The 57,353-nt window shown below is 70.5% G+C and carries 56 protein-coding genes and 2 tRNA genes (1 of these 58 running past the window's edge); 14 read left to right on the top strand and 44 right to left on the bottom strand.

Features of this window, described 5'->3' with window-relative positions; all coding sequences use genetic code 11:
* The 5 genes from VHA73_01550 to VHA73_01530 form a co-directional block, all read right to left on the bottom strand.
* Nucleotides 1-2,979 carry the 5' portion of a hydantoinase/oxoprolinase family protein gene (locus VHA73_01550; GenBank protein ID HVX16690.1) on the bottom strand. It extends 651 nt beyond the left edge of the window, so the window shows 2,979 of its 3,630 coding nt (coding positions 1-2,979); it begins with the start codon at nt 2,977-2,979; its stop codon lies beyond the left edge, outside the window.
* A 4-nt stretch (nt 2,980-2,983) separates the two neighbouring features.
* The gene (locus tag VHA73_01545; GenBank protein HVX16689.1) at nt 2,984-3,436 is read right to left on the bottom strand and encodes a hypothetical protein; all 453 of its coding nucleotides are present in this window, start codon (nt 3,434-3,436) and stop codon (nt 2,984-2,986) included.
* A 78-nt stretch (nt 3,437-3,514) separates the two neighbouring features.
* On the bottom strand, nt 3,515-3,778 hold the full coding sequence (gene rsrA / locus VHA73_01540; GenBank protein HVX16688.1) for a mycothiol system anti-sigma-R factor: 264 nt from the start codon (nt 3,776-3,778) through the stop codon (nt 3,515-3,517).
* A complete protein-coding gene (locus tag VHA73_01535; protein HVX16687.1) occupies nt 3,771-4,373 on the bottom strand; it encodes a sigma-70 family RNA polymerase sigma factor in 603 nt (200 codons plus the stop codon). Before VHA73_01535 ends, rsrA begins: the two co-directional genes overlap by 8 nt.
* 61 nt (nt 4,374-4,434) lie before the next feature.
* Nucleotides 4,435-4,638 (bottom strand): hypothetical protein, encoded by a 204-nt coding sequence (locus VHA73_01530; protein HVX16686.1) that lies wholly within the window; start codon nt 4,636-4,638, stop codon nt 4,435-4,437.
* A 110-nt stretch (nt 4,639-4,748) separates the two neighbouring features.
* Between VHA73_01530 and VHA73_01525 the strand changes: the two genes are divergently transcribed.
* A tRNA-Thr gene (locus VHA73_01525) sits at nt 4,749-4,821 on the top strand.
* 87 nt (nt 4,822-4,908) lie between these two features.
* On the opposite strand, the gene VHA73_01520 is transcribed toward VHA73_01525, so the two are convergent.
* The 7 genes from VHA73_01520 to arfB form a co-directional block, all read right to left on the bottom strand.
* The gene (locus tag VHA73_01520; protein HVX16685.1) at nt 4,909-6,030 is read right to left on the bottom strand and encodes an acyl-CoA dehydrogenase family protein; all 1,122 of its coding nucleotides are present in this window, start codon (nt 6,028-6,030) and stop codon (nt 4,909-4,911) included.
* Nucleotides 6,031-6,046: 16 nt separating this feature from the next.
* Nucleotides 6,047-7,222 carry an acyl-CoA dehydrogenase family protein gene (locus VHA73_01515; GenBank protein ID HVX16684.1) on the bottom strand — a complete coding sequence of 392 codons (1,176 nt, stop codon included), beginning with the start codon at nt 7,220-7,222 and terminating at the stop codon, nt 6,047-6,049.
* Between the two features lie 124 nt (nt 7,223-7,346).
* On the bottom strand, nt 7,347-8,432 hold the full coding sequence (locus VHA73_01510; GenBank protein HVX16683.1) for a hypothetical protein: 1,086 nt from the start codon (nt 8,430-8,432) through the stop codon (nt 7,347-7,349).
* A gap of 118 nt (nt 8,433-8,550) precedes the next feature.
* Nucleotides 8,551-9,174, bottom strand: a complete 624-nt coding sequence (gene tmk, locus VHA73_01505) for a dTMP kinase (protein ID HVX16682.1) — start codon at nt 9,172-9,174, stop codon at nt 8,551-8,553.
* Nucleotides 9,171-10,604, bottom strand: a complete 1,434-nt coding sequence (locus VHA73_01500; GenBank protein HVX16681.1) for an MFS transporter — start codon at nt 10,602-10,604, stop codon at nt 9,171-9,173. The genes tmk and VHA73_01500 overlap by 4 nt, the downstream gene beginning before the upstream one ends.
* Before the next feature lie 46 nt (nt 10,605-10,650).
* Nucleotides 10,651-13,347: a type I DNA topoisomerase gene (gene topA / locus VHA73_01495; GenBank protein ID HVX16680.1), complete on the bottom strand. Its 2,697-nt coding sequence runs from the start codon at nt 13,345-13,347 to the stop codon at nt 10,651-10,653.
* Nucleotides 13,348-13,447: 100 nt separating this feature from the next.
* A complete protein-coding gene (gene arfB / locus VHA73_01490) occupies nt 13,448-13,873 on the bottom strand; it encodes an alternative ribosome rescue aminoacyl-tRNA hydrolase ArfB (protein HVX16679.1) in 426 nt (141 codons plus the stop codon).
* Nucleotides 13,874-14,004: 131 nt separating this feature from the next.
* Between arfB and VHA73_01485 the strand changes: the two genes are divergently transcribed.
* Complete coding sequence (locus VHA73_01485) at nt 14,005-15,213, top strand: acyl-CoA dehydrogenase family protein (protein ID HVX16678.1); 1,209 nt, start codon at nt 14,005-14,007, stop codon at nt 15,211-15,213.
* Nucleotides 15,214-15,267: 54 nt separating this feature from the next.
* On the opposite strand, the gene nhaA is transcribed toward VHA73_01485, so the two are convergent.
* The 3 genes from nhaA to VHA73_01470 all read right to left on the bottom strand — a co-directional run bounded on the left by nhaA (nt 15,268) and on the right by VHA73_01470 (nt 17,523).
* Nucleotides 15,268-16,503, bottom strand: a complete 1,236-nt coding sequence (nhaA, locus tag VHA73_01480) for a Na+/H+ antiporter NhaA (GenBank protein HVX16677.1) — start codon at nt 16,501-16,503, stop codon at nt 15,268-15,270.
* 209 nt (nt 16,504-16,712) lie between these two features.
* A complete protein-coding gene (locus VHA73_01475) occupies nt 16,713-17,177 on the bottom strand; it encodes an ATP-binding protein (GenBank protein ID HVX16676.1) in 465 nt (154 codons plus the stop codon).
* A gap of 7 nt (nt 17,178-17,184) precedes the next feature.
* Complete coding sequence (locus tag VHA73_01470; GenBank protein ID HVX16675.1) at nt 17,185-17,523, bottom strand: STAS domain-containing protein; 339 nt, start codon at nt 17,521-17,523, stop codon at nt 17,185-17,187.
* A 280-nt stretch (nt 17,524-17,803) separates the two neighbouring features.
* Here VHA73_01470 and VHA73_01465 point away from each other — a divergent pair, with 280 nt between their 5' ends.
* Nucleotides 17,804-20,215: a DEAD/DEAH box helicase gene (locus VHA73_01465; GenBank protein HVX16674.1), complete on the top strand. Its 2,412-nt coding sequence runs from the start codon at nt 17,804-17,806 to the stop codon at nt 20,213-20,215.
* 23 nt (nt 20,216-20,238) lie between these two features.
* On the opposite strand, the gene VHA73_01460 is transcribed toward VHA73_01465, so the two are convergent.
* The 9 genes from VHA73_01460 to VHA73_01420 all read right to left on the bottom strand — a co-directional run bounded on the left by VHA73_01460 (nt 20,239) and on the right by VHA73_01420 (nt 27,710).
* Nucleotides 20,239-21,213, bottom strand: a complete 975-nt coding sequence (locus tag VHA73_01460; GenBank protein ID HVX16673.1) for a hypothetical protein — start codon at nt 21,211-21,213, stop codon at nt 20,239-20,241.
* A 53-nt stretch (nt 21,214-21,266) separates the two neighbouring features.
* On the bottom strand, nt 21,267-22,109 hold the full coding sequence (locus tag VHA73_01455) for a class E sortase (protein ID HVX16672.1): 843 nt from the start codon (nt 22,107-22,109) through the stop codon (nt 21,267-21,269).
* Between the two features lie 47 nt (nt 22,110-22,156).
* Nucleotides 22,157-23,467, bottom strand: a complete 1,311-nt coding sequence (locus tag VHA73_01450) for a hypothetical protein (protein ID HVX16671.1) — start codon at nt 23,465-23,467, stop codon at nt 22,157-22,159.
* 131 nt (nt 23,468-23,598) lie between these two features.
* On the bottom strand, nt 23,599-24,042 hold the full coding sequence (locus VHA73_01445) for a TadE family type IV pilus minor pilin (GenBank protein ID HVX16670.1): 444 nt from the start codon (nt 24,040-24,042) through the stop codon (nt 23,599-23,601).
* The gene (locus tag VHA73_01440) at nt 24,039-24,302 is read right to left on the bottom strand and encodes a DUF4244 domain-containing protein (GenBank protein ID HVX16669.1); all 264 of its coding nucleotides are present in this window, start codon (nt 24,300-24,302) and stop codon (nt 24,039-24,041) included. Before VHA73_01440 ends, VHA73_01445 begins: the two co-directional genes overlap by 4 nt.
* A gap of 24 nt (nt 24,303-24,326) precedes the next feature.
* Nucleotides 24,327-25,115, bottom strand: coding sequence for a type II secretion system F family protein (locus tag VHA73_01435; GenBank protein HVX16668.1), 789 nt, complete (start codon nt 25,113-25,115; stop codon nt 24,327-24,329).
* Complete coding sequence (locus VHA73_01430) at nt 25,112-25,654, bottom strand: type II secretion system F family protein (GenBank protein HVX16667.1); 543 nt, start codon at nt 25,652-25,654, stop codon at nt 25,112-25,114. Before VHA73_01430 ends, VHA73_01435 begins: the two co-directional genes overlap by 4 nt.
* Nucleotides 25,655-25,803: 149 nt before the next feature.
* Nucleotides 25,804-26,907: a CpaF family protein gene (locus VHA73_01425; protein ID HVX16666.1), complete on the bottom strand. Its 1,104-nt coding sequence runs from the start codon at nt 26,905-26,907 to the stop codon at nt 25,804-25,806.
* Entirely contained in the window at nt 26,904-27,710 is an 807-nt protein-coding gene (locus VHA73_01420) for a hypothetical protein (GenBank protein ID HVX16665.1), read from the bottom strand. Before VHA73_01420 ends, VHA73_01425 begins: the two co-directional genes overlap by 4 nt.
* 59 nt (nt 27,711-27,769) lie before the next feature.
* On the opposite strand from VHA73_01420, the gene VHA73_01415 reads away from it, so the two are divergent.
* Entirely contained in the window at nt 27,770-28,687 is a 918-nt protein-coding gene (locus tag VHA73_01415) for an HAD-IB family hydrolase (protein HVX16664.1), read from the top strand.
* 13 nt (nt 28,688-28,700) lie between these two features.
* Complete coding sequence (locus VHA73_01410; protein HVX16663.1) at nt 28,701-29,492, top strand: enoyl-CoA hydratase-related protein; 792 nt, start codon at nt 28,701-28,703, stop codon at nt 29,490-29,492.
* A gap of 1 nt (nt 29,493) precedes the next feature.
* Here VHA73_01410 and VHA73_01405 read toward each other — a convergent pair whose 3' ends face one another.
* The 5 genes from VHA73_01405 to VHA73_01385 form a co-directional block, all read right to left on the bottom strand.
* Nucleotides 29,494-30,678, bottom strand: coding sequence for a family 1 glycosylhydrolase (locus VHA73_01405; GenBank protein ID HVX16662.1), 1,185 nt, complete (start codon nt 30,676-30,678; stop codon nt 29,494-29,496).
* Between the two features lie 74 nt (nt 30,679-30,752).
* A complete protein-coding gene (locus VHA73_01400; GenBank protein ID HVX16661.1) occupies nt 30,753-31,697 on the bottom strand; it encodes a sigma-70 family RNA polymerase sigma factor in 945 nt (314 codons plus the stop codon).
* A 175-nt stretch (nt 31,698-31,872) separates the two neighbouring features.
* Nucleotides 31,873-32,430: a hypothetical protein gene (locus tag VHA73_01395; protein ID HVX16660.1), complete on the bottom strand. Its 558-nt coding sequence runs from the start codon at nt 32,428-32,430 to the stop codon at nt 31,873-31,875.
* 25 nt (nt 32,431-32,455) lie between these two features.
* Nucleotides 32,456-32,938: a hypothetical protein gene (locus VHA73_01390; protein HVX16659.1), complete on the bottom strand. Its 483-nt coding sequence runs from the start codon at nt 32,936-32,938 to the stop codon at nt 32,456-32,458.
* 82 nt (nt 32,939-33,020) lie between these two features.
* Entirely contained in the window at nt 33,021-34,778 is a 1,758-nt protein-coding gene (locus VHA73_01385) for an NAD+ synthase (GenBank protein HVX16658.1), read from the bottom strand.
* 83 nt (nt 34,779-34,861) lie between these two features.
* On the opposite strand from VHA73_01385, the gene VHA73_01380 reads away from it, so the two are divergent.
* Complete coding sequence (locus VHA73_01380; GenBank protein HVX16657.1) at nt 34,862-37,612, top strand: bifunctional [glutamine synthetase] adenylyltransferase/[glutamine synthetase]-adenylyl-L-tyrosine phosphorylase; 2,751 nt, start codon at nt 34,862-34,864, stop codon at nt 37,610-37,612.
* 84 nt (nt 37,613-37,696) lie between these two features.
* On the opposite strand, the gene glnA (VHA73_01375) is transcribed toward VHA73_01380, so the two are convergent.
* Both glnA (VHA73_01375) and glnII read right to left on the bottom strand, forming a co-directional pair.
* The gene (gene glnA / locus VHA73_01375) at nt 37,697-39,121 is read right to left on the bottom strand and encodes a type I glutamate--ammonia ligase (protein HVX16656.1); all 1,425 of its coding nucleotides are present in this window, start codon (nt 39,119-39,121) and stop codon (nt 37,697-37,699) included.
* Nucleotides 39,122-39,305: 184 nt separating this feature from the next.
* On the bottom strand, nt 39,306-40,304 hold the full coding sequence (glnII, locus tag VHA73_01370; protein ID HVX16655.1) for a glutamine synthetase: 999 nt from the start codon (nt 40,302-40,304) through the stop codon (nt 39,306-39,308).
* 187 nt (nt 40,305-40,491) lie between these two features.
* Here glnII and glnA (VHA73_01365) point away from each other — a divergent pair, with 187 nt between their 5' ends.
* Both glnA (VHA73_01365) and VHA73_01360 read left to right on the top strand, forming a co-directional pair.
* Nucleotides 40,492-41,850, top strand: coding sequence for a type I glutamate--ammonia ligase (gene glnA, locus VHA73_01365; GenBank protein ID HVX16654.1), 1,359 nt, complete (start codon nt 40,492-40,494; stop codon nt 41,848-41,850).
* Nucleotides 41,851-41,868: 18 nt separating this feature from the next.
* Nucleotides 41,869-42,555 carry a response regulator transcription factor gene (locus tag VHA73_01360; GenBank protein ID HVX16653.1) on the top strand — a complete coding sequence of 229 codons (687 nt, stop codon included), beginning with the start codon at nt 41,869-41,871 and terminating at the stop codon, nt 42,553-42,555.
* Between the two features lie 141 nt (nt 42,556-42,696).
* Here the strand turns inward: VHA73_01360 and VHA73_01355 are convergent, their stop codons facing one another.
* From VHA73_01355 to VHA73_01340, 4 genes are all read right to left on the bottom strand, one after another.
* Nucleotides 42,697-42,897, bottom strand: a complete 201-nt coding sequence (locus tag VHA73_01355; protein ID HVX16652.1) for a cold-shock protein — start codon at nt 42,895-42,897, stop codon at nt 42,697-42,699.
* A gap of 139 nt (nt 42,898-43,036) precedes the next feature.
* Nucleotides 43,037-43,195, bottom strand: a complete 159-nt coding sequence (locus VHA73_01350; protein HVX16651.1) for a hypothetical protein — start codon at nt 43,193-43,195, stop codon at nt 43,037-43,039.
* Between the two features lie 81 nt (nt 43,196-43,276).
* Complete coding sequence (locus tag VHA73_01345; protein HVX16650.1) at nt 43,277-43,642, bottom strand: Rid family hydrolase; 366 nt, start codon at nt 43,640-43,642, stop codon at nt 43,277-43,279.
* 57 nt (nt 43,643-43,699) lie between these two features.
* Nucleotides 43,700-45,283, bottom strand: coding sequence for a 2Fe-2S iron-sulfur cluster-binding protein (locus tag VHA73_01340; protein HVX16649.1), 1,584 nt, complete (start codon nt 45,281-45,283; stop codon nt 43,700-43,702).
* Between the two features lie 25 nt (nt 45,284-45,308).
* Between VHA73_01340 and VHA73_01335 the strand changes: the two genes are divergently transcribed.
* Nucleotides 45,309-46,271 carry a hypothetical protein gene (locus tag VHA73_01335; GenBank protein ID HVX16648.1) on the top strand — a complete coding sequence of 321 codons (963 nt, stop codon included), beginning with the start codon at nt 45,309-45,311 and terminating at the stop codon, nt 46,269-46,271.
* A 45-nt stretch (nt 46,272-46,316) separates the two neighbouring features.
* Here VHA73_01335 and erpA read toward each other — a convergent pair whose 3' ends face one another.
* Entirely contained in the window at nt 46,317-46,637 is a 321-nt protein-coding gene (erpA, locus tag VHA73_01330) for an iron-sulfur cluster insertion protein ErpA (protein ID HVX16647.1), read from the bottom strand.
* A gap of 109 nt (nt 46,638-46,746) precedes the next feature.
* Here erpA and VHA73_01325 point away from each other — a divergent pair, with 109 nt between their 5' ends.
* Nucleotides 46,747-47,958, top strand: coding sequence for an Mrp/NBP35 family ATP-binding protein (locus tag VHA73_01325; protein ID HVX16646.1), 1,212 nt, complete (start codon nt 46,747-46,749; stop codon nt 47,956-47,958).
* 9 nt (nt 47,959-47,967) lie between these two features.
* Here VHA73_01325 and VHA73_01320 read toward each other — a convergent pair whose 3' ends face one another.
* The 7 genes from VHA73_01320 to VHA73_01290 all read right to left on the bottom strand — a co-directional run bounded on the left by VHA73_01320 (nt 47,968) and on the right by VHA73_01290 (nt 53,738).
* Complete coding sequence (locus VHA73_01320; protein HVX16645.1) at nt 47,968-48,450, bottom strand: hypothetical protein; 483 nt, start codon at nt 48,448-48,450, stop codon at nt 47,968-47,970.
* A gap of 156 nt (nt 48,451-48,606) precedes the next feature.
* Nucleotides 48,607-49,503: an MBL fold metallo-hydrolase gene (locus VHA73_01315; protein HVX16644.1), complete on the bottom strand. Its 897-nt coding sequence runs from the start codon at nt 49,501-49,503 to the stop codon at nt 48,607-48,609.
* Nucleotides 49,500-50,351 (bottom strand): hypothetical protein, encoded by an 852-nt coding sequence (locus tag VHA73_01310; protein HVX16643.1) that lies wholly within the window; start codon nt 50,349-50,351, stop codon nt 49,500-49,502. Before VHA73_01310 ends, VHA73_01315 begins: the two co-directional genes overlap by 4 nt.
* A complete protein-coding gene (locus VHA73_01305) occupies nt 50,348-50,857 on the bottom strand; it encodes an FxsA family protein (protein HVX16642.1) in 510 nt (169 codons plus the stop codon). The genes VHA73_01310 and VHA73_01305 overlap by 4 nt, the downstream gene beginning before the upstream one ends.
* Before the next feature lie 70 nt (nt 50,858-50,927).
* Nucleotides 50,928-51,926 carry an alpha/beta hydrolase gene (locus VHA73_01300; GenBank protein ID HVX16641.1) on the bottom strand — a complete coding sequence of 333 codons (999 nt, stop codon included), beginning with the start codon at nt 51,924-51,926 and terminating at the stop codon, nt 50,928-50,930.
* 107 nt (nt 51,927-52,033) lie between these two features.
* Nucleotides 52,034-52,288, bottom strand: coding sequence for a WhiB family transcriptional regulator (locus VHA73_01295; protein HVX16640.1), 255 nt, complete (start codon nt 52,286-52,288; stop codon nt 52,034-52,036).
* 175 nt (nt 52,289-52,463) lie between these two features.
* Entirely contained in the window at nt 52,464-53,738 is a 1,275-nt protein-coding gene (locus VHA73_01290; protein ID HVX16639.1) for an NfeD family protein, read from the bottom strand.
* Nucleotides 53,739-53,778: 40 nt separating this feature from the next.
* On the opposite strand from VHA73_01290, the gene VHA73_01285 reads away from it, so the two are divergent.
* Both VHA73_01285 and VHA73_01280 read left to right on the top strand, forming a co-directional pair.
* The gene (locus VHA73_01285; GenBank protein ID HVX16638.1) at nt 53,779-54,825 is read left to right on the top strand and encodes an ArsA-related P-loop ATPase; all 1,047 of its coding nucleotides are present in this window, start codon (nt 53,779-53,781) and stop codon (nt 54,823-54,825) included.
* Nucleotides 54,822-55,994: an ArsA family ATPase gene (locus VHA73_01280; GenBank protein HVX16637.1), complete on the top strand. Its 1,173-nt coding sequence runs from the start codon at nt 54,822-54,824 to the stop codon at nt 55,992-55,994. The genes VHA73_01285 and VHA73_01280 overlap by 4 nt, the downstream gene beginning before the upstream one ends.
* Before the next feature lie 42 nt (nt 55,995-56,036).
* Here the strand turns inward: VHA73_01280 and VHA73_01275 are convergent, their stop codons facing one another.
* Nucleotides 56,037-56,402, bottom strand: a complete 366-nt coding sequence (locus tag VHA73_01275; protein HVX16636.1) for an STAS domain-containing protein — start codon at nt 56,400-56,402, stop codon at nt 56,037-56,039.
* Between the two features lie 181 nt (nt 56,403-56,583).
* Between VHA73_01275 and VHA73_01270 the strand changes: the two genes are divergently transcribed.
* Nucleotides 56,584-56,991 (top strand): response regulator, encoded by a 408-nt coding sequence (locus VHA73_01270; GenBank protein HVX16635.1) that lies wholly within the window; start codon nt 56,584-56,586, stop codon nt 56,989-56,991.
* 79 nt (nt 56,992-57,070) lie between these two features.
* Nucleotides 57,071-57,147: transfer RNA gene (locus tag VHA73_01265), tRNA-Pro, on the top strand.
* Nucleotides 57,148-57,353 lie beyond the last annotated feature (206 nt).

The raw sequence follows: 57,353 nt of genomic DNA, 5'->3' as shown, positions 1-57,353 counted from the left end.
GGTCGGCACGATGCACTCCAGTCCCAGGGTGGAAGCCAGCCAGCGCCCGAGCCCGCCGGCTCCGCCGCCCACGGCGACGAGGGTCGGGCGTTCGAGCTCGAACTCGGCGACCACGGCGCCGACCAGCTCCGACAACGCGTCGGCCGATGCTTGGAGCATCCGCCTGGCAACCTCGTCGCCGTCGAGGCCGACCAGTTCGCCGGCCGCGGCGAGCCCCGCCCGGGCAGCGTCGGGGTGCGCATCGAGCGCGGCGTAGTCGCCGGCCTCGGGCACGCCCAGCGCCACGGCCGCGCACGTGTTGGTGACGGCGGCCGACCGGCCGTCGGCGAGACGCAGCACCACGTGGTCGGCTGGATCGCCGTTGCGTGGGGCGATCAGCTCGGCCCGAGCGCCTTCGAGATCGGCGACGTCGAGATAGCAGCAGTACGGGAGCCCGGCGATGTGCGCGCTGCGGGGACCCACGCCATAGACGTGGCCGTGACGAACCCGCAGCATCGAGCCGCCCGCCACGCCGAGCACGCGGACGTCGAGCGCTCGGACTGCGGTGGCGTGGCTGGCGACTTGCACGTACGACAGCGCCGGCTTGCCGGCCTTGATCGCCGCCACGTTGGTGGAGGTACCACCGACTTCGATCACCACGCCGTCTTTGATCTGGGTGAAACGCAAGACGCCGGCCACCGACGCGGCCGGGCCGGAGTACAACGTTCGTGCCGGCTCTCGCCGGAACCCTTCGGGGTCGGTGGCTCCGCCGTCACCTCGCATCACCATCACCGGCGCGTCGATCCCCGCCTCGGCCACACCTCGCTCGACGAACTCGTCGGTGCGCACCGCGATCGGCAAGATCGACGCGTTCAGCGCCGCCGTGACGGCCCGCAGCTCCAACCCGTACAGCCCGGTCATCTCCGACGATCCACAAGTCGGCAAGCCGCGCTCGCGGGCGGCCGCGACCGCGCGCTGCTCGTCGAGCCCGCCCTCGGGGGCAAAGGCTTCCGCGACGCACACGGCCGTGGCGCCGCCGGACTGCATCCGGTCGAGCGCGCCGGCCAGCGCGTCACAGGTGAGGCCCTCGGTGATGTCGAGGAACTGCGGCACGACGTGGAGGCGCTTGCCCGGCGACAGCTCGACGTGGTCGAGGCGGGTGCGACGCCGGGCTTTGCGCAAGTCGGGCTCGCGGCCCATGCCGAGCACACCCACGGTCTCGACATCGCCCTCGAGCAGCGCGTTGACGGCTTGCGTGGTCGAGTGCGTCACCAGGTCGACTCGCTCGACGCCCACCGCGTCGGCCACTTCGTGCACGACCCGCACCACGCCGGCTGCAGGCCCCTCCGCCGCGTCGTGCGTGGTGGGCACCACCGCCCGCGCCACCACTTCGCGGGCCGCCAAGTCGAACGCCACGGCTTTGGTGAACGTGCCGCCGACATCGACACCGACGCGGATCCCTCCGGGGGTGGTCCGCCGGTGGGGGCGACCGTTGGTGGCCACGCCGTTCGAGGCGCGCACGGCCTCGACGCCGACAGGCAACGTAGCGGGCGAGCCGTTGACACCCGCCCCGCTGCCCAACGCCGCGCCGGCGGGGCCGTCCTCGGCCTCCACGCTGCCCACCACGGCGGGCTCGGGCGGCGCGTCGGGCCGATGCGCGTCGGCGTGGGCTTCGGCCCGACGGCGACGCATCGGTCGGATGACGAACGTGTAGAGGCCACCGAGCAGGTACACCGCGGTCAGCGCGATCTGACCCACCACACTCGCAACCGTCGGGTAGTAGCCGACGGCCTGCGAGAAGTAGATGGGCAGCTGCGGCCAACCGTGGAGACGCCGCATCTCGATCGTGGCCGACTCCTGCAACGCGTACAGCGCGTTGCCGAGGATCGCGACCGACGTCGCCATGACCACGATCACCGCGATCGCGAGGAACGTGCGGATCGGCAGCTTCTTGCCGTACCGGAAGATGGCGAAGCTGATCGCGCCGAGCACTGCGGCACCGGCCAGCGAACCCGCCAGCACCCAGTGCCCCATGCCGGTGCCGAACGACGCGATGGCCTGGAAGAACAGGGCCATCTCGAAGCCCTCGCGGTACACCGACGTGAACCCGATCGCCATCAGTGACGCGGCCGACCCCGCGGAGACCGCGGTCCAGACCTTGCCCTTCAGGAACTCGAGCCAGCGCCGCTGCTCGAGACGCGCCACCAGCCAGAACGACACATAGAAGAGCACGGCCACCGCGAGAATCCCGACGATGGCCTCGAACACCTCACGCCCGAACGGCAGCACCGAGAAGATGGCGTCGATGGCGAGGAACGTGCCGATCGACGCCACGACCGCGAGGGCCACGCCGACGAGGATCGGGCGCTTGAATCGGCCGTTCTTGGTGGATTCCAGGTAGCCGAGCAGCACCGACAGCAACAGGACGGCTTCGAGCCCCTCGCGCAACAGCACGGTGAACGCCTGACCGAACACCAGCAGCGGCGCCGCGCCCTGCGACGTGAGCCGTCGCTCGGCGTCGTTGATGGTGCCGCGAAGGGTGACGATCTTCTTGCGGATCGAGGCGGTCGATTCGTTGTCGCTGATCGCATTGCGGATCTCGGCGAACTGGGCCTCGGCCTCGAGCTTGAGGTTCGCGTCGACGATGACCAGTGGGATCTCGACGATCTCGAAGTGATCGAGGTAGCCCGCCTTGGACACGCGGAACGCTTCCTTGCGCTTGCCGTGGTCGAGCAGGTCCAGCGTCTGATCGATCGAGACCCGCACCTTGCGCAGCGCTTTGATCGCGTCGTCCTTGCTGACCGACCCGGCACCCTGCGCCTGCCCGGCGCCTGTCGCGATCGCGTCGGGTGTCGCGGGTGTCGCGCTCGCGGCCGTCGCACCGCGCGCGCCCGGGCCGAGCAGCCCACCCAGGATCAGTGCGGCGATGCAAGCCGCGAGGGCGACGCGCGCCGGCCACGACGGTGACCGCTCCATGCGTGCAGGGGGGCCGGCGGTCACCAGATCACGACGTGTGGTGCTGGAGGAACTCGGTGGCCTGCGTCGCTTGTGCCTCGGCCCCGGCCTTCACGTCGGCGACCTTCTTGTCGGCCACCCCGTTGGTGATCTTGGCCTGCGCATCCTCGAACGCGATGTACGAGTCGGGGTCCTCGGCCTTGATCCGACCCTCGATCTTGTTCCAGATCGACTCGATGCCGTCCGCCTCCTGCTTCGCCGTCTCGAAGTCACCGCTGTCCGCGGCGGCCGCAACGGCGTTGCCCTTGGCGACCAGCTTCGGCAAGTCGGCCCGCACTTGTGCCATGGGGACCTTGATCGACTCGGGTGGCACGGTGGTCGACGAGCTCGAGGACTTGGAGCTGCTGCAGGCGCCGGCGACCAGCGCGAACGCCATCGCCAAGACCGCGACGAACCACCACGCGCCGCTGCGACGGCGCCGGATCGGAGACGAAGATGCCATGGCCGGAGCGTAGGACGTTAGGCATCCCTAATGCCAGCCGCCCAGGTCCCCTCCCTGCGGAGGGAACGGTCCGAACCGTCAGATCGGGGCGGTCCCCGCGCCGCCTGACGCGCCGGCCTCGGTCTCGCGAAGGGCTGCGGCGATCCGCGCCTTCAACGCTTCGGGGACCTGCTCCTGGCAACGCCGTTGCACCACCGCGCGCAACTCGACTTGGAAGTCGAACACTTCGAGACAACTCCCGCAGTCGTCGATGTGGCGGGAGATCCGCGCCCGCTTCTCGTCGGTGAGCTCACCGTCGAGGAAGGTGTAGAGCTCGTGCAGGGCGTCGTCGCAGTCAGACATGGGTTCGTTCGCTGGCGTCGGGGGTGGGCTCGCTGCGGTCGGCGAGGCCGTGGGTGACGGCGTATCCGTACAACTGCTTCTCGAGCGCTTTTCTTCCTCGGTGCAAGCGGCTCATGACCGTTCCGATCGGGATGTCGAGGATCTCGGCGATCTCCTTGTAGGAGAAGCCCTCCACGTCGGCCAGCAGGACGGCCATGCGGTAGTTCTCCGGAAGGTGCTCGACCGCCTGCTTGACCTCGGCCTCGCTGAACCAGTCCATGAGCTCGTCCTCGGCACTCCGCGAGGCTCGAGCAGCCTCCAGACCACCGAGACGTCGGTACAAGTACAGGTCCTCCACCTCGTCGAGATCGGACTCGTCGGGGCGACGTTGCTTGGCCCGGTAGCTGTTGATGAAGGTGTTGGTGAGGATCCGGTACAACCACGCCTTCAAGTTCGTGCCCTGCTCGAACCCGCCGAAACCCCGGTAGGCACGCAGGTACGCGTCCTGGACGAGATCTTCGGCGTCGGCCCGGTTGCGGGTCATGCGCATGGCCGCGCCGAACAGCCCGTCCATGTAGGGCACGGCCTGCTCGGCGAACGTGGCCTGGTCTGCCATCGACCGAAGTGTACGCGGCCCTCCGGCGCCTCCCCCTTCGCGTCGCCAGCCGGCCGTGTGCCTACAAGTTGAAGTCCTCGCGCAGACCCTCGACGAAGCGGTGGAACGCGATGTGGTCTGACGACAGTTCCCGGGTCTCGTCGCCCTTGGCGAGCCACACCGTGTCGGCATCGCGCCGTTCCTCGACCCGGGTTGGAGCCCAGCCTTCCTCGTACACCAGCCGGCGCAGCTCCTCGAGCGTCGGGTCGTCGCCCCAACCAGCCATCGACGGTTCCTCCTCGTGCAGCGGGCGGACCCAGTCTCGCGGCTGGCACGTCCCTGGGACGGGAACGAGCTGCCGGAGTCGCCACGGGCGACTGCTAGGTTGTCCGGCCTGCCCGAGTAGCTCAGTCGGCAGAGCGATTCACTCGTAATGAATAGGTCTGGGGTTCGATTCCCCACTCGGGCTCTGGAAGGCGATGACCAGCGGGCTCCGTCGCTGCGACGCTGCCGCACCACCTCGCCGCTCGCGCCGCGACCCGGCCAGCCGGCCGGTTCAAGCCGGGGTGTCCGCGAGGATCCGGCCGAGGGCCACGAGCTGTGGGGTGGCGCTGCCGAGCATGAGCTCGAGGTGTTTGGCCCACAGGAACGTGCGGTGCACCGGATAGTCGCGGTCGACGCCGATACCTCCGTGGACGTGCTGGCTGGCGTGGACCACCCGCTGGCCCCCCTCGGCCGCCCAGAACTTGGCGATGGCCACCTCGGCTTCCGCCGGCACCCCCGCGGCCAGCCGCCACGCGGCCTGCAGGCCCGTGAGGCGGACGGCCTCGGTGTCGACGTACGCGTCGGCCACGCGTTGGCCGACCGCCTGAAACGTGGCGATCTGGCGGCCGAACTGCTCGCGGGTCTTGGTGTACTCGGCCGTCTGGCGCAGCGCGGACTCGCACACGCCGGCCAGCTCTCCGCACGCCGCGACCGTGGCGCGCTCGACGAGCCAGCGCACGAGATCGGCGCCCTTGGCGACCCCGCCAAGGACGTCGGCGGCGCCCACGGCGACCGACGAGAAGGTGAGCTCGGCCTCGATCGACAGGTCGGTGGCCGTCTGCGCGAGCCGTTCCACGCCGTTCGCCGCCAAGTCGACGACGAACACGCTGACGGTGCCGTCGTCGTGCGCGGCCGGCACGAGGGCGTGCGCCGCGACCATGCCCGCGGGCACGCAGATCTTGGTGCCCGACAACGCCCAGCCTTCGCCGTCGGGCCGGGCCGCCATCATCGGGGCCTCGGGTGGGGCCCCAGGCTCGACGAGCGCAGCCGTGAGGATCGAGGAACCGTCGATGGCGCCAGGCAGCAGCCCTTGGCGCTGCGCGTCGGTGCCGAACTCTGCGATCGGCAGCGCGCCCATCACGATGCTCGCCAAGTACGGGACGGCTGCCGTGGTGCGGCCGATCTGGTCGCAGATCAGGTACGCGGACACGAAGTCGAGCCCTGCGCCCCCGGCCTGCTCGGGCAGGGCCACGCCGAGCAGGCCGGCCTCGGCCAGCGCGCCCCAGGTGTCACGGTCGACGCGGTCGTCGGTGGCCTCGACCTCGCGGAGGTGCTCCGGCGTGGAGCGCTCCTCGAGGATCTGCGACGCCAAGTCGCGGACCGCGGTCTGTTGTTCGTCGAGTGAGAAGTCCATGGGTCCTCCGAAGCGCTCAGCGGGCCGACAGCGGCATGCCGAGGCCGAACACGGTGATGAGGTCGCGCTGGATCTCGTTGGTCCCGCCGCCGAACGTGAGGATCAGCAGGCTGCGGTAGAGGTTTTCGAGGCGTGAGCGCAGCACTGCGCCCGGCGCGGTGTCCTGCAGGTACGCGCGTGGCCCGATGATCTCCATGAGGAGCCGGAAGGCCTCCAAGTAGAACTCGGTGCCGAACACCTTGATGGTGCTGGCGTCGGCGACATCGAGCGAGCCCTGTGTGGCGTGCCACGCCACTTTCCAGTTGATGAGCCGCAGGAACTCGAGCCGCGCGTGCACCCGCGCGAGGTTGAGCTGCACCCATTCCTGGTCGACCACCCGGCGGCCGTCGGCGAGCTTGTTGTCCTGCGCCCAGCGACGCACTTCGGTGAGCTGGCGCTCGATGATGCCGGGCGAGCACAACGTGACGCGCTCGTGGTTGAGCTGGTTCGTGATGAGCGTCCAGCCGTTGTTCTCGCCGCCCACCACGTTGGCGGCGGGTACGTGCACGTCGTTGTAGAAGACCTGCGCGATGTTGTGCTCGCTCAGCAGGTGCATCTCTTGGATCTCGATGCCGGGAGTGTCCATCGGCACGATGATCATCGAGATGCCCTTGTGCTTCTTGGCCTCCTGGTTGGTGCGTACGGCGAGCCAGCAGTAATCGGCGTCGCTGGCCAACGACGTGAACATCTTCTGGCCGTTGATCACGTACTCGTCACCGTCGCGCTCGGCTCTGGTGCGCAACGCCGCGAGGTCGGTGCCGGCGCCGGGCTCGGTGTAGCCGATGCAGAAGTGGATCTCTCCCGCCACGATCTTGGGCAAGAAGAACGCCTTTTGCTCGTCGGTGCCGAAGTTCATGATGGTCGGACCGACGGTGTTGATGGTGAGCATCGGCACCGGCGCGCCGGCGCGCATCGACTCGTCGAAGAACACGAACTGCTCGATCGCGGAGAAGCCCCGGCCGCCGTACTCGGTGGGCCAGCCGACGCCGAGCCAGCCGTCACGACCCATCTGTCGCACGACGTCGCGCATGACCGGGCCGATGCCGCCCGCGTGGGCGAGCTCCTCCTGGAGCTCGGGTGTCAGCAACTTGTCGTAGTACGCACGAAGCTCCGAGCGCAGCTGCTCCTGCGCTTCCGAGTACGCGATCCGCATCCTCGTCCCCCACGGTCGTCAAACGAGAACACGTTACAGTTTCGACCGGGTCACGGGTCCAGCCAGGTCCGCCCCGGCGGCCGTTCGCCCCGCTGGCCGAGCATCCGCCGCGCCGGCCACCGGCTCACACCAGCGACGGCAGCCGCAGGAGAAGCGCCTGCAGCAACAGCTCCTCGTTCGGGTTGCGAACCAACGCCTCGGCCGCGGCGTGCAGCGCGGCCAGACCGTCGAGCAGCTCGCTCGGACGCGACGACACCGCCAGCTCGTCGCGATACACCCGCGACAAGGTGGCGATGCCGAGCAGCAGCTCGTCGGTTCGCAGCGCGCGTCGCTCCCGGCGATGCAACGTCTCGAGCTCCTTGGCGCCCGACCCGCGCTGGCCGTACTGCTCGATGCGCTGGTTGACGTCGGCGACCTCGGCAGCCTGCCGGTCGTCGAGGGAAGCCTGCGCGTCGTCGATCATGGCGCGCAGGTCGGCCACCAACCGGGCGACCGTGGCCCCCCTGCCGTCGAGCTGCCGGGGCACCGCCTGCCATGCGGCGGCGCGCAGGCCCAGACGTTCGTCGGTGGCGAGCAGGCGGGCGCGGCTGAGGTCACCTGCTGCCAGGTCGGCAGCTTGGGCTGCCACGTCGGCGGCCACGCCTTCCGCCCGCAGCCGGTCCTCGATCGCGGTGGGCGGAACGGGCTGGAAGTCCACCCGCACGCAACGCGACGCGATCGTCACCTGCTCGGGCAGCACGGTCGTGGCGAGCACCACCAGCACCGCGGTGTCGGGCGGCTCCTCCAGCGTCTTCAACAGTGACCCGATCGCCGCAGGATTGGCGGTCTCGAATCCCGTGGCCGCCAGGACCTTGCGCGTGCCCTCAACCGGCGAACGCCAGGCTTCGCGCTGGAACCGCACCCCTTCGCTCTCCCCGCCGGGTGCCCGGCCGCCGCGGAACTGGGTGCCCTCCGGGTCGACCACAACGAAGTCGGGGTGCTGCTCTGCCAACGCCAGACGGCGAACGCGTTCGGGGTCGGCACCGGGCGGTGCCGCGCGGACCAGGACCTCGGCCGCGAACGCCCGCAGCGCAGCCCGCTTGCCGCTGCCCGACGGGCCCACGAACAGGTACGCGTGCGAGGGCTCCGCCGACGCCCGCTGCAACAGCCCCACGGCTCGCGCTTGGCCCACGACGCCGTCCCACACATCGCTCACCGCCGTGTCCGGCATCACCGTGTCACACGTCGCGCGTCGGTCACCGAACCATCATGGCCCCCCATCGACCGCCCCGACGCCCCAACCAGACAACACCCGCAGTGAGTGAGACGGCGTAGGGGGTGAGAGGGCGTCAGGGGCGGCCGAAGCGACGACGGGTCTCGGCGAGGATCGCGTTGTGGAGGTCGTCGACGGCACGCTCGGCGTCGAGCACCAACCACCGCTCGGGAGCTTCGGCGGCCTGGGCCAGGAAGCCCGCCCGCACGGCCTCGTGGAAGTCGGTGCCGGCGCGCTCGAACCGGTCGCGCTCCCTGCTGAGCCGCGCCCCGGCAGCCTCGACCGACAAGTCGAGCAGCACCACGAGATCGGGTGCGAGCCCACCGGCCGCCCAGTCCGACACCCGAGCCACCTCGACCGGGTAGAGCCCCCGGCCATGGCCTTGGTAGGCCACCGACGAACCAGAGAACCGGTCGCACACCACGTCGCGACCAGCCGCGAGGGCGGGCTCGATCACGGTCGCGACGTGCTCAGCACGCGCCGCCGCCATCAGGAGCACTTCGGTGCGGGGGTGCAGCGAGCCGGTGCCCGGGTCGAGCAGCACATCGCGCAGACGCTCGCCCACCGTGGTGCCACCCGGTTCGCGGGTCAGCAACCCGCCGATCGATCCGGCCAGCAGCCGGGCTTGGGTCGACTTGCCGGAGCCCTCACCACCCTCGAAGACAACGAAGCACCCGCGGCCGCCCGCCGCCCTGCTCACGCCGGGTCCATGTCGGCGACCGCGGAGCCGGGGCCACGCTCCGATCCGGCACGCCGCGCCCGCCGCATCGCCTTGACCACCCCCGCGAAGCCGCCGAGCACGAGCAGGCCGGCGAACCACAGCGCCAACCGCGCCCCTTGGAGCGAGTAATGGGCCTGTTTGACGCCGACCTTCCCATGCACGAGGTGGTCCGACAGCGACCCGAGCCCGTCGGCCAGGAACCCGGCCACCGCGAAGGACACCAGGATGCTCAGCCGCACCAGCGTGTAGACCGCGGAGAAGATCCGGCCGCGCAGGTCGTTGGTGGTGTTCTCCTGCAACAGCGTGAAGCCGATGACGTACACGCCACCCGCGCAGATGCCCACGGCCGCGATGCCGATGGTGGCGAGCGTGAGCGACGACATCGAGGCTGCCACGATCAAGGCAACGCCACCCGCGCCGAGTGACAGCTCGAACGTCCGCACCCGATTCACGCGGTTTTGGACCACCGACAGCGCCGCCACCCCCGCGGCCACCCCGCAGCCGAGCCCGACGGTGAGCACACCGAAGCCGGCGGCGCCCGACCCTGTGACGTCACGTGAGAACAGCGGCCCGATCGGCACGACCATCCCACCACCGAGCAGGGCCGTACACAGGCCGAGCAGCACCGCGGAGATCAGCGGCGTCTGGAAGATGTAACCCCAGCCTTCCTTGATCTCGTGGTACGCCTGCGCCCAGTCGATGCGCTTGGTGTCACCGTTCTCGGACGCGCGCCGGGTCAGGTGCGGGAGGACCAGCCGACTGATCAGCAGCGCGGAGATCAGGAACGTCAGCATGTCGAAGTAGAAGCCCGTGGCTTCCTGGTTGAGCTTGAGGCTCTCGAGGCCCGGCACCGACGACAGCCACTCCGCCACTTTCGCCAGCAAGGCGAACAGACCGGCGCCCACCGGAAACGTGCCGTATGCCGCCGCGAGCGACAGCGAGTTGGCGTTGGTGAGGAACTCGTCGGGCACCAAGTTGGGCACCGACGCCTCTTTGGCCGGCGACCACATCAGCGTGAAGCACTCCATGACCAGTGACGCGAGGACCAGTCCCCACACCGTGTGGATGAACGGCAGCAGCGCCAGGGTGGCGGCACGACCGATGTCGCACACGACCATGACCTTCTTGCGGTCCCAGCGGTCGACCAGCACACCGCCCAACGAGGCCAGGAAGAACCCCGGCGCCACGCGGGCGATCATGACCACACCGACGGCCTGACCGGCGTTGCCGGCGCCGATCCGGGCGGCCAGCGCGGCGATGGCGAGAAACCCGATCCAGTCACCGGTGGCCGACGCCACCTGGGCCAACCACAGCTTGAAGAACTGCTGGTTGCAGAAGATCCGCTGGAATCGCGTCGACGGCGCGGACGTGACGGTGCCGCTCACCTGATCGACGGTGGAGTCGGGCACACGACGACGTTAGAGGGCCAGACCTCCCGGTCCGGGCAAATGGTCGTCAATCGCCGGGAGGATCGGTGTGCTTCGGCGCGATCTTCTTGGCCGCCGACTTCTTCGCTGCGGCCTTCTTGGCCCCCGACTTCTTGGCCGCCGACTTCTTCGCCGGCGCCTTCCGGGCACGCTTGGTGGCCGGACCTGCCTCTCGGCGGAGCTGCAACAGCTCCGAGGCTCGCTCGTCGGTGAGCGTCTCGATCTCGTCGCCCTTGCGGAGCGACGCGTTCGTCTCGCCATCGGTGACGTACGGACCGAACCGACCGTCCTTGATGACCATCTTCTTGCCCGACACGGCGTCGTCGCCCAGCTCACGCAGCGGTGCCGCGCTGGTCTGGCCGCGCCGCCGCTTCGGCTGAGCGAGGATCTCCAGCGCTCGGTCGAGCCCCACCTCGAAGATCTGGTCTTCGGTCTCGAGCGACCGCGTCTCGGTGCCCTTCTTCAGGTACGGGCCGTAGCGGCCGTTCTGCGCCAGCACTTCCAGACCGTCGGCCGGGTCGACCCCGACCACGCGTGGGAGGCTCAGCAGCTGGAGCGCCTCGTCGAAGGTGACGCGCTCGAGGCTCATGGTCTTGAACAGCGACGCCGTCTTGGGCCGGTCTTCGGGCTTGACCTTCTTCGTGCCCTCGGGTAGCTCGCCGAGCTGCACGTACGGCCCGAAGCGACCGGCCTTGGCGATGACCGGCAGCCCCGAGTCCGGGTCGGTGCCGAGCACCCGGTCGCCGCTCGGCGCGGCGAGCAGCTCGAGGGCACGGTCGACGGTGAGCTCGTCGGGGGTCATGCCGTCGGGGATGGACGCGGTGTTGTCGCCCTGCTTGATGTACGGGCCGTACCGGCCGGGGCGGACCACGATCGGCTCGCCGCCGGGCGGCTCGAGCTGCATGACCACGTTGATCTCGGCCGGGTCGATGCCGTCTTTGGCGCGGTCGATCAGCGCCTTCAGGCCGGGCGAACCCGGCGACACGTCGACCAGGTCCTCGGTCTGCTCCCCGGTCTCGTCGCCGAACCAGAACCGGTTGAGCCACGGCTCGCGTTGCACTTGGCCGGTGGCGATCTCGTCGAGGTCGCGCTCCATGCCCGCGGTGAACGTGTAGTCGGCGAGATCGCGGAAGTTCTCCTCGATCAGGCGCACCACCGCGAACGCAGTCCACGTCGGCACCAGCGCGGTGCCCTTCTTCCACACGTAGCCGCGGTCCTGGATGGTCTGCATGATCGACGCGTACGTCGACGGCCGACCGATCTCGAGCTCCTCGAGACGCTTCACGAGTGAGGCCTCGGTGTAGCGCGCGGGCGGGCTGGTGGTGTGGCCCTTGGCCTCCAGCTCTGGCGAGGGAAGCGACTGCCCCTCGGTCATGGTCGGCAGGATCGTCTCCCGGTCGTCGAGCGCGGCGTCGGGGTCGTCGGACCCTTCGACATACGCCCGGAGGTAGCCCGGGAACGTGATGGTTCGACCCGACGCGCCGAACTCGACGTCGCGGCCGTCGGACGCGACCGCCCCCATGCGCACCGACACCGACTGGCCGCGGGCGTTGGCCATCTGGGACGCCACCGTGCGCTTCCAGATCAGTTCGTACAACCGCAGCTGGTCCGACCGGAGCTCACCGCCCAACGACTCCGGGGTGCGGAAGGTCTCTCCCGCCGGCCGGATGGCTTCGTGCGCCTCCTGCGCGTTCTTGGCCTTGCTCTTGTAGACCCGCGGCGACTCGGGCAGGTATTGGGCTCCGTACAGCTCCCGGACCTGTGCTCGGGCGGCGCGGATGGCGGTCTCCGACAAGTTGACGCTGTCGGTCCGCATGTACGTGATGTAGCCGTTCTGGTACAGATCCTGGGCCACTCGCATGACCTGCGCCGAGCTCATCCGCAGCTTGCGGCCACCCTCCTGCTGGAGGGTCGAGGTCATGAACGGCGGTTTGGGCGCCGAGGTGTACGGCTTCTCCTCGACGGAACGCACGGTGAACGCCGCGCCCGCGAGCGCGTCGACCAGCTGGTTCGCCGCGGCTTCGTCGAGCACCACCACCTGGGCACGCGCCACACCGCGGTCGTCGAAGTCCTTCCCGGTGGCGACCGAGGTGCCGTCGATCGCGCGGAGACCGGCCACGAACGCAGGATCGGTGGGGAACGCCGCGTCGAGGTCCCAATAGCCGGCGGGCCGGAACGCGATCCGCTCCCGCTCGCGCTCGACCACCAGTCGGATGGCCGGGCTCTGCACGCGACCCGCCGACAGCCCGGGGTTCACCTTGCGCCACAACACCTCGGAGAGCGGGTAGCCGACCAACCGGTCGACGATGCGGCGCGTCTCCTGCGCGTCGACGAGGCCTTCGTCGATCTCGCGCCAGTTCTCGACGGCGTGCTCGATGGCCGGGCGGGTGATCTCGTGGAACACCATCCGCTTCACCGGCACCTTCGGCTGGAGCACCTGGAGGAGGTGCCAGCTGATGGCCTCCCCTTCGCGGTCCTCATCGGTGGCGAGATAGAGCTCGTCGGCGTCCTTCAGCGCGGCCTTCAGGTTGCGGATGACGTCGCGTTTGGTGGAGTGGACGACGTACGTGGGTGTGAAGTGGTCGTCGACGTCGATCGCCAGGCCCTTGGGCTCCAGGTCGCGGATGTGGCCGACGGACGACTCGACGTGGAAGTCGTCGCCGAGGAAGCCCGCGATGGTGCGGGCCTTGGCCGGGGACTCGACGATCACGAGAGGCTTCGCCACAGGGCGCAAGGTAAAGAGCAAGAGGCTGGCCTTGTCAAACGGATCCGCTTCCGACCGGCAGCGACCTCGGTCTTCGCGGCGCGGGCGGCGCCCGTTGCGCTCAGTCGTCAGGTGACCAGCGCCGGCCTCGCGCCCGCTTGCGATCGCCCATCGCGCGCTTGGTCTCCACCCGTCGGCGCTGCGATGCCCTCGTCGGGCGCGTGGCCACGCGGGGTCGCTCGACGTGCAGTGCCGCCGCCAGACGACTGCCCAGGCGGGCCAGCGCGAGCTCGCGGTTGCGCAGCTGGCTCCGCTCGTCGTCGGCGACGACCCGAACCTCGGGGCCCAGGCGGCCGAGCAGCCGGCCACGCTGCCACGAGCCGAGCGACGGGGAGCTGGCGATGTCGAACCGGGCTTCGACCCTCGTGTTCGAGCGACTGGCGTGCTGGCCACCCGGGCCCCCGCTCGGCGTGAACCGCAACTCGATCTCGCTCAGCGGGATCACGCACCCGCGGTTGACCCGCAGCACCTCGCGGTCGTCAGCCATGCGTGCACGGTAGGCGCGGCCTGCCCGCGGCACCTTTCGCGGGCCCGGAGGGATCGGACTCGACGTGAGGCCAGCGGCCACGCGAGGTGCGCCCTGCGTACCGCCCGACCCGCGGTACTACCGTCCGGCAGATGGACTTCGCCTTCAGTCAACGCTGCAACGAACTTCGCGAGTCACTCCTCGCCTTCATGGACCAACAGGTCTACCCGGCCGAGTCGGTGTACGCCGAGCAGATGCAAGCGTCAGGTGATCCGCATCACCACCCTCAGATCATCGAGGACTTGAAGGCCGAGGCTCGCCAGCGTGGGCTGTGGAACCTGTTCCTGCCCCACAAGACCGAGTGGACCGACGGCTTGTCGAACCTCGACTACGCACCGCTCGCGGAGATCCTCGGCCGGTCCCCCATCGCGTCGGAAGCATGCAACTGCGCCGCGCCGGACACCGGGAACATGGAGATCCTGACCATGTTCGGGACGGACGAGCAGAAAGAACAGTGGCTCCAGCCCCTGCTCAACGGCGAGATCCGATCGGCGTTCGCCATGACCGAGCCCGCGGTCGCGTCCAGCGACGCGACCAACATCGAGTGCTCGATCGCCCGAGACGGCGACGACTACGTCATCAACGGCCGGAAGTGGTTCATCTCCGGTGCCATGAGCCAGCACTGCCGGGTGCTGATCCTGATGGGCAAGACCGATCCCGACGCGCCGCGCCACCTCCAGCAGTCGATGGTGCTGGTGCCGATCGACACGCCGGGCGTCGACGTGCTGCGCAACATGACGGTGTTCGGCTACAGCGACCGCGAGGGCCACTGCGAGATCACGTTCACCGACGTCCGGGTGCCCGTCACCAACGTGCTCGGCGAGGAAGGCGGCGGCTTCGCGATCGCCCAGGCCCGGCTCGGCCCCGGACGGATCCATCACGCCATGCGGTCCGTCGGCGCGGCGGAGCGGGCGCTGGAGATCATGTGTCGGCGGGTCACGAACCGCGTGGCGTTCGGCAAGCCGCTCGCCGAGCAAGGCGTGATCCAAGAGTGGGTCGCCGACTCGCGCATCGAGATCGAGCAGGCCCGGCTGCTCACCCTCAAGGCCGCGTGGCTGATGGACACGGTCGGCAACAAGGGCGCGGCGACCGAGATCTCCGCGATCAAGGTCGTCGCGCCCAACATGGCGTTGCGGATCGTCGATCGGGCGATCCAGGCGCACGGCGCCGGCGGGGTCAGCCAGGACTTCCCGCTCGCGCAGATGTGGGCCGGCCAGCGTTCGCTCCGCCTCGCCGACGGACCCGACGAGGTCCACCGCCGCCAAGTCGCCCGCCGCGAGCTCGGCAAGTACCGCGCTTGACCCATCCTGCTGCAAACCCGTCCCGCTGTGAGCACTTGGCCACCTCCTGGGTGGTCAAGTGCTCACAGCACGACGGTTGGCGCGGGTCAGCAGGGCGCTGCCGACGAGCGCGGCGACCGTCGAGGCCAACAAGATCCCGACCACTGCGCGGTCCGACAAGTGCGCGGCCGCCGAGCCGTCGAAGGCGAGCCCGGTCACGAACAGCGACATGGTGAAGCCGATCGCCGCGAGCAGCGACACGCCCAGAACCTGCGACCACCGGGCTTCACGCGGTGCGTCGGCCAAGCCCAGTCGGACTCCGAGCCACGTCGCGCCGACGATGCCCAGCGGCTTGCCGACGAGGAGGCCGAGGCCGACGCCGAGCAGCACGTCGCCCCCCGGACCGTGGAAGCCCCCGCTGAGGTCCACCCCGGCGTTGGCGAGCGCGAACAGCGGTACGACGACGAGGCTCGTCCACGGGTGCAACCGGTCTTCCAGCGACGACGCGTCGGGCGTGACGGGGTGCGCCGGAGCGTGCGACGACGCCCTCACCGGCACCAGCAGACCGAGCGCCACCCCTGCGATCGTCGGGTGGACACCTGAGCGCCACGTGGCGTACCAGGCCACGATGCCCAACAAGATGTAAGGCAGCCCGGTCGTGACCCGGCGCCTTCGCAGCAAACCGACCGCCACGAGCGCGACGAGTGCGCCGCCGACCCATGCCCAGTGCAGCGATGACGAGTACCAGATCGCGATCACGACGATCGCCCCGACGTCGTCGACGATCGCAAGCGTGAGCAGGAACACCTTGAGGCTGGCGGGCACGCGCGACCCGAGCAGCGTGACGACGCCGAACGCGAACGCGATGTCGGTTGCCATCGGGATCCCCCACCCGTGCGCACCATCGCCGCCGTGGTTCACCAGCACGTACAGCAAGGCCGGAACGACCATCCCGCCGAGCGCCGCCACCGCGGGCAGCACGGCAGCGCGCCGGTCCCGCAGCTCGCCGACCACCCATTCGCGCTTGAGCTCGAGTCCGATGACGAAGAAGAACAACACCATGAAGCCGTCGTTCACGACGTGGACCGGCGAGATCGTGATCGACCAGGGCCCGATCGAGGCGGTGTGATGTCCGAGCCACCAGGTGCCGTACGAGTCCCGCACCGGCGAGTTCGCCCAGACCAGCGCGGCGACGGTGGCCACCAGCAACAGGCAGCCCCCGACCGCCTCCACCCGAAGGAAGTCGCGGAGGGCTGCGCGGCGCCCGGCGCGGGTGCGGGTGGTCAGACGTCGGGGGCAGCGGGAAGCCATCGGGTCCTTTCGCGAAACGAACCCGGACCTGTCGCGCCCGGGTGCCGACCAGACTTCCCGGCACGCCAACCACCCAGGGTATCCGCTGCCACCCCCTACCCCTTGGGACGGTGGGCGCCGCCTGCCTGTTCCTGCGGTGCGCGCCCAGGGTCACCCAGGCGCCCAACTGCTCACCCACAGGGGTGGGTCGGTGGGTGGGCGGGAGTCGGTCAGTCGGCGTCGAGCACGACGTGGACGAGGGTGCCCGAGGGAGTCGTGATGAAGTCGACCTCGTCGGCGAGAATTCGGATCAGCGGGATGCCGAGCCCGCGCTCGTAGTCGAGGCGTGCCGGATCGGTGACCGGCGGGTGCACGCCGAGCGAGTCGGGATCGAAACCGCGGCCGTGGTCAGCGACGTAGACCTCGACGCGGCCCGGCTCGGCGATGCAGCGCAGCCAGACCGTCGACACGTCGGCCCAGGCGGGGTCGTCAGCTGCCAGTGGTGGGCGCACACCCGCGGCAACCCAGTTCGCCTCCATCGCGTTGGTGCACACCTCGGAGACGACCAGGCGTAGATCAGCGAGACGGTCGTCGTCGAAGGAGTCCTCGGTCGCAGCCGACGCAGTGACGACGAGGCGCGCGACCGCCAGATAGTCCGGGCGGGACGGGATCTCCAGCTCGACGACCCCCGGCATCTGGTGCTTAGCGCCCGGTCACGGCCTCGTCGACCGAGGGATGGATCGGAAACACCTGCGTCAGCCCGGTGATCTCGAACACTTTCAGGACACGTTGCTGCGTGCAGACGAGGGCGAGCTCGCCGCCCTGCGTGCGCACCCGCTTGAGCGCACCGACCAACACGCCCAGCCCGGTCGAATCGAGGAACTCAACGGCTTCGAGATCGACCACGATCTGGTGGTGACCCTCGCTCACCAGCCCCACGAGCCGCTCCCGGAGACCTGGAGCGGTGGCCACGTCGACCTCACCGGACACCGCCAGCACGGCCCAGCCGTCTCGGTGGGTGACGTCGAGACCGAGTTCCATGCCGTGGCTCCTCGAACGGTTTACGTGGGGCTCGTTCCGGTGGGCGCGCGTCGCCGCGCTGCCCGTGAACCGTAGTGGACGGCCTCCGGCACGCACGCATCAGCGCCCCGACCAGGCCGGCGACGCCGCGGCGTGACCGCCGGACCACCGCACCTGCGCAGATCCCATCCGCGTAAGTACACAGCTGCCATTTGTCACTCCGCCGTCGTAGGCTCGCGAGCGGTGCGCGCCGTGTGCGCACGAGATCGCCCGGTCCCACTGCGACCCAGCCAGGTATTCGATGTCCGTCGCCGCTCCCGTCGACCAGTTCGACGATCTGCTCGCCGTCGTGATGACGCGCATGCTCGAGGAGTTCGCGCCGACGCAGCCAGACCCGTTCGACCTCGGCGCGGCGGATCGCATCGGTGACCGCAACGAGGCGCTCGGGGCCGCCAGCATCGGAGGACTCGTCCACCTCGAGCGGATGCCCGCCCGCGACGCCAAGCTCGCGGCGCTGTCCACCCCGCTGCCCGCCGCGGTGACCGAACGCCTCGGCGTCGCCGACCTCTGGTCCCACCAGGTCGAAGCCATCGACCTGGCCCGGCGAGGCCACCACGTCGCGATCGCGACCGGCACCGCCTCGGGGAAATCGCTCGTCTACCAGGCGCTGGTCGGCGCGATGGTCAGCGACGACCACAACCTCGCCAAGGGCACCGCGCTGCTGCTGCATCCCACCAAGGCGCTCGCGCACGACCAGCTTCGCGCCCTCACCGAGCTCGGCTTCCCGGGCGTCGTGGCAGCCGCCTACGACGGCGATTGCACACCGCAGGAGCGGGTCTGGGTGCGACGCCAGGCCAACGCCGTGCTCACCAACCCCGACATGCTCCACGCCGGGATCCTCCCGCAGCACGCCCGCTGGGCCACGTTCTTGCGCAACCTGCGCTACGTCGTGGTCGACGAGCTCCACGTGCTGCGCGGCATCTTCGGCAGCCACGTCGCGCACGTCCTGCGCCGCTTGCGCCGCTTGTGCGCGCACTACGGATCCACGCCGACGTTCGTGTTCACCTCCGCCACCATCGGCGACCCGGGAGGGCTGGCCTCCGCGTTGTGCGGGTTGCCGGTCGACGCCGTCACGGCCGACGGCTCGCCCCGCGGCGAGCGCGTCTTCGCGCTGTGGAACCCGCCGCTGCTCGATCCCCACACCGGTGCCCGAGCGTCGACGAACGGGCAGGCCGCCCGGCTCGTGGCGGAGTTGGTGCACCGTGGCCATCGCACGATCGCGTTCACCCGCAGCCGCAAGGGCACCGAGCTGCTGGCGGCCGACGTGCGGCGCCGGGTGCCGCACGAATCGGTCGATCTGGTCCGCCCGTACCGGGCCGGCTACCTCGCCAGCGAGCGGCGCCAGATCGAAGCCGAGCTGTTCGGCGGCACGCTGCGCGGGGTCATCGCCACCACCGCGCTCGAGCTCGGCATCGACGTCGGCGGGCTCGATGCCTGCATCCTCACCGGGTTCCCCGGCACCATCGCGTCGATGTGGCAACAGGCCGGGCGGGCAGGGCGTGAAGGCCAGCCGTCGCTCGCCGTCCTCGTCGCCGGGAACGACCAGCTCGACCAGTACCTCATCGCGCACCCCGACGAGGTGTTCACCCGCCCGCCCGAACCAGCGGTCGTCAACGCATCGAACCCGTACGTGCTCGACCCACACCTCGCCTGCGCGGCATACGAGCTCCCGCTGACACCCGCCGATGCCGAGTGGTGGCACACCGATCTCGAAGAGGCCATGGCCCGAATGGTCGCCGGCGGCCAGCTGAGGGTGCGGCGTGGTGGCGTCGGTGCGGTGCCACCCGCCCCGGGTCGGCCGCCGGTCCGGGCGATCTGGTCAGGCGGCGCCCCGCCGGCCAGCACAGTGGGGCTCCGCAGCGGATCGGCCATCGACTACCGCATCGCCCTGGCCGACGGCACCATGGTCGGCACCGTCGACGAAGCGCGGGCCTTCGAGACGGTGCACCCAGGGGCCGTCTACCTCCACCGCGGTGCCACGTACCGGGTCGCGGATCTCGACCTGCTCGACCACACCGCGGTGGTCCAGCCCACCGACGGCGGTGAGTCCACCCAGGCGCGCATCGACACCGAAGTCCACATCATCGAACAACGCTGCTCCCGCCACGTCGGCCGGGCCGTGCTGGCGATGGGCGAGGTCCAAGTGCGGTCACAAGTGGTGGGCTACCAGCGCCGCGACACGTTCAGCGGCGAGATCCTCGGCAACGAGGTGCTGGACCTGCCGCCCACCACGCTGGTCACCCGCGCGTTCTGGTACACGGTCGACCAGGTCGTGGTGGGTGAGGCCGGGATCGCCGCCGCGGCGCTGCCGGGCTCCCTGCACGCGGTGGAGCACGCGGCCATCGGGGTGCTGCCGCTGTTCGCCATCTGCGACCGGTGGGACGTGGGCGGCGTGTCCACCGCCGGGCTGGCCGACACCGGCCTGCCCACGATCGTGATCTACGACGGCTACTCCGGCGGCGCGGGCATCGCCGACCTGGGCTACGACGCCGCCGACCGCCACCTCGCCGCAACGCTCGACGTGCTCGCAGCGTGCCCGTGCCGGGACGGTTGCCCGTCGTGCGTGCAGTCGCCGAAGTGCGGCAACGGCAACGAACCGCTCGACAAGGTGGGCGCCATCCGGCTGCTCACGACGATCCTCGACCGCGGCTGACGTTCACCGCCGGTCGCCGGCACTCACTCGAACGGTGGGAGGGAGCCTTCCAGCTCGCGGCCTCGGCGGTTCAACAGGAGCGCTTGCGCGGCGACCAGCCCGGCCACCATCGCACCTGCCGCGCAACCCGCGAGGAGCCGGGTGTTCAGCACTCGTTTCGTGGGCGACTCGTCGCCCGCCAAGTGCTGCTTGGTCTGGGGCTGACCCACCGCGTCCTGCTCGGGGTACGACAACGTGGGGCTGTACGTGTCGGGCGTGCCGGGCGCCTCGGCGATCTGCGGGTTGACGCTCTGAGTGCGGGAACCGCTGATGCTCGGCAGACCGGGCGTGTTCGGCGCATGGGCGCTCGAGTGGCTGCTCGGCGTGCTGTGCACCCATGACCCCCAACCACCGGAACCGCCGCTCGACCCGCCGCTGTGGCCGCCACCGGCCACGGTCGTGCTGGTCGGTCCGCTGGGAGTCGTGCCGCCGGGAGTGCTGTCGGGCGTGGTGTCCGGCGTCGTGCTCGGAGGTGTGGTGTCGCCTGGCGTCGAGGTCGTCGTGGTGGGGGGCGGCGGCTCGGTGTAGGAGCCCCCATACGTGCGGGACACTCCTTGGCCGTCGATGCTCTGCCCGGTCGTCGCGAAGAACGTCACCAAGAAGCTGGTCGTGCACGTCGGGGTGAACTCGAACCGGAAGTTCCCACGGGAGTCCAGCGTGCCGTTGTCGCCAGTGTGAGCGGGCCGGTTGGCGTACAAGTTGTCGGCCGGCAGTCCACACTCGGACGGCAACCGTCCCCCAGACGTCGAGGCGATGCTCGCCCGGACCTGCGCGACCGAGCGGCTGCCGCCGATCGTGCTGTACGTGACCCGGCCCGTCATGACCACCGAACCATCACCGGAGATGGACACGCTCGTGAACGAGTAATTGGTCGGCAGCCGAGCCGCCGTCGGGCTGGCCCCGGCAGGCAGCGGGCTGGCGGCGAGCAGCCCCGCCACCGCCACGAGCAGCGCCGCCACCCCGGCGCACACCGTTCGGCAGCCCGTCCGAAGGGCCGAAACCACACGCGCTGTCACGACACCCGCTGCTTGTTGAGCTTGGGGTCGAGCGTGGCCTGGACGATCAGGCGCCGCGCCGCGGACCCCGGTGGATCACAGGTGGTCAAGGTGAGCGTCGAGGGGTGGGCAGGGTCGGTGTTGAGCACCGACGTGTCCGAGGGCCGCACCGAGAACGGGGCCTTGTTCACGTGGTACGTGCATTGTCCGATGGGGGTTTCGAGCACGATCGTGTCGCCTTGGTGGAGCTTCTGCAGGTCGTGGAACGGTTTGCCGTAGGTCGTGCGGTGGCCCGCGATGCCCACGTTGCCCGTCAGGCACGGCAACGGGGTCTGCACGTAGTGGCCGGCGCCGGCACGTAGCGCGCTGGTGGTCGTGCCTTCGACCACCACCACGTCGACACCGATGGTGGGGATCTTGATCCGGGTGAGGGCGTCGCCCACCTTCACCGCGTGGTTGCGATAGTCCTGCTGGAGCTGCGCGCTGTTCAGCTCGTTGCGCAGGTGCTGCTGCAGCCGGTTCGTGTACAAATCGGTGAGCAGCGGATACGCGATGATCCCGATCGCGATGAGGACCAACAGCCCCACCAGCGCCGTCATGCCCCGCTTCGCTGCCCGGTTGTGACGGACCCACAGCGCCAGGCGGTCGAGCGGGTTGTGGGCCACGACTCGGGCGCTGGCCGGTGAACCCTCCGCTGCGCCAGCCACGCCGCCAACGTCCAACCCGCCAGACATGAGTCGTTCGAGGGCGGCACCGCGCCGAGAGCGCCGTTGCCACCCGCGCAGGACGCGCAGCTGGCTCCAGCCCACGAGGGCGATGACGACCAGCGCGACCAGAGACAGGAGCATCGTGGCGGTCATCGACTCAAGGCTCCCATGTCCCCAGCGTCAGGTGCCATCGCGGGTGATCAGGCCCCCGACCGGCGCTGCGCCCGCCGCGCCCGACGGATGACCTCGAGCCCACCAGCGGCGAGCACGAGGAAGACCGCGCCGAGCACGGGCCGCCACGGGGTGTCACCCGTGAAGGCCAGCTTCTTGGCAGCAGGTTGGGTGGTCGAGGTGGTGGGGGCGGTGCCCGGCACGGCGGCCTTGCAGCTCACGGCAGCCTGCGCCTGCGAGAGGGCCAACGTGAGCAGCGGCTTGCCCGACACGGCGCCCGGCAGCACGTCGACCTGCAAGGAGGCGGCGGCGGCCGACGCGCCGCTGGAGGTGGTCGACGTAGTTCCCGACGACGGCGTGATGATGGCCAGCGGGCTGAGGTCGATCACCTTGGCGTTGGGAGCGACCTCGAGCGAGCCGCTCTGACCGAACAGCGTCTGCAGAACCGTACCGACGCCGGGCAAGGCGTACAGCTGCGGGAGCGCAGCCGGCAGCAGCTGGATGTCGAGCACCGCCGGGTTGATCGATGGCTTGGCGACGTGGTTGGAGCGGGTGCACGTGGCCGTGGCACCGGCGGTGCCAACCGTGACGGTGATCAAGCACACGCCTGGCACCACCGCACCGATGCACAGCGAGGCACCGGTGCTGTTCGAGGTGGCGGTGATGGCGTCGCTCGTGACCGCGGTCGACGAGGTGCTGATGCCGATCTGGGCGCTCAACACCTGGGCGCCCTGGCCCGTGAGCAACTGGTTGAGCAAAGTCGACAAGCTGTCGCCGGTGCCGCCCGGTAGCGGCAACTGACCGAGGATGTTGGTCAAGGCGCCGGTGACCGCGGAGCCGAGTTGCCCGAGCGGCTTGCCCACACCGAGCAGCGACGCGGTGTCGACCGACAAGGTGTCGACGGAGCCGCCATAGGCCGCCGCGTCGGGCGTGCCGTTCGCGGTGCTGGCGTGCGAGTACGAGCAAGCGGTGGCCAACCCCAACGCCGGCAGGCCGGCGGGGAGGGTGAGCGGACCGCACACCGGCGCCGCCTTGGTGCCCTGGTCGACAGTGGCACCGCCCGCGGGCGAGTCTGCCTTGCTGCCGCCGACGCTCGTGCTCACGATCAATGCACCCTGGCCGTCGGCGTGCGCCTTCGGCGTGGAGTCGATCGAGGCGTTGTTGCTGCCGAACGTCAGGTCGTTGCCCGCGATGCTGAGCTTGAACGCGTTGCCACTCGACGTGGCGGCGTACTGCTCAGGTGTGCCGCTGGTGCCCGACTGCGCGGTGGCCGGCACCGCGACGAGCACGGCCCCGAGCACTGCAGCGAAAAGCGTTGCGACCAGTCTGCGACGAATCATTGTGGTTGGTCCCCTCGATTAGCGCGCCAAAGGGCCCGAATCGCCCACTCGACGAGGGCGAGGTTACGTGAGGATGCATTCGACGGCCAAACACCATCGACCTTCCCGGCCCGGAGGCACGCCGTCACCGATCAGTTGCCGGCCTCGCCGGAGTCGGAAGCTGACGAGATCGGCGAGGCCGTGGCCTCCACCCGCATCACGGCCTGCGCGTGGACGGTCACGTCGGGGAGCAGGGGCCCGATCAGCGAGACGTCGGTCGGCATCTCGTACGACACCGTCACGTGGACCAGCCGGCCGCCGGATCGGCGGCCGACCTCGACTCGCAACCGGCCGGGTTCGAGCCCAGGGGTGGCGGCTGCCGTGCGCGCCGCATCGGGCCGGGGGTCGACCGCCGCAGCCCGCGCCGCGTCGCGCGCGCACTCGATCGCGAGGACCTGGGCGCGCACGACCATCGCCACCTGGACGATGAACAGCACGAGGACGACCACGACGGGCAGGAGCAGTGCAAGCTCGACCGTTGCCTGCCCGCGTTCGCTCCCGCGCCGGACGACGCGGAAGCGAACGCGCCAGGTCACTTCGCTTTGCCGATCAGCTGGTCGACGACAGCGTCGAACAACCGGGTCAACTTGCCGCCCTTGGTGGCCCAGGCCACGAGCACCAGGGCGATCGACGCCGCGGCAAGCAGGACGAGCGCGTACTCGGTGGTGGCCTGGCCACGGTCGACCCCCTCGGCGCGATCGGCGTCGGACGGATCGGCGGCGGCGAGCGACAGCCACACGTGGGTCGCGGCCAGGACCACGGCGTCGTGCAGGCGTGTGATGGGGTTGGTGGACATCGGGATCGAGCTCCTTCCAATGGCTCACACGTGCAGCGATTGCACCGAGGTGAGCAGCAACGGGACGACGGTGAGGAGGGCGAAGGCGGGGAGCGTGCACAGCACGAGGGGGAACAGCAGCGCGACGGGAAGCCGCCGCGCACGAACCTCGACGTGGCGACGGCGGGCCGCACGTGCCTCCGCCGACAGGCGGTCGAGAGTGGACAGCAGCGGCGTGCCATCGCGCAACGCTCGGGCCACGCCGGCAGCCAGCGGCCGCGCGGGCTCGCCGAGGTGCGCGTTGAGCAGCCCGACCGCCTCGGCCAACGACTGCCCGCGATGGTGCGCGGCACAGACTGCGGCCACGGCAGGCGCTGCCGGGCCGCTGAGCCGCGGAGCCAGCGCATCGAACGCCGTCGACGGGGTGCACCCCGCCGACACCGCCACACGCAGGAGGTCGACGAGGTCAGGGAGGCAATCGACGGCTTCCCACACCGCGCGCTGACGTCGAGCCCGCCGGCGCCACACGCGCCACCCCACGACGCCCCACACGACCAGCACCGCGAGCAGCGGTGACCCCAACCAGGCCACCAGCGCCACGGCGGCCGCGACCCGACCGACGAACCGGGAGGCGGCCGGGTTGTCGGGCAACCGGGCGAGGCGCCGGAGAGCAGCGCCAACGACCCGCAACGGCGCCGCCCGGCGGCGGGTCGACGGCGACGCCCGCGTCACGCCCAGATCGCCGCGGTCGCGGGGGATCGACCAGATGGGCACCACCGCCGCGACGGCGAGGCACGCCAGCACCGCGGCCCACACGAGCGGGGGCGAGGTCATCGCACGCGGCCTGACAGTCGCAACATCCACCAACCACCGGCCACATCGAGGACCAGGCCGACCAGAATCGACACGAGCCCCCAGGGCCGGCCGACGGTGGCGGCCAGCGTCCGCGGATCCACCACCCCGCTGAACAGCGCGAACCCAACCGGCGCCGCGACCAGCACTGCGGCCGAAGCGCGGGCCTGGGTGGCTGCCGCACGCAGCTCGTCGCCGGCGGCACTGCGGTCTCGGACGCTGGCGGCGAGGTCGGCCACCACGGCGGCCTGCGAGCCACCAACGGCCGCGGCCACCCCGAGCCCGGCGACGGCGAGGTCGACCGAAGGCAGCCGGCGCCGGCCCGCCCACTCGTCGAGCGCTCCCGACAGCGGCGCACCACGGGCGACCTTGGCCACGACCTCGAGCAGGTCAGTTGCGACGGGTCCCGTGGCGTGCGGGGCGGCCTGGTCGAGGGCTTCGGCGAGCGATCGGCCCGACCGCAACGCGCCTGCGACGTCGTCGAGCACCTCCGGGAGCGCGCGTTCGATCTGGGTCGACACGCGCCACCTCTGCCAGCGAACTCGGGCCGGTCGTGGCACGTGGGCACCCTCGAGCAGGCGAGCACCCGACCGTGGAGACACCGCCGATGGTCTCGGCGGCGTCGGCCGCAACCCGGCAGCCCGACGGCGGGCGAGCGTTGCACGCGCGCTCACGACGCTGCGCCTTTGCCAACTGGATCCAACCGCCATCCCCACGCCGGGTCGCGCTCCACGCGGGCGACCGCGGCGACTTGGCGCGCTCCGCTCGGCGCTCGAACCATCTGGACCACCACGTCGATCGCGCTGGCGAGCTGCTCGCGAACGACACTCGAGGGCAAGCCGGTGCCGCCCATCAGCACCAGCGTCTCGAGGCGGCGCATCGCGTCGGCGGGACTCGACCCGTGAACGGTGGACAGCGACCCGGCGTGCCCGGTGGTCATGGCTTGGACCATGTCGAGCGCTTCGGCGCCTCGGCACTCTCCCACCACGATCCGATCCGGCCGCATCCGTAGCGCATTGCGGACCAGGTCGCGAACGGTGACCTCCCCCAGCCCGTCGGCGTTGCCGGGACGAACTTCGAGTCGCACGACATGGCCCGGCAGGCGCAGCTCGGCCGCGTCTTCGACCGTGATGACCCGTTCGCCGGCAGGGATGTGCGCGGCCAGCGCGTTGAGCAGCGTGGTCTTGCCGGCACCTGCTGCGCCGGTCACCACGACGTTGCGTCGTGCCGCCACCGCATCCGCCAACAGGTCGCTCAGCCAGGGAGCGGCAAGGTCGGCGATCGCGAACGAGCGCAAAGCGAACCGGCGGATGGTGAGGTAGGGCCCGTCGACCGCGAGCGGCGGCAGGACGACGTTGACCCGGGAACCGTCGGGCAGGCGGGCGTCGAGCAGCGGCGAGGACCGATCGACGCGGCGGTCGAGGGGCGCGACCACACGCTCGATCAGCTGGTCGAGGAGCGGGCGATCGAGCAAGACCGGTGTGCGGACCAGCTCCCCGTCGCGCTCGATCCACACCGGGCCGGGCCCGTTGGCCATCACTTCGGTGACGCCCGCCATGGCGAGAAGCGGCTCGAGGGGCCCGAGGCCGTGCACCCGCGCCCGCACCCGCTCGACCACGTCGAGGACCCCCCCGAGGCCGAGCAGCGGATCGGCGGATCGGACGGCCTCGGTGATCGCGTCGGGGTCGTCGCCGATCACGCCTTGGACCACCAGCCGGTGCACGCGGTCGACCAGTGCGGGCCGCTCCGCCAGGCTGGGGGGCGCGGCGCTCATGGCACACAGGCCGCGTCGGCGACCCCACCCAGCGCCCGGACGAGCGAGCGAGGCAGCCGCGTGCCGAGCAAGCCGGCGTCGACCGCTCGCGCAACGACCGGGTCGAGGGGTACCTCGGCGCGCACGGGGGCGTCGAGCACCTGCTCGACATCCGCGGCCGACAAGCTCCGGCCAGGTTCGGTGACCAGCGCGACTTCCGACGGTCGGAGGCCCACCCGCCCCGCGCGCCGCAAGGCCAAATAGCAGGCTCGGGTGACCAACACCGAGCGGGTGGCGGCGCCAGCCAGGACGCCGGCCACGCTGTCCGACTCGCTCACGACGCCGCAGTCGACCACGACGGGTCTCGCGTCGCTGGCGAGCAACGAGGCGAGGACCCCGGCGCGCGTGCAGTCGCCCAAGTCGTCGGTGCCCCTCGGCACGACGTGGAGCCCCGACCCGGCGGCGACCTCGAGACGGCCCAGTGCGTCGGGTGGCACGGCCGCTCCGGCGCGCAGCCATCCACCCAGGCCCGGACCGGGCGGGTCGGCCAGCCCCAGCGCGGCGGGCACGTCGCCGGCGAGGTCGACGAGCAGCGCACCGTGCGCGCGCTCGGACAAGAGACGGGCCAACCCGACGGCGACCACGGTGGTTCCGGCACCGCCCTTGGCGGACCAGCAGGAGACGATCATGACGAGCTCCTCGATGAGGTGACGAGTCGAGGGCTGCCATGCGGCGCCGAGCCGCGCCGAAGGGGCGCGCCAGATCAAGCGGTGCAGCGGGAAGGAGGTCGCACCCAGCGCGACGACCTCACTGTAGCGATCCACAGTGACGTCCGCCCATGGCCCGGTGGTGCGTCGTTGCCGCACCACTACGCTCCACGAGGGTGGAGGCGGCCTTCTTCGATCTCGACAAGACCGTCATCGCCCGGGCGTCGATGGTGGCGTTCGGCCGACCCCTCCAACGGGCTGGGCTCCTGTCACGGTGGCTCGTCATCCGCGCCTTGTGGGGACAACTCGTCTACCTCTACCTGGGCGCCGACGAGGCCCGCATGGCGCGCATGCGTGAGTCCGTGCTGCGGTTGACCCGCGGCTGGGAGCAGGACCGGGTACGTCAGGTCGTGCGCGAGGCGATCGACGAAGCGATCGAGCCCATCGTGTTCGCGGAAGCGCTCGAGTTGATCCGCTCGCACCAGGCCGAGGGCCGCCGGGTCTTCATCGTGTCGGCCTCACCGGAGGAAGTGGTTGCCCCGCTCGCCCACTACCTCGGCGTCGACGAGGCGATCGCCACCCGTGCCCGGGTCGACGCCGACGGTCGCTACACGGGCGAGGTCGACTTCTACAGCTACGGCCCACACAAGGCCACCGCGATGGAGCGGGTGGCGGCGACGCAGGACATCGACCTCGAGCGGTCGTACGCCTATTCCGACTCGGCCACCGACATCCCGATGCTCGAGACGGTCGGCTTCCCGGTGGCGGTCAACCCTGACCGCGAGCTGGCCAAGGTGGCTCGGCGGCGCGGCTGGGAGATCCGCACGTTCACCAAACCCGTGCGACTGCGCGACCGTGTGCCGAGCCCACCGGCCGGCCGGACACTGGCGGTGGGAGGAGGGGTCGTGACGGCAGCAGCAGCCATCGGCGCGTGGGCATGGCTGCGACGGCGGTCGGTACCGGTGCCGTTGCGAGAGGTGGCGCGGCTCTTGCCGCACGACCGACTCAGACCAGTTCGAGCTTCTTGGCCGCGACGGCTCCGAGAGCAAGGACGACGAGGAGCAGCAAGAGTTTCTTCATCCCGCCGAGCATAGGGGGACCGACACGATGGGTTCGCCCCGGGTCGAGGTGACCACCGACCGCGACCTCACCACGATCACGATGGACTGGTCCGAGCGCCGCAACGCGCTGTCGCTCGCCCACCTGCACTTGCTCCTCGACGCGTTCCGAGCGGCGGGTGACAGCGACGCTCGCGCCGTGGTGTTGGCAGCGAACGGCCCCGTGTTCTCAGCTGGCCACGACTTCGCAGACATGGTGGGCCAAGACCTCCCGTTCGTCCGCGACCTGCTCGCCACCTGCACCGACCTCATGACCGCGATCCAGGGGATCCGCCAGCCGGTGGTCGCACAAGTCCAAGGGCTCGCCACGGCGGCGGGTTGCCAGCTGGTGTGCTCGTGCGACCTTGCCGTCGCGGCCGACACCGCCGGTTTCGCGATCCCCGGTGGAAAGGGCGGCTGGTTCTGCCACACGCCGTTGGTGGCAGTGGCCAGATCCGTCGGGCGCAAGCGAGCATTGGAGATGGCCATGACCGGCGACCCGATCGACGCCGCCACCGCGCTCGCGTGGGGCATGGTGAACCGGGTGGTGCCGGCTGGAGAGCTGGCCACCGCGGCGGCCGACCTGGCCCGCCGCGCCAGCCGGGGCAGCTTCACGTCCAAGACGTTGGGCAAGGCGGGCTTCTACGCCCAAGTCGATCTCGACCAGCCCAAGGCCTACGCCTACGCGGTCGAACTGATGGCGGCGGCGAGCCAGATCGACGATGCCCGCGAGGGCATGGCCGCGTTCATCGACAAACGTCCGCCGCAGTTCGCCCCCGCCGCCGAGCGCCGCCGGGGCTGAATCAGCGCGCCAGCGTCGCCAGGCTGGCGTACGCGGCGGCCACCGGACGGGGCTGCCTGGCCGCGTCGAACAGTCCCACCTCGGTCACGCGGCCCACAGGTGTGGCGAGCATCGAATCCCAGTCGAACTGGTCGCCCCGGCTGTACCAACAGATTCCCCGCAACGGGAGGCCTCGGCTCCGGAGCCGATCGATGCCGCCGGTCAGGGCGTCGAGCCAACGGGTCTGGTCGGCCACGTCGAGCCCGAGGTTCGATGTCTCGGCCACCCAGAAGTCGCGGCCGTAGCGCTCGTGCCACCGGCTGGCTTCGTCCTCGTACGCCGCGACACGCTCCCGGATCGTGAACGGCCGTCCGGCGCGGGTGCCGTGCGCGGTGACGTTCACTGGGTAGAAGTCGTGGCCGGCAACGACCCGCTCGACGGGCGCCACCAGGGCCGCGATGCGATCGAGCACCGAGCCATCGATGGCGTCGTACAGGCCTTCTGCGCCCGCTTGCGGGGCCAGCCCGAAGTGCAGGTCCCAGACCGCCTGCTGCACCGCTCGGGCCTGGTCGGCGCTCGCCTGACCTCTCTCGTCGCCGGGGTCGACCACGTTGCAGCCGAAGCCCTCGGCGCCAACCCACCAACCGTTGCGGTCGGCGCGGATCCGGGCCAGCGCTTCGAGGTTGGCCAGCACCACGTTGCCGAGCGCCACGAAGTAGTCGTCGAGCGACGTGCGGCGGTCGTTCCACACGCCGAACAGAGCCGACGCGAGCGCGGTGATACCGGGCTCGTTGACCGGGGTGAACCACGTGGGGTCCCGATAGCGGTCGAGGAACGCGTCGACATACCGGCACAAGCCCTCAACCCACTTCGGGTCGCAGAAACCCGGGTAGTGGTCGGGCAGCCCGAAGTGGCACAAGTCGACCACTGGCGTGAGGCCGTGACGTGCACAGGCGTCGAGCGCGCGGTCCCACCACTGCCAGTCGTAACGACCCGGCTCGGGTTCGGTGAGGCGCCATGGCATGCCGTAGCGCCACACCCGCACGCCGAGCCCTGCGACCGCGCCGAGATCGTCGTCGAGGTGGTCGAAATGCCCGCTTGCGGCGAACTCGTCGACGCGGACGAGCGTCCCGTCGTGGAGGACGAGCGGATCCGAGCCTTCCTCTCCGAGCGCGACGGCGAAGGCGGGAAAGTCAGGCGGTGCCACCGCGTGAAGCTACTGCTCACCACCCCGCACGAGGGCGACGGGTACGAGCGAAGGGTGGAGCCCGATGAGCGCGGTCAGACCGCGAGCAAGTCGCGAGCGCCCGTGTCGGAGGACGGGTGACGCAGCTTCGACATCGCCCGTGCTTCGATCTGGCGGATCCGTTCCCGGGTGAGGTTGAAGTGCTCGCCGACCTCTTCGAGGGTGCGGGGCTCACCGCGGTCGAGGCCGAACCGCAGCTTGAGGATCTCGCGCTCGCGTTCGTCGAGCGGCGACAGCAGCCGGGAGATCTCCTCTGGCAGCAGCGCGGTGGCGGCCACCTCGAACGGCGACTCGGCCGAGCGGTCCTCGACCACGTCGCCGAGCTCGGCGTCGCCGTCCTCGCGCAGCGGCTCGGACAGCGAAAGGGGCTCGGCTGCGAAGCGCAACGCTTCGGTGACCTTGTCTTCGGGCATCTCGACTTCGGCTGCCAGCTCGGACAGCGTGGCCGGGCGCCCCATCTTCAGCTCGAGGCGGGCACGGGCCTTCTGGAGGCGGGCGAGCGTGTCGCCGGCGTGGACGGGCAGGCGGATCGTGCGGCCGGTGTTGGCAATGCCGCGGGTGATCGCCTGGCGGATCCACCATGTCGCGTACGTCGAGAACTTGAAGCCTTTGCGCCAGTCGAACTTCTCGACGGCGTGCATGAGCCCGAGGTTGCCCTCTTGGATCAGGTCGAGCAGCGGGAGGCCCGACGCCTGGTACTTCTTGGCGATCGACACGACCAACCGCAGGTTCGACTGCACGAACGTGCGTTGGGCGTCCTCGCCGGCGCGCGACTGCTTGCGGAGCTCACGCTTGCGGGCCGGGGTGAGGGCGCCGGCCGCGTCCATCTCCTCGCGGGCCTTGTTGCCTTCCTCGATCGCCTGGGCGAGACGGACCTCGTCGTCCTTGGTGAGCAGCGGGTACTGCCCGATGTCGGTCAGGTAGAGACGTACGAGGTCTTCCTCGTCGCGCTCGACTCGCTCCTTGGGCAACGTGTTCACTCCTACTCGAACGGTGGGGGATGGGCCTGACGACCCTCGGTTGACCAGCGACGATCCGACGCCCCCACGTCGCCCGTGCCGTCTGGCTGCCTTCCAACGATACCGACGAGGTCAAGTGGTCGGCACCCTTGACCTGGGAATCGGCCGCGTTCGCCGCCGACCGGGCCCAAAGGGCTCACGTCGGCGGGAAACTCCCGAATGCGGCTGAAGGGGTCAGAAACTCCTCGAAATCGGCTTGTGCCCGCACCAATCGGTGGCGATCGGCGTCCGTGCCTAGTTGGCGTTGGAGCAGCCGTTCTCCTGCCTCGGCGTCGTGTGCGACGTCGCGGCGCACCAGCTCGATCGTGCGCAGGATCGAGCCGTCGGCCAAGGGGGCGACGCGATCGCGATGGTCGGCAAGGGCCACCTGGTAGTGCGGATAGAGGACCCGCACGAGGCCGGTCAGGCGGTCGAGCGTGGGCGACGTGTCCGCGAGCTCGGCGAACAGGTCGACCACGTCGGCGCTCGCCGGAACGGTCAACGCCGAACGATCCATCTCACGCAGCTCCGGCAGCCGCTCGTGCCACAGCTCGGCATGCCAGGCGTGACGCCGGGCCACTTCCCCGAACCACAGCTTCTCGGTGAGGTCGGCGGGCTCGGTGGTGCGGACCCATCCGCCCACGACCTCGAACACGCGGCGCTCGAACCACACGTAGTGACCCACCCGTGCGGCGGTCGACGTCAGCTCCAACACGCCCGGCACCCTATGGCCTGCCCGCTCAGCAGGGGGCGAGCGTGCCCTCGAAGCTGGCGTTCCCCCCGGCGGAATCGGTGATCAACACGCGGAACACCATCGGCGCGGACACCGCGACGGTGGCCTGCCAGTCGCTGCCGCCGATCGGCGCCAGCGCGATGGTCTGGCCCGGTGCGGTGAGCAGCGCCGACAACACCGTGACCGACGGGTCGGTGAGCACGGTGACGGTCACGGCGATCGCCGCGCCGCACTCTGGGTCGAAGACCGCGCCGGCGATGCGAGGCGGGGCGACGCGGGTCGACACCTCGGCGGAGGTCGTGGCCGGCGCGTCAGTGAGCGGGACCGACGACCGGGGCGTGTAGACGGTGGTCGTGGTCGCCGCGGTGGTGGAGGGGGCGGCGCGCGTCGTGCGGGGGCCCGCCGCGACCTGGTCCACGTGACGGGGCCCGGGCCCGGCGACGCGGCTCACGACCAACAAGAGACCGAGCGCGACGATGAAGCCGCACACGACCAGCACGTCGGCTCTGACCCGTGGCCATCGCCTCGCAGCCCGGGGGCGCCCGCCCCTCCCCCGTCGCAAGATCACGGGCTCAGCCTCGATACACGCTCGTGATGGGAAGTCGACGGTCCTTGCCGAACGCCTTGGCGGTGACCCGGACACCGGGAGGCGACTGGCGCCGTTTGTACTCGGCGCGATCGACGAGCTGCACGATCCGCTCGACCAACTTCCGGTCGAACCCGACTGCCACGAGGTCGGCCACGGTCGCGTCGTGCTCGACGTAGCCACGCAGGATCGGGTCGAGGTCCTCGTAGGCCGGCAGCGACTGGTCGTCACGCTGGTCGGGGCGCAGCTCGGCCGACGGCGGCTTCGTCAGCACGTGCTCGGGCACCAGGTCGTACCCGGCCTTGGCGTTGCGCCACCTGCACAGGTCGTACACGCGGGTCTTGAGCACGTCCTTGATCACCGCGTAACCACCCGCGGTGTCGCCGTACAACGTGGAGTAGCCGACGGCCGTCTCGCTCTTGTTGCCGGTGGTGAGCACCAGCCAGCCGAACTTGTTCGACAGCGCCATCAAGAGCACCCCGCGGATGCGAGACTGGATGTTCTCCTCGGTGAGGTCGGCGTCGCGGCCCTCGAGAGCCGGCGCGAGCGCGTCGAGCAGCGCCGCGTGGGCTCCCTCGATCGGGATCACCTGGTGGTCGATGCCGAGCTGCTTGGCCAGCACGGCCGCGTCGTCGAGCGAGTGCTCGCTGGAGTACCGCGACGGCATCGCGACGCCGTGGACGCGGTCGGGGCCGAGCGCGTCGGTGGCGATGGTGGCGACGATCGAAGAGTCGATGCCGCCCGAGAGACCGATCACGACATCGCGAAAGCCGTTCTTCTCGACGTAGTCGCGGGTGCCGGTGACCAGCGCTTGGTACACCTCCGCGTCCGGCTCCAGCACCGCGGTGATCGAAGTGCCACCGACCGGTCCGCCCACCACCCCGTCGACCGGCGTGGGGTCGGCGGCGAGCGACAGATCGGGCGACGCGGAGCTGGCAAGGTCGACCACCGGCAACGCCGCAGCCGGCCTGCGCCCCCGTGGGTCGACCAGACGCTTGCGGAACGCAGGGCGGACGTCGAGATCGAAGGTCCAGACGCCTTCGGCGAATTGTGGGAACCGTGCGACGAGCTCGCCCGACGCGTCGACCGCCATCGAGGCCCCGTCGAAGACCAGCTCGTCCTGACCGCCCACCTGGTTGACGTAGACCAGCGCGCACGAGGCGTCGGCGGCCCGCGTGGCCAACATGCGCTCCCGTTCGGCGAGCCGGCCCTCGTAGTAGGGCGATGCGTTGAGGTTGACGATCAGGTCGGCGCCGCCAGCCGCATGCTGGGCGATGGCGCCCATCGGGTTCCACGCGTCCTCGCAGATCGATACGCCAACCCGGACGCCACGGACGCGGTACAGCTGCAGCGGCTCGTCGCCGGGTGTGAAGTAGCGGATCTCGTCGAACACCGCGTAGTTGGGCAGCTCCCGCTTGCGGTAGACGCCGCGAACCTCACCGTGCGCACAGACGGCGGCGGCGTTGTGGAGGTCGCGGGCCGCGTCGACGAACCCGATGACACTCACGCAACGCCGGGTGTGGGCCGCCACGGCTTCGAGCGCGGCCTGGTTGTCGGCGACGAATCCGGGCTTCAACAGCAGGTCCTCGGGCGGGTACCCGGTGATTGCCAGCTCCGGGAACACCGCAAGGTCGCACCCGGCCTCCTGGGCCTCGTCGATCGCTGCGAGGATCCGCGCCACGTTGCCGTCGAGGTCGCCCACTCGGGTGTTGAGCTGGCACGCGGCGACGCGAAGTCGAGTCACGTCCCAGAGCGTAGAAGTCCGCCGGCCAACAGACCCGATTCGAGCCAGGGCCGGCGCGCTCGCGAGGGCGGCAGACTTGGCGGGTGCCCCGCTCCCTCGCCTCGCGGATCGAACGGTCATCAGACCCGTCCGCCGCCCGCGACGCGGTCGAGCAGCTGACGGCACGCGACGGCGATCTCGCCGACCGCCTCGACGCTGACCCGGCGCTGACCCAGGCCTTGGTGGCCGTCGCGGCGTCGAGCCGCGAGTTGGCGCGCCTGATCCTCCACGAGCCCGCGACCATCGATGTCCTGGCCGACCTCGACTCGCCACCGCCGTTCCCCGGCGACGCCGCCGACGCGGAGGTCGCCCGCTGGCAACAGCTCGCCTACCTGCACATCGCCGCTCGCGACGTCACCGGCCGCGACGGGCTCGACACGACCGCTCGCGCCCTCGCGGAGCTGGCGACGAGGGTCCTCGCGTGGGCCGCGTCACCCGCGCCGGACAGCCAGCTCGCGGTGATCGGCATGGGCAAGCTCGGCGGCGCGGAGCTCAACTACTCGTCGGACATCGACTTGGTGTTCGTCGGCGAGGGCGACCCCGACGCGCTCGCCCGCGAGGCCCGAGCGGTGGTCGAGCGTGCCGGACGGTGCTACCGGGTCGACACCGCGTTGCGGCCGGAAGGGCGCGACGGGCCGCTCGTCCGCTCTGTCGACTCGTTCGCCGCGTACTGGGAGCGGTGGGCGGAGCCGTGGGAGTTCCAAGCGCTGATCAAGGCGCGCCCGGTGGCCGGCGACGTCGACCTCAGGCAGCGCTGGCAGGATGCGGCCGCGGAGCACCTGTGGAACCGGCCGTTCACGGCCGACGACCTGCGCGCGGTCCGAGCGATGAAGCAGCGGACCGAGCAGCTCGTGATGGACGCAAGGGGTGGCACGGACCGCGAGCTCAAGCGAGCCCCTGGCGGAATCCGCGACATCGAGTTCGCGGCACAGTTGCTCCAGCTCGTGCACGGTCGACACGACGACGCCTTGCGGGCGCGGGGCACGGTGAACGCGCTCGCGGCCCTCGGCGTGGGGGGTTACGTCGATCCCGACGACGCGGAGTGGCTGATCCATGCGTACCGATTCCTCCGCCGAATCGAGCACGCCGTGCAGCTGCGCGACGGGCGCCAGACCCACCAAGTGCCCGATGACCGGGCCGAGCGGGAGCGGGTGGCGCGGGTGGTGGGCTTTCGTGACACGCCCCGGGAGGCGGCCGTCGTCACGTTCGACCGCGAGCTGGCGGCCTGCAAGGCCACCGTTCGGGCGCACCACGAGCAGCTGTGGTTCCGACCACTGCTGGAGCAGTTCGCTCGGCTCGACGGCGCGCTCAGCCCCGACCTCCACCCTGGATTGGCGCCCGGTGCGGTGGCCGCGCGGCTCGCGGCGTTCGGCTTCACCGACGTCGAGCGGACGCGCCAGGCCGTCGCGGAGCTGACCCGCGGCCTCACCCGGTCCTCCCAACTCATGCAGCAGTTCCTGCCACTGCTGCTCGACTGGCTGTCCGACTCGCCCGACCCCGACCTCGGGCTCTTGAGCCTTCGGCGTCTGGTGAGCGAGCGGCAAAAGGCCGACCGGGTCGTCGCCGCGTTCCGGGACTCACCCGAGGCCGCCCGCCGGCTGTGCCGTCTGCTCGGAACGAGCCGCGGGATGGGCGACATCGTGCTCGCCAACACCGATCTCCTGGCCGAGCTCGGCGCGACGGTGCCGCCGCCGGTCGCCGCCGAACAGTTGGCCGATGCCCGCACGGCCATGGCGTGGCGGCCCGACGCGTCGGCTCGGGCAACGGCGCTGCGGCGCTTTCGCGACCGGGAGGTGTTGCGCATCGCCGCGGCCGACGTGCTCGACGAGGCCCCACCGGAGCAGACCGGGCGGTCCTTGTCCGGCTTGGCCGACGCGGTGGTGGCAGCGGCACTCGAGGACATCGCGCCGACGATGCCGTTCGCCGTGGTCGCCCTGGGCCGTTACGGCGGCCAGGCGTTGAGCTATGCCAGCGACCTCGACTTGTTGTTCGTGTACGCACCCGATGAAGAAGGGTCGGGGGCGCGCGTCGCGCCATCGGTCGACACCGCCACAGCGGCCGGCGCGACGGCCGCAGCGCTCGTCGAACGGTTGCGCGGGTCGACGCCTGCGGAGCGGACGTGGTACGTCGACCTCGACCTGCGACCGGAAGGCCGAGACGGTCCGGTCGCGCGCAGCTTGGAGAGCTACGCGGCGTACCTCGACGGCTACGCGCAGACCTGGGAACGGCAAGCCACGCTCCGCGCACGAGTCGTCGCCGGGTCCACGGAAGTCGGGCAGCGCTTCGAGGCGCTCGTGATGCCGTGGCTCCTGCGCGGCCTGACCGACACCGAGGCCCGTGAGATCCGCCGGATGAAGGCCCGCGTCGAGCGGGAGCGGATCCCTGCCGGGCAGGACCCCGAGTTCCACTTGAAGCTCGGTCGCGGCTCGCTGTCCGACGTCGAGTGGACGGTGCAGTTCCTGCAGCTCCAGCACGGCCCGTCGCTCGGAGAGGGCCGGGTGCGGGCCGGCACCATGGAGGGGCTCGCCGCCCTGCACGAAGCAGGTGTGGTGGACACCGACGACGCAACCGCCCTGGCCGACGCCTACCGGTTCTGCGAACAGGCCAGGAACCGACTGTTCCTGACCGACGGCCCGGCGGCCGGCGACTCGCTTCCCACTCGTCCCGAGCGCCTCGTCGTGTTGGCCCGTTCGCTCGGCACCGACGCCAGCGGGCTGCGCGAGGACTACCGCCGCGTCACCCGCCGCTGCCGCCGCGTCGTCGACCGCCTCTTCTACGACTCCGTTCTGGGCTGAAAAATACGCGTCCCAGCGCGTAAAAAGCAGCCCAGAACAGGGAGTGGCCAGGGAGTGGCGGGGGGGGCGGGCGGGTCCGGCCTGTCAGATGTCGTAGTAGAGGCTGAACTCGTAGGGGTGGGGGCGGAGGCGGAGGGCGTCGACCTCGTGCGTCCGCTTGTAGTCGATCCAGGTGTCGATGAGGTCGTCGGTGAAGACATCGCCGGCCTGCAGGAAGTCACGATCGGCCTCGAGCGCGTCGAGCGTCTCCTCGAGCGAGCCCGGCACCTGGGGCACCTTTGCCAACTCCTCGGGCGGCAGGTCGTAGAGGTCCTTGTCCATCGGCTTGGGCGGCTCGATGCGGTTGGCGACGCCGTCGAGGCCGGCGAGCAACATGGCGGAGAACGCCAGGTACGGGTTCGAAGTGCTGTCGGGGCAGCGGAACTCGACACGCTTGGCCTTCGGGCTCTTTTGCGCGAGCGGGATGCGACACGCGGCCGACCGGTTCCGCTGGCTGTACACGAGGTTGACCGGCGCCTCGAAGCCGGGCACCAACCGCTTGTAGGAGTTCGTGGTCGGGTTGGTGAACGCCAACACCGCGGCCGCGTGGTGCAACAGCCCGCCGATGTACCACCGGGCGACGTCGGACAGACCGGCGTAGCCGCTCTCGTCGTAGAACAGCGGCTGGCCGTCACGCCACAGCGACTGGTGCACATGCATGCCCGAGCCGTTGTCGCCGAAGATCGGCTTCGGCATGAACGTGACCGACTTGCCCTGGGCCCAGCCCGTGGCCTTCACGATGTACTTGAACGTCATCAGCTTGTCGGCCATGCGTGACAGCGTGTCGAAGCGGATCCCGATCTCGTTCTGACCGCCGCTGGCCACCTCGTGGTGGTGCAACTCGGTCTCGATGCCCACTTCGTGGAGCTGATGGGAGACCTCGGACCGGAAGTCGGCGAGGTGGTCCATCGGCGGCACCGGGAAGTAGCCCTCCTTGGTGCGCGGCTTGTAGCCGAGATTCGGCTGCTCGTCCTTGCCGGTGTTCCAGATGCCCTCGACCGAGTCGACCCGGTAGAAGCTGCCGTTCGACTCGGTGCCGAAGCGCACATCGTCGAACACGAAGAACTCCGGCTCGGGCCCGAAGTACGCCGTGTCGGCGACGCCTGTCGAGTCGAGGTACCGCTCTGCCTTGCGCGCCACATAGCGCGGGTCACGGCTGTAGCTCTCCCCGGTCACCGGGTCGGCCACGAAGCAGTGCAGCACCAAGGTGGGACGTGCCCGGAACGGGTCGAGGTAGGCGGTGTCGGGGTCCGGCATCAGGAGCATGTCGGACTCCTGGATCTGCTGGAAGCCCCGTACCGACGAACCGTCGAACCCGTGACCGTCGACGAAGTAGTCCTCGGTCAGCAGCGCCGCCGGGATCGACACGTGCTGCATGACGCCGGGTAGGTCGGAGAAGCGGAAGTCGACGAACTCCACGTCGTTGTCGGCGATCAGGGCGAGAACTTCGGCAGGGGTGCGCTCTTCCACGCGGGCTCCTTGGGCCGGGGGACGCCGAACAGCCTGCACAGCTCGCCGCTCCCCCGCAAGCCCTGACCAAGACCGCGAACGGGCCGCCGGACAAAACGCCGAACGGGGTGGGGAATCGGTCGCTGGAGCGACCAGATCCCCACCCCGTTCTCGGTGGTGTCGTGGTGGTGGCGGCGGCGCTCGCTCAGAGGGCGGCGCTGCAGACCGTGTCGGTGATCAGGCGAGTGACCACGTACGGGTCCATGTTGGCGTTGGGCCGGCGGTCCTCGATGTAGCCCTTCTTGTCGATCGCGACCTGCCACGGGATGCGGACCGACGCGCCGCGGTCGGACACGCCATAGCTGAACTCGTGCCAGGGCGCCGTCTCGTGGGCACCGGTCAGCCGGTGCTCGATCTCGGCGCCGTAGTTGCGCACGTGCTCGTCGGCCTTGGTGCCGAGCGCCTCACAAGCGGCGATGATCGGGTCGTAGCCCGCACGCATCTCGTTGGTGGAGAAGTTCGTGTGGGCGCCGGCGCCGTTCCAGTCGCCCTTCACCGGCTTGGGGTCGAGCGTGGCGGAGATGCCGTAGTCCTCGGCGATGCGGTACAGCAACCAGCGGGCCAGCCACAGCTGGTCGGAAACCTCGAGCGGACCGAGCGGGCCCACCTGGAACTCCCACTGGCCGGGCATGACCTCGGCGTTGATCCCCGAGATCGACAGGCCGGCCTCCAGGCACGCGTCGAGGTGCGCCTCGACGACGTCACGACCGTGGACCTCATCCGCGCCGATGCCGCAGTAGTAGAAGCCCTGCGGCGCCGGGAACCCGCCTGCGGGGAAACCGAGCGGGTGGCCGTCCTTGAAGAACGTGTACTCCTGCTCGATGCCGAACAACGGCTCGCTCGCCGCGTACTTCTCCGCGACCTCGGCGGCCGCCGCCCGGGTGTTGCTGGGATGGGCGGTCATGTCGGTGTCGAGCACCTCGCACAGCACGAGCTTGTTGGCGCCGCCGCGGATCGGGTCCGGGACGACCTTCACCGGTCGCAGCACGCAGTCGGAGGCACTGCCCTCTGCCTGGTTCGTGCTCGAACCGTCGAAGCCCCAGATGCCGAGGTCCTCACCGTCGGCGAGGATCTTGGTCTTCGAACGGAGACGGGCGGTCGGCTGGGTGCCGTCGATCCAGATGTACTCGGCCTTGTAGCTCATGCGTGCTCCTCGTGAGTCGCCGTGGGGGACACGGCGAGGGTAAGGCCGGCGGGAACGAGCGGCACCCACCGGTGGTCATGCGCACCCTCGCAGAGCCCGATTTCCCGATCGTTGCCGCATTGTGAACGCTTCGTTAACCGACCCCATCGGCTTCTCCTCGACCGGGCGCCGGGTGCACAATTGCGCGGTGGAACCGCAAAAGGAGTACGTGCTCCGCACGGTCGAAGAGCGAGGCGTCCGGCTGATCCGCCTCTGGTTCACCGACGTCTTGGGCCAGCTCAAGTCGTTCGCGATCTCCCCCGCCGAGCTCGAGACCGCGTTCGAGGAGGGCATGCACTTCGACGGATCGTCGATCGACGGGTTCAGCCGCGTGCAGGAGTCCGACGTGCTGGCGCGCCCCGACCCCAACACGTTCGAGCTGCTCCCGTGGACCGACAACGACGAGGCGTCGGCCCGCATGATCTGCGACATCGTCAACCTCGACGGCAGCCCGTTCGAGGGCGACCCCCGCCAAGTGCTGCGGCGCAACCTCCGTGCGGCTCGCGACCGCGGCTTCACGTTCTACGTCGCGCCCGAGATGGAGTTCTTCTACTTCCGGGACGGCGAGCCCGGGTCGCCCCTCCAACCGCTCGACACCGGCTCCTACTTCGACCTCACGATGGCCGACGCGTCGAGCAACCTCCGCAAGCAGACCCTCCACGCGCTCGAAGCCATGGGCATCCCGGTCGAGTACTCGTTCCACGAGGACAGCCCGAGCCAGCACGAGATCGACCTCCGCTACACCGACGCGCTGAGCATGGCCGACAACGTGATGACGTTCCGGCTGATGGTGCGCGAGATCGCCCTGCAACACGGCGTGTACGCCACGTTCATGCCCAAGCCCCTCACGGGAGTGCAGGGCTCGGGGATGCACACGCACTTGTCCCTGTTCGAAGGCGACACCAACGCGTTCCACGACGCCGCCGACCCCGAGGGGCTGTCGAAGGTGGCGCGGGCGTTCATCGCCGGGCTGCTGGCCCACGGCCGCGAGATCACCGCGGTCACGAACCAGTTGGTGAACTCCTACAAGCGATTGGTGATCGGCAGCGGCGTCGGGTCGCTCACGCAGTTCGAGGCGCCGACATTCGTCACGTGGGGGCGCAACAACCGCTCTGCCCTGGTCCGGGTCCCTCCCGCCAAGCCCGGCAAGTCGGCCTCCACCAGGATCGAGTACCGGTCCCCCGACCCGGCGTGCAACCCCTATCTCGCGTTCTCGGTCATCCTCGCCGCTGGCCTCAAAGGCCTCGAAGAGGGCTACGACCTGCCGGAGGAATCCTCCACCAACGTGTTCGACCTCTCACCCGAAGAGCGTGCCGCCGAGGGCATCCACGCCCTGCCGCAATCACTCGCCGACGCGCTCGATGCGATGGAAGCCTCCGAGCTGGTGGCGTCGACACTCGGCGAGCACATCTTTACTTGGTTCCTGCGCAACAAGCGGGCCGAGTGGAGCGACTACAAGGCCGAGGTCACCCCCTTCGAGCTGCACCGGTACCTGCCCGCCTGGTGAACCGACCCGCCCGACGCCATGGAACCGCTCCTCATCCACCCTGACCCGCCGCCGCCCGAGCTGGCCAAAGCCCTCGACCTGGCGGGCTTTGCCTGGAAGGCCGTGAGCGACGAGGCGGAAGCGCGCAGCAACGAGCCCGACGAGGGCTGGGCGGGCGCGGTCGTGGTCGTGGGCGACGAGGTCGAGTCGGCGTTCGGCCTGTGCCGCGCGCTGCGGCGCCACGACAACCCCGTCGCCCCGCTGCTGCTGCTGGTGTCGGGCGCGCACCTCGACGAGTTGCAGCTCCGCGACGAGTTGTACGACGAGTTCTGCCTCGACCCGTTCCACCCCCGCGAGCTCGAGGCCCGGTTGCGCCACCTGCTGTGGCGCACGGGCGGCACCGAGACCGCGGAGCTGGTGGCCTACGGCGCGCTGGTGCTGAACCTCGAGACGTATCAGGCGGCGATCGACGACCGCCCGATCGACCTCACGTACATGGAGTACGAGCTGTTGAAGTTCCTGGCGCAACACCCGGGCCGGGTGTTCTCGCGCGAGCAGCTCCTCAGCCGGGTCTGGGGCTACGAGTACTACGGGGGCGCCCGCACGGTCGATGTCCATGTGCGGCGGCTGCGAGCCAAGCTCGGCGAGGAGCACGCCGGCTTGATCCAGACGGTGCGCAGCGTGGGCTACCGGTTCGGTCAGTCGCGCTGGTCGTCGTCCGCCTGACCAACTCCGCCGTTTCGGCCACATCGGAGCGCGCCCCCTGGGGCGCCGTCAGGTGCCCCGAACGAGATCGGCGGGAGTGACGTGGTCGGAAAACGAAGAAGGACCGCCCGCAGGCGGCCCTTCCGTCTTGATTCGGTTGGTTCAGATGACCCGGACCTGGCTGGCCTGGTCGCCCTTCTGGCCCTGCGTCACCTCGAACTCCACGCGCTGGCCCTCGGCCAGCGTGCGGAACCCGTTGGACTGGATGGCCGAGAAGTGCACGAAGACGTCAGCGCCGTCGTCGCGGGCGATGAAGCCGTAGCCCTTCTGGTCGTTGAACCACTTGACGGTACCGGTCGCCATGAGGCTCCCCTTTCTCCTGCGGGACGCCCTGTGACGAGCCCTACAGATGGTGCAGTTGCGAAGCGCTCACCCTAGTCGTGACGGCTGGTGGGCGCGGACGGTGGTCGGACAGCGGCGGCCGCGAGGACCCGAACCCGTGTCAGATGTTCAGATCGAGGAGCTCGCTTCCCTCGTTGCGCACCTCGCCATCGTCCTTCAGCGTGAAGCCGAGCGCGGCGGCCACGAGGCAGCCGGTGATGATGACGAGGGGCGGGATCACGACGACGAGCACGATGATGAGCAGCAGTCCTCCGAGCACGGCGACAGTCTGTCAATGCGAGGGGGTCCGTGCCAGCTTTCGGGCGGCGACGCGTGCGGCCGTCGCCGCGGGCGCCCCTGCTCAGGACCCGAGATGGGCCCACGCCTCGATCTCGACGAGTGCGCCGAGCGGCAACTCCGCGACCGCCATCGCGGAGCGGGCGGGGCGATGGTCGCCGAAGGCTTCGACGTAGATGTCGTTCATGCGGCCGTAGTCGTTGAGGTGCGTGAGAAAGACCGTGGTCTTGGCGACATCGGCCATCGTGGCGCCGTTCGCCTCGAGCAACCCGCGGAGGTTCGTGAGCGCCTGGCGCAGCTCGGCAGAAAATCCGCCCGCGACCAGCTTTCCTTCCACGGCACCGACCTGGCCCGAGATGATCAACCACTCACCGGCCCGCACAGCCGGGGTGTAGGGGCCGACGGGTTTGCTGGTGGGTGCGTCGCTCATGTGGATCGTCCTACCACGGCGACTGCGCCGGCGCCCCCGCAGCTCGAACGGTGGGTGTCACGGCGCCACCGGCCAGCGCGGCGGGTACCCCGTCGCCCGCCACGCGGCAGCGGCGACCGCCGCGAACACCGCGTCGGACCCGTTGACCGGAGGGTCCTCCGACGGTTCGATCTCGACGTCGATGACGGGCGTGTCGGCGGCCCGCAACACACCGAAGGACCGGATGGTCAAGTCGTGCACCTCGCCGGTTTCGTCGACGCGCAACGACTCGGACCGCACCCACCCCAGCGCCATGTGGGTGGCACCGATGCAGTACGACCGCAACACCACCGCATCGAGCGGATCGCCGCACGACACGCGCACCCGCACCGCGCCATCGGCCGCGATCTCGGCGATCGCTTCCGCGCCCTCCGGTGAGCGGACCGGCCCGGCGCCGGTGACGGCAGAGCGCAGCACCAGCGCCTCCGCCCAACCCGCGGCCCGCAGATCGACCGATGTGGGCGGACCGACGACGTCGACTTCCTCGACCCGCAGTTCGGGCGCGACGGCGGCGATGGCGGCGGCGACGCCCGGTGTGCGGGCCACGCGGACGACGCCCGAACCGTCGGCTCCGATGCCCCCGCCGATCGGCGGCCGCTTGGGCCCGCCGCGGACCGCGTCCTCGCGGGACCACAGCACCCGCACCGGCCGGCCGTGACGGTCGGCCAGCTCCCGAGCCGCGGCCGACACCGGGGAGTGGACCTTGCCGCCGAACGCGCCGCCGTTGCCGAGCGGCGACGCGGGCTCGCCACCTGGGGCACACCACGCGGCGTCGGTCTCGAGGTACGCCGGCTCGACCCACGTGGTCTGCAAGGTGAAGGCCCAATCGCCGTCCGGCACGTCGATCGGGTACCCGACCTCGATGGTCGAGCGACGCCCCTGCACTTTGCCCGCGGCCGCGCGGGCCTCCGCGGGCGTGTCACCCACCGCCCAGCCACCCGCGCCGTCGGGCACGGCCACGAGCGCACCCTCGGGCGCGAGGTCATCGGCGAAGCCACCCCGCCCCAGGGCCACCGCTGCTCCAACCGCTTGCGGGTTGCGGCCCTCGATCGCAGCGCGGGCGGCCGCTGCGTCCCGGTCACGGCCGTCGTCTGCCTCGACCGCTGCCGCGCCACCCGCCGCGCCCACCAGCGCTGCCGCCTCGCGGATCGTCTGCCAGCCGGTGCACCGGCACAAGTGGGCGGCCAGCGCCCGGTCGAGCGCCGGCCGCTCGTCGAGCGCGCCACCCTTGGCGTGCAATCCCTCCAACCTGCAGATGATCCCTGGCGTGCAGAAACCGCACTGCGACCCGCCGGTCGCGGACAGCGCCGCCGCCCATCCGTCGCGCACGGTGGGATCGAGGCCGTCGACGGTCTGCACCGAGCGCGACGCGACCCGCTTGACCGGGGTCACGCACGACACTCTCGGCTGGCCGTCCACCAGCACGGTGCAGCACCCGCACTGGCCTTGGGGACTGCATCCGTCCTTCGGGCTGCGAACGCCGAGGCGGTCCCGCAGCGCGTCGAGCAGCGAGCCGCCGGCCGGCACCGTCACCTCGCGGCCGTCGAGCCGGAACGTGACGGGAGGGGTGGCAGGGTCGGCGTCGGGCGCGCGAGCAGGCATCAACACGGAGGTTAGGTTCACCCCTGTGTCCCCCCGATACGAGCGCATTCCCCGGGCCTTGAGCCGCAGGACGTTGCTGAGCGGCGCGCTCGGCATGGCGGGCGCAGCGGTGCTCGCCGGCTGCTCGTCGGGCAAGTCCGCCTCGTCGACGAGCACCACCGGGCTCCTGTCGCTGTCGTCCGACAGCGCCAACGGCAACAGCCAGGACGACTACGTCCTGCTGCAGATCTTCTCGGACGGGCCCTACGTGTATCCCGGCGCGCCGCAACGACTCGCTTTCGCGCTCGCCAACGGCGAAGGGGCGTTCCTCGACACCGGACCGGCGTCGCTCGAGTTCGTGGTGGTCGACGGCAAGGACAGGCCGGTCGGGTCACCGATCACGGTCGCCCTGCACGACAAAGGTCTCCAGAAGGGTTACTACCCGCTGGTGTTCGATCCGCCGGCCACCGGTGACTACACGGCCAAGACGTCGATCAAGGGCAAGCCGCTCACCGCCGCGTTCCAAGTGTTCGACAAGTCGAAGATCACCGCGCTCGGCGCGGGCGCCGCGATGCCGTCGATCCCGACTCCGACGGTGGCCGATCACCAAGGTGTCGACCCGATCTGCACGGCGAGCCCGCAGTGCCCGTTCCACACGGTGAGCCTCGACGCGGCGCTGAAGGCCGCCAAACCGGTGGCCGTGCTCATCGCCACGCCGGCTTACTGCCAGACGGCGATCTGCGGGCCCGTGCTCGATGTGCTGGTGAGCCAGAAAGCGGCCTTCGGTGAGCGGATCACCCTCATCCACAACGAGGTTTACAAGAGCGGCGCCATCGCCTCGAAGAACATCAGCGCCCCCGGCAACCTCACGCCGCTCATCGCGGCCATGAAGCTCGAGTTCGAGCCGACGCTCGTGCTGGTGAACGCCGACGGCACGATCAAGGGCCGGCTCGACAACGTCTTCGACCAGACCGAAGCTGCGGCGGCGCTGAACTCGCTGGCGGGTTGATCAGGCGCCGCGCCCGCGCCGCCGAACGATGGGTTTCGGGTCGAGCTACGAGAAGCTCTGCCCGCAGCCGCAGCTGCGCTGCGCGTTGGGGTTGACGATGGAGAACCCCGACTCCTGCAGGCCTGTCTTGTAGTCGAGCGTCGCGCCCTCGAGCAGCATGGCGCTCGACGCGTCGACCACGACCCTCACACCCCGGTAGTCGGCGGTGACATCGTCACCCGCCACGTCGGAGTCGAAGAACATCTCGTAGCTGAAGCCGGCGCACCCACCAGGGCGGACCGCGACACGAAGCGCGAGGCCATCTTCGCCTTCAGCGTCGATGAGCTCCTTGACCTTGTCGGCAGCGGTGTCGGTGAGCGCGATCACGGGTTCCTCCTGAAATATGCCTGCTGGTGGAGCGTCGCTCGGATGGCAGCAGCCCTCATGTTATCGACGCCGGCCGGAGTCGGGCACCCCGCCGGTACCATCGGCGACGATGCCCGACCTCACCGACGCCGCCGCGCACGACGGCCGGCCGACCCCCGAGCACCTCCGCGACCTGCTGCGGGCGGTGATCGACCCTGAGCTCGGCAGCGACATCGTCGACCTCGGGATGGTGCCGGCGGTCGCCATCGATCCGGACGGCTCGGTCGCGGTCACTGTGGCGCTCACCACGGCCGGCTGCCCGCTGCGTGCCCAGATCCAGCGCGATGTGCGCACCCGCCTGGCCGCCGTCGAGGGCGTCACCGACGTGCGCATCGAGTGGACGGAGATGACACCGGACCAAAAGCGCGCGGCGCTCGACACCGCCCGGCGCAAGGCGTCCGAACGCCCGGAGGACACGGCGATCGGTCCCAACACCCAAGTGGTCCTGATCGCCTCGGGCAAAGGCGGGGTCGGCAAGTCGTCGGTCACGGTGAACTTGGCTGCCGCGCTGGCCGAGCGCGGGTTGAAGGTGGGCGTGCTCGACGCCGACATCTGGGGCTTCTCCGTGCCCCGCATGCTCGGCGTTTCGGGCCGCCTCGCCGGCACCGAGCGCGACGGCCGCAAACTCATGCTTCCCAACGAGCGCATCATCGGCGACGGCGTGGTGCGCGTCGTGTCGATGGGCTTCCTCGTCGAGGACGAGTCATCCGCGCTGATGTGGCGGGGGTTGATGCTCAACCGCGGCGTCCAGCACTTCTTGCAGGACGTGGCGTGGGGCGACGACCTCGACTACTTGCTGGTCGACATGCCGCCCGGCACCGGTGACGTGCAGATGGGTGTGGCTCGGCTCGTGCCCCGGGCCGAGGTCATCGTGGTCACCACCCCCGCTGTCGCCGCGCAGAAAGTGGCGGGCCGGGTGGTCGACATGGCGCGCAAGAACTTCTTGCGCGTGGCCGGCGTGATCGAGAACATGAGCGACTTCACGTGCGAACACGGTGAGACGTATCCCCTGTTCGGCTCCGGGGGGGGCGCAACCCTGGCGCACGACGCGGGCGCGCCGCTGCTGGGCTCGATCCCGCTCGAGTCGACCGTTGCGGCGGGTGGCGATGCCGGCGAGCCGTCGGCGCTCGGCGACGGGCCCGCCGCCCAGGCGTTCCGGTCCATCGCCGCGCAGCTGCACGACGAGATCGTGCCGCCCCGCCAGATGGCGGGATGCTCGGCCCGGCTGCCGGCTGCGGACGCCACCACCGCTGTGGCCGCGCCGGTGCGGATCAGCCGCTGACGATGCTCGTCAGCCGATCGCGGGGGCTTCGGGGTGGCCGAGGGCGGCGGTCGGCGACGCCGTGATCGGCTGTGTCCGCCAGTCGACCACCGCGCGTCCGTGCAAGCGGCGCAGTCGCTCGACGGTGTCGCCGCCCGGTGCGCACACCGCCCCGAGCAGCGGCACCAGCTGGCCGTCCCCGCGGAGCCGAAGGGTCGGGACGATCACGCCCGGAAGCCAGGCGCGACGGTCCTCGACCAGCCGCTCGACCCGTTTCCATCGGATGGTCTCGACGCTCCACGCATGGCGGATGGTGATCCCGGCGTCATCGGCATCCACGCCGACCTGAGCGGTGCGCCACACACCCACGACCACCGCCACGGCGATCACGCCCACGCCGATCGGCCACTGGCCGAGCACGATCAGCAGCACAGCCGGCACGACGCTGACGAGCAGGGCCACCACGACGCCGAAGGCCGTCAGCACCCCGCGCCCGGTCCGGTCGGGGCGCAACGACTCATCGTGGAGGCGCGCAGGGGTTCGGGCGGGAAGGGGAGGCGGCATGTGGGTCGGACTCGGGTGGCGGCGGCTGGCGGAGCCGATGGGCGTGAGGTAACGGGAAACTTTACGTGATGAACACCTGACGGGAAAGGAACGTCAGAGACCGGGTCACGTCCCGCGTCGGAGCCTCCACCCAGCGTCGACATCGTCCGGGTCTTCGCAGCTCGCCAAGCCGTCCGCGTGCAGTTTCCGCAGGTGAGCCCACACCGATCGGGCCGCGACGGGGTGCAGCTCCGGCGCCACCTCGGTGTAGATCCGTTCCACGATCGAGGGCACCAGCACCGGTTCGGGGCCCAGCTCGGCGAGCACCTGCGCCTCGCGGTCGCGGCGGTGTTCGAGGTACGCGCGCACGAGATCGTGCGGTTGGTCGATCACGTGGCCGTGCGCGGGAGCGATGGCCTTCATGGCGTGGCGCAAGCCCAGCAACTGCTCGAGCGAGTCGAGGTACTGCGCCATGTCGCCATCGGGTGGGTTGATGACCACGGTCGAGCCCTGCATCACGTGGTCCCCCGAGAACAGCAGGCGCTCCTCTTCGAGCAGGAAGCACAAGTGGTTCGACGCGTGGCCGGGTGTGTGCACCGCAGTGAGGCGGAACTCGGTGGCCTCGATCGAGTCGCCGCCGGCGAGGTGGCGATCGCACTCCAGGCCGTCGCGGTCGGCGAAGGCCAGGACCTCGGCGCCGGTCCGCGCTTTGAGCCCCGCCGCGCCAGGCGAGTGGTCTGGGTGGGTGTGGGTGCAGACGATCCAACGGATCCGGTCGCCCCCGCACGCGGCGATCGCATCGAGGTGGCTGGCTTCGTCGGGACCCGGGTCGATGACCACGATCTCGTCGACGCCCACGAGGTACGTGTTCGTGCCGGGACCGGTCATGATGCCGGGATTCGGGGCCAAGATGCGGCGGACCAGCGGGCTGATGGCCGCCGCGACGCCCACCACCAGCGTGGGCGGCACCGGGGTCGAGTCGCCGTCGTCGTCGCCGGGATCGGGATGCCTGCGGCGGGTCATGTGTGGGGTTCGCCCGCGACGTCCGGCCCAGCGTCGAAGGCCATCGAGACGACCTCGCCCGGGAGGGGGATCCGCAGCCCGTTCTCGTCGCCGATCGCGTGGGTCGTCATGGCGTTGCGGTCGTTCGCCTCCGCGGCCACCGCGAGGGCCTCACGGGTGGAGCCGAACATGTCGAGCGCTCGCAAGGTCGCCACGGTGGGGGGCAACATCGTGAAGGTGCCCTCGGCCTCGGCGGCCAGCGCGTCGCCGGGCCGCACCCAGCGCGACGCGATGGTTTCGCGGCCGTCGTGCACCGCGACCTGACCCTCGGGCGCGGCAGCCAGGAAGAACCGCGTGTCGTAGCGCCGAGGCGGGCCGGGAGGCGTGATCCACCGGGCGAAGTAGTGCATGGCGCCGACGTCGAGTCGCAAGTCCTCCTCCTCGCAGATCGCGAAGAGGTCGGTCTCCTCGGCATCGAGCGCCGATCGGTGACGCTCGAACCGTTGCGCTTCGGCCTCGTCGAGCGCTCGCCACGGGGTGCCGTCGGCCCGCAAGGCGGGAAACAGCGCGCACTCCTCGAGGCTCTCGCGCACCGCTGCGACCCAGTACGCGAGGCCATCGCGCTCGACGCCGAGTCGGGCCGATGCCAGCTCCGGATCGAGCCCGCTGATGCGGCCGCCCCAGCGCGGGTCGTGGTCTTCAGGATCGACCGCCCCTCCCGGGAACACGTACATGCCGCCCACGAACGCCGAGCTGTGCTGGCGCTGCAGCATGCAGACCTCGACGCCGTCGTCCCCGTCGCGCAGCAGCATCACCGTCGCCGCCTCGCGGACGGGGACGTCGCGGAACGGGACGGCGTCAGGCGTCATGCGTCATGCGGACCGGACACCGAATGGGTGTCGATCGCCCCCGCCGGCGGCTGTCGGCCCGCAGGCGCGCCGCCGGGGCCGCGCTCGTGGCCGCCCGTGTCGATCACTGGACCGCGGACGAAGAAGAACCCGCGCCGGAACGAGGCGGCGCCACGCTCGATGCGCCGCTGGAGGCGCTTGGCGACGACGTTCGCGATCGCGGTGCGCACCGGGGGCAACAGCAGCAGCAACCCTGCCGTCGCGGTGATGAAGCCGGGGACGAACAGCAAGACGCCTGCGGCCAACACCAAGAGGCCGTCGAGCAGTTCACGGTGCGGGGTGCGGCCGGCGTCGAGTTGGTGCTGGACCCGCCGTGCCACGCCGAGACCGACCCGCTTGACCAGCCAGCCGCCCACGATCGACACGAGGATCAACAACGACAGTGCGTCGAGCCATCCGAGGTGGTGCGCCACCTGCACGAGAACCACGAGCTCGGCGATGGCGAGCAGCGGGAGCAGGAGCAGCATCACCCCAGCCTAGAGGTGCGCCATTCGATTGGCGCTGCGGGATCGGCGGGTGCGGGGCACCGCGCGGCGGTCAGTTCAAGTGGCCGTCGCCGGCGGTGCGGGCGATGCCGCGCCAGACCCGGCTCCCCCACCGTCGCGCCTCGGCCGGCGCGCGCTCGAGGTCGCGGGCGAGCTGCGCGACGTGCAAGTGGTTGGTGAGGACCTCGCCGAACTCGTCGGGATCGGCGAGCAGCCATGAGTGGCCGCCGTCGACGACTTGACCTTCCGCGCCGAGCGCGAGGCACAGCGCGTCGAAGCTGTCCTTCGGGATCACGTGGTCCCGCACGCCGGACAACGCCACGACGGGGACCTGGCGCTCCTTCAGCTCTTCGAGCTCGGCGGTGAGGTCGGCGGTACGGGCGAGCGCACCCACCCGCCACAGCGCCATCGGGTTGCGCAACAGGTTCGGTACCAGCTCCTCGAAGATGGCGGGGGCCACACGGGTGACCTGGGTGATGGGGAACAGGTCGGCCGGGAACCGCACCCCCCAGTCCCAGATCGGCCGCTCGGCCATGGAGCGCACGTTGGCCCCGGCCTTCCAGGTGGGTCCGCCGATCGAGTTCACCAGTACCAGCGAGCGGACGCGCCCGGGGTGTCGATGGGTGAACGCGATGCCGACGCCACCACCGAACGAATGGCCGACCACGAACGCCGGCTCGTCGATGTCCACGGCGTCGAGGAAGGCGGCCACCCAGTCGCCGTAGCCCTTCATCGAGAAGTGCCGCCGAGGCAGATCACCGGTGCCGCCGAAGCCCGGGAGCGACGGCGCGACCACGTGGCAGCCGAGCCGGACCAAGCGCGCGATGGCGTGCTTGTACGCGCGGTGCCCGAGCGCCCAGCCGTGCAGGAACACGACGGGGATGCCCTCGCCGCCGCTCGCGTAGTGGACCGGTCGGTCGTCGAGCCAGGTCCGGTGCCACGTGAGCTCGTGGTGGTCGCCACCGCGCAGCATCGTTGCGGCCACGTCAGACGCGCCCCCAGCTCCGTTCGCGGCCCTGCTGCCCGCCGACCGCGCGTCGGTCATCGCCATGGGCTCACGGTAGATGGTGGACGAGCCCCCGTCGCGCAACCCCATGGCGGCGGCGCGATGCATCGGGTGCCGTCCCGGGTCCCCCGGCCCGTGTGGCGCGAACTCGGTCAGCCGGCCAGGAGGTGCTTGCGCTCCGCCTCGTTCAGGCCGCCCCAGATGCCGTGCGGCTCCTTGATGGCGATGGCGTAGTCCAGACAGGGTTGGCGGACCGGACACGTCTGGCAGATGGACCGGGCCCGCCCCTCCCGTGCCAGCTTGTCCTCTTTCCGCTCGAAGGTCGGCGGTGGGAAGAAAACCGCCGCCTGAGGCCCCCGACATGCCGCCCGAACCTGCCAGGCGTCGTCAGCTCGTTGTGCGCTCAACCTGCCCCCTTTCGCTCCGGACCCTACGACCGGCCGCGCGGGCGTGACAAGGTTGAACTTTTGTAAGCAAAAGTGCCAATCTCCGCGAACATTCGCAGGTCACGGCCGAGATTTCGCCGATCGGCGCCGAGCACCACTCGAACGCCGTTGGCCACGTTCAGTAGGCAGATGCGCGCTATTCGTCCGGATCGTGGCCGCTGGCGCCGTCCGGACCGACCAGCAGCAACAGCCCCTCGACCCCGCGCACGGTGACCGCCGTACCCGCACCGAGCTCGCCCTCGGCGGCGCGGGCGGGCCACAGTGCCCCGTCGACCCGGATCGTGCCGTCGGGGCCGAGCCGCTCCACGGTCTCGCCATCGAGGCCGACCATCCACTCCCGGTCGACGGACGGCGTCGAGAACCGTGAGCGCACCAGCGCCGGCAAGCCGAAGATCATGAACAGCGCGGTGCCGGCGACGCCGACGATCAGCGTGAGCCACGAGATCGACAGGCCGTCGTAGAGCATGACCGAGCCCACGATCAGCGCTGCGGTGCCGATGCCCGTCCACACCCGCGGCACGCCGGTCTGCACGTCGATCGCGTACGCCAGCACCGCGAACACCAACAACCCGACGCCCCACCCGGTGACGGGGAGCACGCCGAACCCGTAGCACCCGAGCACGAAGCAACCGGCGCCCACCAACCCCGCCACGCCGACGCCCGCGGTGTACAGCTCTAGGACGATCAACACCATCCCGATCAGGAACAGCAGGTAGGCGACCGAGGGGCTGGCCACGGTGTGGAAGATCTGGGTCTGCACCGGCAGCTGGCTGAACACCGGTGAGGTGACGGGCTGGCGACGGGGCCCCTCGGGGGTCTCGAGCGTCTTGGTCTTCACGCCAGGGAGCCCGACGATGAACTCGCCGAGGACCGGTCCGTCGTTGGTGGCCACGCCGGTGCTCCGGGCGCTCTGGTAGCCCATCGTGGCGTCGTGCAAGCGACCGAGCTGGGCTCGAAACGCCGGCCGAAGCAGGCTGCGGTCGACGACGACGTCGCCGGTGTCGCCGATGCTCGAGCCGGGTGCAACCGCGACGTGGCTCGCCACGCCGAGCAGCTGGGCGACCTTGCCCTTGGCCTTGGACCCGCTCGGGCCGACCCAGATCGACACCGGGATGGTGGCGTCGTGCATCCGCTCGGCGAGGTCGGCGAGGCGACGGTCGCTCACCACGGCATCGCTGCTGTTGAGCTGCAACACGACGCCGACGGCGTGGTCGCGCTCTGCCTGGTCGATCGAGCGGGCGACGAAATCGGCGAGGACAGGGTCGAGCAGGCCGCTGACCTTCACGATGTGCAGCTTCCCGCCGGGGTCGGCGGTCGGGCGGCCCTCCACCGCGCCCGCCGTGGCAGGTGCCACGCCCACGAGCAGGGCGAGAACACCGAGCAACACGGTGATGGTCACTAGTCTGCGCACGTACATCTCCGGAATGAGCCGTCGTTCGAGAGGACCCGGAGTGGATCCGAGCCAGTTCTTCGCCACCTCCCGCGTCGTCATCGTTGCGGGCAAGGGAGGCGTCGGCAAAACCACCGTCTCCGCCGCGCTCGGCCGCGCCGCGGCCCGGGCCGGTCTCACGACCTTGATCATCGACGTCGAAGGCAAGAGCGGCCTGCCCGCCATGTTCGGCCAGCCACCCCTGGGCTACGACGAACAAGTGCTCGTGCCGGGCGGCGGGCCCGACGGTGGCGCCGACCTGCTGGCCCGCACCCTCACGGCCGACGACGCGCTGCTCGAGTACCTGGAGGACCACGGCCTGCGTCGCATCTCCAAGCGCTTGGTGTCGAGCGGTGCGCTCGATGTGGTGGCCACGGCCGCGCCCGGCATCAAGGACATCTTGTTGCTCGGCAAGATCAAGCAGCTCGAACGGGCCGACGACCACCCTGATCTGATCGTGGTCGACGCGCCGGCCGCCGGCCACGCCATCACGTTCCTGCAATCGGCCCGAGCGCTGCTCGACGCCGTGCGGGTAGGCCCGATCCACACCCAGGCGGCCGACGTGCTGGCGCTGCTGACCGACCCGACCCGATGCCAGGTGGTGCTCGTGACACTCGGCGAGGAGACACCGGTCAACGAGCTGATCGACACGGCGTACGCCCTCGAGGATCGGGTGGGCATCAGCTTGGCGCCCGTCGTGGTCAACGGCCTGTATCCAGAGTTGGCGGGGATCGAGCGACCGCCGAGCGAAGCCGCAGCCGCCGCCGGCGTGAAGCTCAAGAGCCGCGAGGCCGACGAGCTGGCGGCTGCCGCGGCGTTCCGGCGCGATCGCGAGGCGCTGCAGCGCGACCAGGTCGACCGCCTGGCCGAACAGCTCCCGCTCCCGCAGCTCCGCTTGCCCTACCTCTTCGAGGCCGATCTCGGCCCGGCCGAGCTCGACGTCCTGGCCGACCGCCTCACCGCCGACATCGCCGACCTCGACCCCAGCCGGCTCGGCGTGGGGCAGGTGACCGGCGCCGCCGGCCCGCCGCCCGTCGACACCGAGCCCGGCTCTGGAGCAGCGACATGAGCCCGCGCAAGGCGACCACGCCCGAGTCGGCCGAGCCGACCGAGGCCGCCACCGGCGAGGACGTCGTACCCGACGCGCAACCCACCACGCTCGACGAGCTGGTCCGTTCCAGCACGATCTTGATCACGTGCGGATCCGGCGGCGTCGGCAAGACCACCACCGCCGCGGTGTTGGCCATGGAGGCCGCCAAAGTCGGCCGCCGTGCCGTGGTGGTCACCATCGACCCCGCCAAGCGGCTGGCCGACGCGCTCGGGCTGTCCGGCTCGATCGACAACACCCCCCGGCAGATCCCCGGCGACTGGGCCGGCGAGCTGTGGGCCGTGATGCTCGACACCAAGAGCACCTTCGACGAGCTGGTCCAGCGCTACTCCACCGAACCCGAACAGGCCGAGCGAATCCTCGGGAACCGCTTCTACCGCAACATCTCCGGCGCCTTGTCGGGCACGCAGGAGTACATGGCGATGGAGAAGCTGCACGAGCTGCACGCCAACTCGTCGTTCGACCTGGTGGTGGTCGACACCCCGCCGACCCGGCACGCGCTCGACTTCCTCGACGCGCCACGTCGCCTCACCCGCTTCCTCGACCATCGCCTGTACCGCACGCTCATGGCCCCGACCCGCGGGATGATGCGGGCCGTCAACGTGGCCGCTCAAGCGTTCCTCCGAACGTTGTCGAAAGTGGTCGGCGGCGAGGTGCTCGACGACGCGCTGGCCTTCTTCTCCGCTTTCCAAGGGATGGAAGAAGGTTTTCGCGCCCGCGCCAACGAGGTTCTGGAGCTGCTGACCGATCCGTCGACCAGCTACGTCCTGGTGGCGTCACCCAAGCGCGACACGGTCGAAGAAGCGCAGTTCTTCGCCGACCGGTTGCGGGAAGCTGGGCTGCCCGTGCGGGCCCTCATCGTCAACCGCATGCACCCCAAGTTCACCGACGCGCCCCCCGGCGCCGTGCGAGCGCTCGCCGACGGGCACGCCGGGTCCGACCTCGGCGACCTGTACCGCAACCTCGCCGACTTCGCGCTCGTGGCCGAGCGCGAGGAACAGCACCTCGTCGGCCTGTCCGAGTCGATCGGATCGTCGGCCGTGGTGCGAGTGCCGTTCCTCAGCTCCGACGTGCACGACCTGGTGGGCTTGGCAGAGCTGGCCGGCCACCTGTTCGTCGAACCGGCCTGACCAGCCTCGACCGGTCGGGGCATCCGCCGATCGGCGGTGGGGCTACGACGAGCTGTCGTCCTCGTCGGCCTGGCCGTTGAGCACCGCCACGGCTTCGTCGACCGATTCGGTGACCGGCACGATCCGGTCGAAGCCGGTGGTGTGGAGCAGGCGGGTGAGGGTGGGGCGGCTGCACGACACCGCAACCTCGCCGCCCGCTTCGCGCACCCGCCGGATGCCACCGATCAACGCGCCGAGGCCTGCCGAGTCCATGAACGGGACCTCCGACAGGTCGATCAGCAACCTGGGGGCCGTGGACACCGAGCTCAGCGCCTCACGGAACTGCCCGACGGTGTAGGCGTCCAGCTCACCGACCGGACGACACAAGGTGTGGCCGGCCGCCTCTTCGACCACTTCGATCTCGAGCACGCGTCCTCCAGGGAGGGTGGGGATCGACGGGTCGACCTTACAAGGTGGGTCGCCCGGAGCGGCCGCCCCCGCCCGCTCGGTGGGCGCGCACCGGATCAGAGGTCGCCGAGCTCGCTGCGGGCCCGTCCCGGACCAGACCCGGATGGAGCCATCGGAGGCGGCGCGGTTATCCTCGCCGCTCGTGACCGACGTGCTGCTTGCCACCGACGCCGACTGGGCCTTCGACGAAGTCGCCGCCGCCCTGATCGAGCCCGACACCACGATCCGTCGGGTGCGGGCGGGGGCCGACGTGTTGGCCGCGGCGAGCGCCGACAACCCGGACCTGGTCATCCTCGACATGCAGATCGGGAACCTCGGCGGCATCGCCACCTGCCTCGACCTGCGGCTCGAGGAAGGCAAGGGCCGGCTCCCGGTGACGCCGATCCTCATGTTGCTCGACCGCGACGCCGACCTGTTCCTCGCCAAGCGCTCGCAAGCCGACGGCTGGCTGTTCAAGCCGATCGACGCGTTCCGGCTGCGCAAGGCGTCGCAAGCGCTGCTCGCCGGCGGCGAGTACAAGGAGCAGCCGCGCACCCCGGTCGGGTCCTGACCGGGTCCTCATCTGGCGAGGCCACCCCGCGCTCTCCGTTCGGAGCGCGCGTAGGGGTCGGGTAGCATCGCCAATCCGACGGGCTGTGGCTCAGCTTGGTAGAGCGCTGCGTTCGGGACGCAGAGGTCGTGGGTTCAAATCCCGCCAGCCCGACCAGATCCCTGGTGTCGCCCGCGTGGCACCGGACCAGCGAGGCGTCAGATCACGTTCCGCGCGCCAAAGGCGACCGCCACGGTGGGATTCTGCGCGCAGAAGCGCTCAGGCGAGCGGGCGGATCGTCACGTGCGCCGCGCCGGCCACGGTCCCGTCGAGTGGCAACGGCTGGGCGAGGAACTGCCCGAGCGCCGACAGCGACGCAACCG

Source organism: Acidimicrobiales bacterium (assembly GCA_035547835.1).
Lineage (GTDB): Bacteria > Actinomycetota > Acidimicrobiia > Acidimicrobiales > Iamiaceae > DASZTW01.
This window is presented reverse-complemented; position numbering and strand designations above follow the sequence as displayed.

Excerpts from the sequence above, each read along its gene's own strand:
- VHA73_01325 (HVX16646.1), top strand. The coding sequence starts at position 46,747 with ATGCCCGACCTCACCGACGCCGCCGCGCACGACGGCCGGCCGACCCCC.
- VHA73_01545 (HVX16689.1), bottom strand. The coding sequence starts at position 3,436 with ATGGCATCTTCGTCTCCGATCCGGCGCCGTCGCAGCGGCGCGTGGTGG.
- VHA73_01345 (HVX16650.1), bottom strand. The coding sequence starts at position 43,642 with ATGAGCGACGCACCCACCAGCAAACCCGTCGGCCCCTACACCCCGGCT.
- VHA73_01485 (HVX16678.1), top strand. The coding sequence starts at position 14,005 with ATGGACTTCGCCTTCAGTCAACGCTGCAACGAACTTCGCGAGTCACTC.
- VHA73_01435 (HVX16668.1), bottom strand. The coding sequence starts at position 25,115 with ATGACCTCGCCCCCGCTCGTGTGGGCCGCGGTGCTGGCGTGCCTCGCC.
- VHA73_01470 (HVX16675.1), bottom strand. The coding sequence starts at position 17,523 with ATGGAACTCGGTCTCGACGTCACCCACCGAGACGGCTGGGCCGTGCTG.
- VHA73_01515 (HVX16684.1), bottom strand. The coding sequence starts at position 7,222 with ATGCGGATCGCGTACTCGGAAGCGCAGGAGCAGCTGCGCTCGGAGCTT.
- VHA73_01530 (HVX16686.1), bottom strand. The coding sequence starts at position 4,638 with ATGGCTGGTTGGGGCGACGACCCGACGCTCGAGGAGCTGCGCCGGCTG.
- VHA73_01315 (HVX16644.1), bottom strand. The coding sequence starts at position 49,503 with ATGACCCGCCGCAGGCATCCCGATCCCGGCGACGACGACGGCGACTCG.
- VHA73_01340 (HVX16649.1), bottom strand. The coding sequence starts at position 45,283 with ATGCCTGCTCGCGCGCCCGACGCCGACCCTGCCACCCCTCCCGTCACG.
- VHA73_01310 (HVX16643.1), bottom strand. The coding sequence starts at position 50,351 with ATGACGCCTGACGCCGTCCCGTTCCGCGACGTCCCCGTCCGCGAGGCG.
- VHA73_01450 (HVX16671.1), bottom strand. The coding sequence starts at position 23,467 with ATGATTCGTCGCAGACTGGTCGCAACGCTTTTCGCTGCAGTGCTCGGG.
- VHA73_01455 (HVX16672.1), bottom strand. The coding sequence starts at position 22,109 with ATGACCGCCACGATGCTCCTGTCTCTGGTCGCGCTGGTCGTCATCGCC.
- VHA73_01305 (HVX16642.1), bottom strand. The coding sequence starts at position 50,857 with ATGCTGCTCCTGCTCCCGCTGCTCGCCATCGCCGAGCTCGTGGTTCTC.
- VHA73_01410 (HVX16663.1), top strand. The coding sequence starts at position 28,701 with ATGGGTTCGCCCCGGGTCGAGGTGACCACCGACCGCGACCTCACCACG.
- VHA73_01280 (HVX16637.1), top strand. The coding sequence starts at position 54,822 with ATGAGCCCGCGCAAGGCGACCACGCCCGAGTCGGCCGAGCCGACCGAG.
- rsrA (HVX16688.1), bottom strand. The coding sequence starts at position 3,778 with ATGTCTGACTGCGACGACGCCCTGCACGAGCTCTACACCTTCCTCGAC.
- VHA73_01425 (HVX16666.1), bottom strand. The coding sequence starts at position 26,907 with ATGAGCGCCGCGCCCCCCAGCCTGGCGGAGCGGCCCGCACTGGTCGAC.
- VHA73_01535 (HVX16687.1), bottom strand. The coding sequence starts at position 4,373 with ATGGCAGACCAGGCCACGTTCGCCGAGCAGGCCGTGCCCTACATGGAC.
- VHA73_01510 (HVX16683.1), bottom strand. The coding sequence starts at position 8,432 with ATGCCGGACACGGCGGTGAGCGATGTGTGGGACGGCGTCGTGGGCCAA.
- arfB (HVX16679.1), bottom strand. The coding sequence starts at position 13,873 with ATGGCTGACGACCGCGAGGTGCTGCGGGTCAACCGCGGGTGCGTGATC.
- nhaA (HVX16677.1), bottom strand. The coding sequence starts at position 16,503 with ATGGCTTCCCGCTGCCCCCGACGTCTGACCACCCGCACCCGCGCCGGG.
- VHA73_01440 (HVX16669.1), bottom strand. The coding sequence starts at position 24,302 with ATGTCCACCAACCCCATCACACGCCTGCACGACGCCGTGGTCCTGGCC.
- VHA73_01475 (HVX16676.1), bottom strand. The coding sequence starts at position 17,177 with ATGCCGGGGGTCGTCGAGCTGGAGATCCCGTCCCGCCCGGACTATCTG.
- VHA73_01465 (HVX16674.1), top strand. The coding sequence starts at position 17,804 with ATGTCCGTCGCCGCTCCCGTCGACCAGTTCGACGATCTGCTCGCCGTC.
- VHA73_01360 (HVX16653.1), top strand. The coding sequence starts at position 41,869 with ATGGAACCGCTCCTCATCCACCCTGACCCGCCGCCGCCCGAGCTGGCC.
- VHA73_01355 (HVX16652.1), bottom strand. The coding sequence starts at position 42,897 with ATGGCGACCGGTACCGTCAAGTGGTTCAACGACCAGAAGGGCTACGGC.
- VHA73_01300 (HVX16641.1), bottom strand. The coding sequence starts at position 51,926 with ATGGCGATGACCGACGCGCGGTCGGCGGGCAGCAGGGCCGCGAACGGA.
- VHA73_01520 (HVX16685.1), bottom strand. The coding sequence starts at position 6,030 with ATGGACTTCTCACTCGACGAACAACAGACCGCGGTCCGCGACTTGGCG.
- glnII (HVX16655.1), bottom strand. The coding sequence starts at position 40,304 with ATGAGCTACAAGGCCGAGTACATCTGGATCGACGGCACCCAGCCGACC.